Origin of the sequence: Microbacterium sp. AR7-10 (assembly GCF_001878835.1) — a bacterium.
GTDB lineage: Bacteria > Actinomycetota > Actinomycetes > Actinomycetales > Microbacteriaceae > Microbacterium > Microbacterium commune.
Genome location: NZ_MJIR01000002.1, coordinates 1 through 56,941 on the forward strand (window position 1 = coordinate 1; position 56,941 = coordinate 56,941).

At 69.8% G+C, this 56,941-nt stretch carries 51 protein-coding genes and 4 tRNA genes (1 of these 55 cut by a window edge); 19 read left to right on the forward strand and 36 right to left on the reverse strand.

Translation table 11 applies throughout. The features are described 5' to 3' along the window. Window positions 1–15: 15 nt before the first annotated feature. Window positions 16–1,299, forward strand: a complete 1,284-nt coding sequence (locus tag BFN01_RS00245; RefSeq protein WP_071640334.1) for a DUF349 domain-containing protein — start codon at window positions 16–18, stop codon at window positions 1,297–1,299. A gap of 86 nt (window positions 1,300–1,385) precedes the next feature. Then, window positions 1,386–1,955 (forward strand): hypothetical protein, encoded by a 570-nt coding sequence (locus tag BFN01_RS00250; RefSeq protein WP_071640336.1) that lies wholly within the window; start codon window positions 1,386–1,388, stop codon window positions 1,953–1,955. Here the strand turns inward: BFN01_RS00250 and BFN01_RS00255 are convergent. From BFN01_RS00255 to pdxS, 10 genes are all read right to left on the reverse strand, one after another. Beyond that, the gene (locus BFN01_RS00255) at window positions 1,925–4,177 is read right to left on the reverse strand and encodes a bifunctional (p)ppGpp synthetase/guanosine-3',5'-bis(diphosphate) 3'-pyrophosphohydrolase (RefSeq protein ID WP_071640338.1); all 2,253 of its coding nucleotides are present in this window, start codon (window positions 4,175–4,177) and stop codon (window positions 1,925–1,927) included. The two genes, BFN01_RS00250 and BFN01_RS00255, sit on opposite strands and share 31 nt — an antisense overlap. A 69-nt stretch (window positions 4,178–4,246) precedes the next feature. Further along, window positions 4,247–5,236, reverse strand: coding sequence for a protein translocase subunit SecF (secF, locus tag BFN01_RS00260; RefSeq protein WP_071640340.1), 990 nt, complete (start codon window positions 5,234–5,236; stop codon window positions 4,247–4,249). Continuing rightward, window positions 5,236–6,975 (reverse strand): protein translocase subunit SecD, encoded by a 1,740-nt coding sequence (gene secD / locus BFN01_RS00265; protein WP_071640342.1) that lies wholly within the window; start codon window positions 6,973–6,975, stop codon window positions 5,236–5,238. The genes secF and secD overlap by 1 nt, the downstream gene beginning before the upstream one ends. A gap of 37 nt (window positions 6,976–7,012) precedes the next feature. Further along, window positions 7,013–7,426 carry a preprotein translocase subunit YajC gene (yajC, locus tag BFN01_RS00270; RefSeq protein ID WP_071640344.1) on the reverse strand — a complete coding sequence of 138 codons (414 nt, stop codon included), beginning with the start codon at window positions 7,424–7,426 and terminating at the stop codon, window positions 7,013–7,015. Between the two features lie 64 nt (window positions 7,427–7,490). Further along, window positions 7,491–8,522 (reverse strand): Holliday junction branch migration DNA helicase RuvB, encoded by a 1,032-nt coding sequence (gene ruvB / locus BFN01_RS00275; protein WP_071640346.1) that lies wholly within the window; start codon window positions 8,520–8,522, stop codon window positions 7,491–7,493. Beyond that, window positions 8,515–9,123, reverse strand: coding sequence for a Holliday junction branch migration protein RuvA (gene ruvA, locus BFN01_RS00280; protein WP_071640348.1), 609 nt, complete (start codon window positions 9,121–9,123; stop codon window positions 8,515–8,517). Before ruvA ends, ruvB begins: the two co-directional genes overlap by 8 nt. A 9-nt stretch (window positions 9,124–9,132) precedes the next feature. Beyond that, complete coding sequence (gene ruvC / locus BFN01_RS00285; RefSeq protein ID WP_071640350.1) at window positions 9,133–9,747, reverse strand: crossover junction endodeoxyribonuclease RuvC; 615 nt, start codon at window positions 9,745–9,747, stop codon at window positions 9,133–9,135. Window positions 9,748–9,854: 107 nt separating this feature from the next. Continuing rightward, window positions 9,855–10,619, reverse strand: a complete 765-nt coding sequence (locus BFN01_RS00290) for a YebC/PmpR family DNA-binding transcriptional regulator (RefSeq protein WP_071640352.1) — start codon at window positions 10,617–10,619, stop codon at window positions 9,855–9,857. Window positions 10,620–10,695: 76 nt separating this feature from the next. Beyond that, entirely contained in the window at window positions 10,696–11,292 is a 597-nt protein-coding gene (gene pdxT, locus BFN01_RS00295; protein WP_071640353.1) for a pyridoxal 5'-phosphate synthase glutaminase subunit PdxT, read from the reverse strand. After that, the gene (gene pdxS / locus BFN01_RS00300; protein ID WP_071640355.1) at window positions 11,286–12,188 is read right to left on the reverse strand and encodes a pyridoxal 5'-phosphate synthase lyase subunit PdxS; all 903 of its coding nucleotides are present in this window, start codon (window positions 12,186–12,188) and stop codon (window positions 11,286–11,288) included. The genes pdxT and pdxS overlap by 7 nt, the downstream gene beginning before the upstream one ends. 68 nt (window positions 12,189–12,256) lie before the next feature. Between pdxS and BFN01_RS00305 the strand changes: the two genes are divergently transcribed. Further along, a complete protein-coding gene (locus tag BFN01_RS00305; protein WP_071640358.1) occupies window positions 12,257–13,567 on the forward strand; it encodes an aminotransferase class I/II-fold pyridoxal phosphate-dependent enzyme in 1,311 nt (436 codons plus the stop codon). Between the two features lie 4 nt (window positions 13,568–13,571). Then, complete coding sequence (gene pdxY / locus BFN01_RS00310) at window positions 13,572–14,423, forward strand: pyridoxal kinase PdxY (protein WP_071640360.1); 852 nt, start codon at window positions 13,572–13,574, stop codon at window positions 14,421–14,423. A gap of 30 nt (window positions 14,424–14,453) precedes the next feature. Here pdxY and BFN01_RS00315 read toward each other — a convergent pair whose 3' ends face one another. The 3 genes from BFN01_RS00315 to BFN01_RS15280 form a co-directional block, all read right to left on the reverse strand. Then, window positions 14,454–14,987: an HIT domain-containing protein gene (locus BFN01_RS00315; protein ID WP_071640362.1), complete on the reverse strand. Its 534-nt coding sequence runs from the start codon at window positions 14,985–14,987 to the stop codon at window positions 14,454–14,456. Further along, window positions 14,984–16,921 carry a threonine--tRNA ligase gene (gene thrS / locus BFN01_RS00320; protein WP_218161780.1) on the reverse strand — a complete coding sequence of 646 codons (1,938 nt, stop codon included), beginning with the start codon at window positions 16,919–16,921 and terminating at the stop codon, window positions 14,984–14,986. The genes BFN01_RS00315 and thrS overlap by 4 nt, the downstream gene beginning before the upstream one ends. A gap of 350 nt (window positions 16,922–17,271) precedes the next feature. After that, window positions 17,272–17,439, reverse strand: coding sequence for a hypothetical protein (locus tag BFN01_RS15280; protein WP_177243763.1), 168 nt, complete (start codon window positions 17,437–17,439; stop codon window positions 17,272–17,274). Between the two features lie 146 nt (window positions 17,440–17,585). On the opposite strand from BFN01_RS15280, the gene BFN01_RS00325 reads away from it, so the two are divergent. Continuing rightward, window positions 17,586–18,923 (forward strand): deoxyribodipyrimidine photo-lyase, encoded by a 1,338-nt coding sequence (locus tag BFN01_RS00325; RefSeq protein WP_071640366.1) that lies wholly within the window; start codon window positions 17,586–17,588, stop codon window positions 18,921–18,923. A 17-nt stretch (window positions 18,924–18,940) separates the two neighbouring features. Here BFN01_RS00325 and BFN01_RS00330 read toward each other — a convergent pair whose 3' ends face one another. From BFN01_RS00330 to BFN01_RS00345, 4 genes are all read right to left on the reverse strand, one after another. Then, a complete protein-coding gene (locus tag BFN01_RS00330) occupies window positions 18,941–19,288 on the reverse strand; it encodes a hypothetical protein (protein WP_143187102.1) in 348 nt (115 codons plus the stop codon). Between the two features lie 62 nt (window positions 19,289–19,350). Next, window positions 19,351–19,422, reverse strand: a tRNA-Val gene (locus BFN01_RS00335). Window positions 19,423–19,447: 25 nt separating this feature from the next. Beyond that, window positions 19,448–19,518, reverse strand: a tRNA-Cys gene (locus BFN01_RS00340). 56 nt (window positions 19,519–19,574) lie between these two features. Beyond that, window positions 19,575–19,647, reverse strand: a tRNA-Gly gene (locus BFN01_RS00345). 204 nt (window positions 19,648–19,851) lie between these two features. On the opposite strand from BFN01_RS00345, the gene BFN01_RS00350 reads away from it, so the two are divergent. The 4 genes from BFN01_RS00350 (at window position 19,852) to BFN01_RS00365 (ending at window position 23,584) form a co-directional block, all read left to right on the forward strand. Then, window positions 19,852–19,927: transfer RNA gene (locus BFN01_RS00350), tRNA-Val, on the forward strand. A 171-nt stretch (window positions 19,928–20,098) separates the two neighbouring features. Further along, entirely contained in the window at window positions 20,099–21,424 is a 1,326-nt protein-coding gene (locus BFN01_RS00355) for a cytochrome P450 (RefSeq protein ID WP_071640370.1), read from the forward strand. Beyond that, window positions 21,421–22,641, forward strand: a complete 1,221-nt coding sequence (locus BFN01_RS00360; RefSeq protein ID WP_071640372.1) for a zinc-dependent alcohol dehydrogenase — start codon at window positions 21,421–21,423, stop codon at window positions 22,639–22,641. Before BFN01_RS00355 ends, BFN01_RS00360 begins: the two co-directional genes overlap by 4 nt. A gap of 49 nt (window positions 22,642–22,690) precedes the next feature. After that, the gene (locus BFN01_RS00365; RefSeq protein ID WP_071640374.1) at window positions 22,691–23,584 is read left to right on the forward strand and encodes a TIGR01777 family oxidoreductase; all 894 of its coding nucleotides are present in this window, start codon (window positions 22,691–22,693) and stop codon (window positions 23,582–23,584) included. A 119-nt stretch (window positions 23,585–23,703) separates the two neighbouring features. Here the strand turns inward: BFN01_RS00365 and BFN01_RS00370 are convergent, their stop codons facing one another. The 3 genes from BFN01_RS00370 to zapE form a co-directional block, all read right to left on the reverse strand. Then, a complete protein-coding gene (locus BFN01_RS00370; protein ID WP_071640376.1) occupies window positions 23,704–24,276 on the reverse strand; it encodes a type II toxin-antitoxin system PemK/MazF family toxin in 573 nt (190 codons plus the stop codon). Beyond that, a complete protein-coding gene (locus BFN01_RS00375; RefSeq protein ID WP_071640378.1) occupies window positions 24,273–25,532 on the reverse strand; it encodes an ammonium transporter in 1,260 nt (419 codons plus the stop codon). The genes BFN01_RS00370 and BFN01_RS00375 overlap by 4 nt, the downstream gene beginning before the upstream one ends. A gap of 113 nt (window positions 25,533–25,645) precedes the next feature. Further along, on the reverse strand, window positions 25,646–26,689 hold the full coding sequence (gene zapE, locus BFN01_RS00380) for a cell division protein ZapE (RefSeq protein ID WP_071640380.1): 1,044 nt from the start codon (window positions 26,687–26,689) through the stop codon (window positions 25,646–25,648). A gap of 126 nt (window positions 26,690–26,815) precedes the next feature. Here zapE and BFN01_RS00385 point away from each other — a divergent pair, with 126 nt between their 5' ends. Both BFN01_RS00385 and BFN01_RS00390 read left to right on the forward strand, forming a co-directional pair. Beyond that, window positions 26,816–27,712: a sulfurtransferase gene (locus BFN01_RS00385; protein ID WP_071640382.1), complete on the forward strand. Its 897-nt coding sequence runs from the start codon at window positions 26,816–26,818 to the stop codon at window positions 27,710–27,712. A gap of 37 nt (window positions 27,713–27,749) precedes the next feature. Continuing rightward, complete coding sequence (locus BFN01_RS00390) at window positions 27,750–28,181, forward strand: SufE family protein (protein WP_071640384.1); 432 nt, start codon at window positions 27,750–27,752, stop codon at window positions 28,179–28,181. A gap of 28 nt (window positions 28,182–28,209) precedes the next feature. Here BFN01_RS00390 and BFN01_RS00395 read toward each other — a convergent pair whose 3' ends face one another. Continuing rightward, window positions 28,210–29,358, reverse strand: coding sequence for a S9 family peptidase (locus BFN01_RS00395; RefSeq protein WP_071640387.1), 1,149 nt, complete (start codon window positions 29,356–29,358; stop codon window positions 28,210–28,212). Between the two features lie 25 nt (window positions 29,359–29,383). Between BFN01_RS00395 and BFN01_RS00400 the strand changes: the two genes are divergently transcribed. The 4 genes from BFN01_RS00400 to BFN01_RS00415 all read left to right on the forward strand — a co-directional run bounded on the left by BFN01_RS00400 (window position 29,384) and on the right by BFN01_RS00415 (window position 34,599). Continuing rightward, on the forward strand, window positions 29,384–29,965 hold the full coding sequence (locus BFN01_RS00400) for a DUF3000 family protein (protein ID WP_071640389.1): 582 nt from the start codon (window positions 29,384–29,386) through the stop codon (window positions 29,963–29,965). Next, window positions 29,958–31,154, forward strand: coding sequence for an HRDC domain-containing protein (locus BFN01_RS00405; RefSeq protein ID WP_071640391.1), 1,197 nt, complete (start codon window positions 29,958–29,960; stop codon window positions 31,152–31,154). Before BFN01_RS00400 ends, BFN01_RS00405 begins: the two co-directional genes overlap by 8 nt. Before the next feature lie 74 nt (window positions 31,155–31,228). Further along, the gene (locus tag BFN01_RS00410; protein WP_071640393.1) at window positions 31,229–32,434 is read left to right on the forward strand and encodes a thiolase family protein; all 1,206 of its coding nucleotides are present in this window, start codon (window positions 31,229–31,231) and stop codon (window positions 32,432–32,434) included. Between the two features lie 5 nt (window positions 32,435–32,439). Then, window positions 32,440–34,599 (forward strand): 3-hydroxyacyl-CoA dehydrogenase NAD-binding domain-containing protein, encoded by a 2,160-nt coding sequence (locus BFN01_RS00415; RefSeq protein ID WP_071640457.1) that lies wholly within the window; start codon window positions 32,440–32,442, stop codon window positions 34,597–34,599. Between the two features lie 63 nt (window positions 34,600–34,662). On the opposite strand, the gene BFN01_RS00420 is transcribed toward BFN01_RS00415, so the two are convergent. The 7 genes from BFN01_RS00420 to dut all read right to left on the reverse strand — a co-directional run bounded on the left by BFN01_RS00420 (window position 34,663) and on the right by dut (window position 44,101). Beyond that, entirely contained in the window at window positions 34,663–36,288 is a 1,626-nt protein-coding gene (locus BFN01_RS00420; protein WP_071640395.1) for a GMC oxidoreductase, read from the reverse strand. 4 nt (window positions 36,289–36,292) lie between these two features. Next, window positions 36,293–37,195, reverse strand: coding sequence for a YegS/Rv2252/BmrU family lipid kinase (locus BFN01_RS00425; RefSeq protein WP_256220973.1), 903 nt, complete (start codon window positions 37,193–37,195; stop codon window positions 36,293–36,295). A 9-nt stretch (window positions 37,196–37,204) separates the two neighbouring features. Further along, window positions 37,205–39,148: a 1-deoxy-D-xylulose-5-phosphate synthase gene (gene dxs, locus BFN01_RS00430; RefSeq protein WP_071640397.1), complete on the reverse strand. Its 1,944-nt coding sequence runs from the start codon at window positions 39,146–39,148 to the stop codon at window positions 37,205–37,207. 118 nt (window positions 39,149–39,266) lie between these two features. After that, window positions 39,267–42,173: an aconitate hydratase gene (locus tag BFN01_RS00435; RefSeq protein ID WP_177243765.1), complete on the reverse strand. Its 2,907-nt coding sequence runs from the start codon at window positions 42,171–42,173 to the stop codon at window positions 39,267–39,269. Between the two features lie 130 nt (window positions 42,174–42,303). After that, on the reverse strand, window positions 42,304–43,071 hold the full coding sequence (locus tag BFN01_RS00440) for a DUF3159 domain-containing protein (RefSeq protein WP_371260966.1): 768 nt from the start codon (window positions 43,069–43,071) through the stop codon (window positions 42,304–42,306). Next, a complete protein-coding gene (locus BFN01_RS00445) occupies window positions 43,068–43,655 on the reverse strand; it encodes a DUF3710 domain-containing protein (RefSeq protein WP_071640401.1) in 588 nt (195 codons plus the stop codon). The genes BFN01_RS00440 and BFN01_RS00445 overlap by 4 nt, the downstream gene beginning before the upstream one ends. Further along, window positions 43,652–44,101, reverse strand: a complete 450-nt coding sequence (gene dut, locus BFN01_RS00450) for a dUTP diphosphatase (RefSeq protein WP_071640403.1) — start codon at window positions 44,099–44,101, stop codon at window positions 43,652–43,654. The genes BFN01_RS00445 and dut overlap by 4 nt, the downstream gene beginning before the upstream one ends. Window positions 44,102–44,104: 3 nt before the next feature. On the opposite strand from dut, the gene BFN01_RS00455 reads away from it, so the two are divergent. After that, window positions 44,105–44,587 (forward strand): DUF3093 family protein, encoded by a 483-nt coding sequence (locus BFN01_RS00455; protein ID WP_071640405.1) that lies wholly within the window; start codon window positions 44,105–44,107, stop codon window positions 44,585–44,587. A gap of 60 nt (window positions 44,588–44,647) precedes the next feature. Here the strand turns inward: BFN01_RS00455 and BFN01_RS00460 are convergent, their stop codons facing one another. Next, window positions 44,648–44,941, reverse strand: a complete 294-nt coding sequence (locus tag BFN01_RS00460) for a DUF4193 domain-containing protein (RefSeq protein WP_071640407.1) — start codon at window positions 44,939–44,941, stop codon at window positions 44,648–44,650. 209 nt (window positions 44,942–45,150) lie between these two features. On the opposite strand from BFN01_RS00460, the gene sepH reads away from it, so the two are divergent. Continuing rightward, window positions 45,151–46,197, forward strand: a complete 1,047-nt coding sequence (sepH, locus tag BFN01_RS00465; protein WP_071640409.1) for a septation protein SepH — start codon at window positions 45,151–45,153, stop codon at window positions 46,195–46,197. A gap of 15 nt (window positions 46,198–46,212) precedes the next feature. Here sepH and BFN01_RS00470 read toward each other — a convergent pair whose 3' ends face one another. After that, entirely contained in the window at window positions 46,213–47,340 is a 1,128-nt protein-coding gene (locus tag BFN01_RS00470; RefSeq protein ID WP_071640410.1) for an alkaline phosphatase family protein, read from the reverse strand. 83 nt (window positions 47,341–47,423) lie between these two features. On the opposite strand from BFN01_RS00470, the gene BFN01_RS00475 reads away from it, so the two are divergent. Further along, window positions 47,424–49,862: a DNA topoisomerase (ATP-hydrolyzing) subunit A gene (locus BFN01_RS00475; RefSeq protein WP_071640412.1), complete on the forward strand. Its 2,439-nt coding sequence runs from the start codon at window positions 47,424–47,426 to the stop codon at window positions 49,860–49,862. 54 nt (window positions 49,863–49,916) lie between these two features. Here BFN01_RS00475 and BFN01_RS00480 read toward each other — a convergent pair whose 3' ends face one another. Next, window positions 49,917–52,043 carry a type IIA DNA topoisomerase subunit B gene (locus BFN01_RS00480; RefSeq protein ID WP_177243766.1) on the reverse strand — a complete coding sequence of 709 codons (2,127 nt, stop codon included), beginning with the start codon at window positions 52,041–52,043 and terminating at the stop codon, window positions 49,917–49,919. 174 nt (window positions 52,044–52,217) lie between these two features. On the opposite strand from BFN01_RS00480, the gene BFN01_RS00485 reads away from it, so the two are divergent. Then, window positions 52,218–52,427 (forward strand): hypothetical protein, encoded by a 210-nt coding sequence (locus BFN01_RS00485; protein ID WP_071640416.1) that lies wholly within the window; start codon window positions 52,218–52,220, stop codon window positions 52,425–52,427. A 5-nt stretch (window positions 52,428–52,432) separates the two neighbouring features. Here BFN01_RS00485 and BFN01_RS00490 read toward each other — a convergent pair whose 3' ends face one another. The 5 genes in view from BFN01_RS00490 to BFN01_RS00510 are tightly spaced (at most 15 nt apart) and all read right to left on the reverse strand, a layout consistent with a single transcriptional unit that may run on beyond the window. Then, window positions 52,433–53,467, reverse strand: a complete 1,035-nt coding sequence (locus BFN01_RS00490) for an alanine racemase (protein ID WP_071640418.1) — start codon at window positions 53,465–53,467, stop codon at window positions 52,433–52,435. After that, window positions 53,464–54,159 carry an alanine racemase C-terminal domain-containing protein gene (locus BFN01_RS00495; protein WP_083428554.1) on the reverse strand — a complete coding sequence of 232 codons (696 nt, stop codon included), beginning with the start codon at window positions 54,157–54,159 and terminating at the stop codon, window positions 53,464–53,466. Before BFN01_RS00495 ends, BFN01_RS00490 begins: the two co-directional genes overlap by 4 nt. 15 nt (window positions 54,160–54,174) lie before the next feature. Then, window positions 54,175–54,927: a type 1 glutamine amidotransferase gene (locus BFN01_RS00500; RefSeq protein WP_071640421.1), complete on the reverse strand. Its 753-nt coding sequence runs from the start codon at window positions 54,925–54,927 to the stop codon at window positions 54,175–54,177. Next, window positions 54,924–56,243, reverse strand: a complete 1,320-nt coding sequence (locus BFN01_RS00505) for a MurT ligase domain-containing protein (protein WP_256220974.1) — start codon at window positions 56,241–56,243, stop codon at window positions 54,924–54,926. The genes BFN01_RS00500 and BFN01_RS00505 overlap by 4 nt, the downstream gene beginning before the upstream one ends. Continuing rightward, window positions 56,240–56,941, reverse strand: the 3' portion of a protein-coding gene (locus BFN01_RS00510) for an RNA polymerase sigma factor (RefSeq protein ID WP_071640423.1). Its footprint extends 591 nt past the window's final position; 702 of the gene's 1,293 nt are visible here — the last part of the coding sequence; its start codon lies beyond the right edge, outside the window; its stop codon occupies window positions 56,240–56,242. Before BFN01_RS00510 ends, BFN01_RS00505 begins: the two co-directional genes overlap by 4 nt.

The following is a 56,941-nucleotide window of genomic DNA, read 5'->3' on the forward strand; positions in this document are numbered from 1 at the left end:
TAAGAGACAGAGCCGATGCCGGCGGCCGCTCCGGCTGCCTCATCAGCTCCGGTGGTCGCTCCGATCGCATCGGACGCCGCCGAGTGGGGCCGCGTGACCGAGGACGGCACCGTCGAGGTGCGCGAGGGCGAGAACTGGCGTGCGGTCGGTCAGTACCCCGACGGCACGGCTGAGGAGGCGCTCGCGTACTTCGCACGCAAGTACGACGATCTCGCGGTCAAGCTCGGCACGCTCGAAACCCGCGCGCAGAACGGCGGTGCCTCGGCATCCGACCTGACCAAGCAGGCCACCCACCTGCGGGGCGAGGCGACGGACGCGGCCGCGGTCGGTGACCTGGTCTCGCTGCGGGAGCGCATCGAGACGCTGCTCGCGTCGCTCGCCGGGGCCACGGCGAAGGAGTCCGCTGCCGCGAAGGAAGCGCTCGACGCCGCCATCGCCGAGCGCACGCAGATCGTCGAGAAGGCCGAGGCGATCGCCGCCCGCGACCTGTCGAAGGTGCAGTGGAAGCAGGTCACCACCGAGATGACCGAGCTGTTCGACTCGTGGCAGGCGCATCAGCAGAATGCGCCGCGTCTGCCCAAGGGCGTCGCACAGCAGCTCTGGAAGCGCTTCCGCGATGCACGCTCCACGGTCGACAAGGCTCGCCGGGCGTTCTTCTCTGAGCTCGATGACGCCCACCGCACCGCGCGTGACGCGAAGGCCCGTCTTGTCGAGCGCGCCGAGGCGCTGGCCCCCCGCGGTGTCGACGGCATCCCCGCCTATCGTGATCTGCTCGACGCGTGGAAGGCATCGGGCCGCGCCGGCCGCAAGGCCGACGACGCCCTGTGGGCCCGATTCAAGGCCGCGGGCGACGCACTGTACTCGGCACGCGCCGAGCAGGCCGCCGCGGAAGAAGCCGATTCGGCTCCGCGGATCGAGGCCCGTGAGGCGCTGCTCGAAGAGGCGAAGGCCGTCGCCGACGAGCCGAACCTCAAGCGCGCTCGCGCCCTGCTCACGCGAATCCAGCGTGAGTGGGATGAAGTCGGCCGCATCTTCCCGCGCGAGAAGGAGCGCGTGCTCGACGACCGCATGCGCTCGATCGAGCAGGCACTCAAGTCGCGTGAGGACGTCGACTGGAAGAAGAACAACCCCGAGACGAAGGCTCGCGCGAACGACATGAGCTCGCAGCTGCTCGACGCCATCGAGAAGCTCGAGGCCGAACTCGCCGCCGCGGAGAAGGCCGGAGACAAGCGCGCCGTCAAGGAAGCCACCGAGGCGCTGGCCGCACGTCGCGCCTGGTTGAGCGCGCTCGGCGGCTGACCCGAGCTGCTGCACAGCATCCGTCGTTATCCACAGTATGAGCCGCGGCACCCTCCAGCAGGGCGTCGCGGCTCATACTGTTCAGCGTGCATCCCGCTCTGTTCTACCGTCCGGGTGGCCGGCTGAGCCTTCCCGAGCTGAGTGCCGCGCGCCTCGACGGTGACGTCGTCGAAGTCGGCGAGGGGTACATCCCCGCAGACGCGATCGAGGGGGCGGGTGCGCGCGCCCTGAGCCTGTCACCCCTCGTCCCGCCGGGCACCGCCGTGAGCGGAATCAGCGCCGCGTGGGTGCACGGTGCCGGCGACGCTCCCCCGGGTGTGCATCACGTGTCGCGGATCAGCGCGAGCCGTCAGCGCATCGCGCCGTCGATCCGCGTCGTGCATCACGAGAGACGACTGTGTGCCGACGATGTCAGATCGATCTCGGGTGTCTGGGTGCAGACGCCGGAGGCGACCGCGGAGTCGCTGCTGCTCAGCTCCGCGCGCAGCGCGGAGGACGAGCTCTGGCTGCACTCCCTGATCCGCATCACCCCGGGGCTCGCCGAGGCGGTTCGCGATCGGGTCATCCCGCTGGGCAGACGGCCGGGCGCCAACCACGCCAGGCGGATCCTGGAGAGGTGGGCGAGTCAGGAGGTCGTGACGCGGTACACGTCGTAGACCGCGTCGATGCGGCGCACGGCGTTGAGCACCCGGTCGAGATGCACGGAGTCGCCCATCTCGAAGACGAACCTGCTGAGGGCGAGACGCTCGTCCGTGGTCGAGACGGTGGCCGAGAGGATGTTGACGTGGTGCTCGCTGAGCACGCGCGTGACGTCGGAGAGCAGGCCCGATCGGTCGAGCGCCTCGACCTGGATCTGCACCCGGAACACGCTCTTGGTCGTCGGCGCCCACTCCACCTCGATGAAGCGCTCCGGGTCGGAGCCGAGGGCCTTGACGTTCACGCAGTCCTGACGGTGCACCGAGACGCCGCTGCCGCGCGTGACGAAACCGACGATCGGGTCGCCGGGCACCGGGGTGCAGCACCGGGCGAGTTTGACCAGGATGTCGGATGCGCCGCGCACGAGCACACCGGAGTCGCTCGTGCGCGCCTCGCGCGCGGGAGCCCGGCCGGGCAGCTCGATCGCGCCCGTGCTGGTGTCCTCATCGGCGGCCACGAGAGCGGTGACCTTCTCGAGCACCGACTGGGTCGAGACGTGACCTTCGCCGACCGCGGCGTACAGGCCCGAGACGTCCTCGTAGCGCAGCTGACGGGCGACCTCGGCGAACGACTCCTGGTTCATGAGCCGCTGCAGGGGCAGGTTCTGCTTGCGCATCGCGCGGGCGATGGCTTCCTTGCCCTGCTCGATCGCCTCTTCGCGTCGCTCCTTGGTGAACCACCCACGGATCTTGTTGCGCGCCCTCGTGCTCTTGACGAAGCTCAGCCAGTCCTGGCTGGGGCCCGCGTCGGGGTTCTTCGAGGTGAACACCTCGACGACGTCGCCGCTCTTCAGCTCGGTCTCCAGCGGCACCAGCCGACCGTTGACCTTGGCGCCCATGGTGCGGTGCCCGATCTCGGTGTGCACGGCGTACGCGAAGTCCACCGTCGTCGCGCCGGTCGGAAGGCCGATGACGCGCCCCTTCGGGGTGAAGACGTAGACCTCCTTCGCACCGATCTCGAAGCGCAGCGAGTCGAGGAACTCGCTGGGGTCCGCCGTCTCGGCCTGCCAGTCGGAGATGTGCGCGAGCCAGGCCATGTCGGCGTCGGTCGCCCGGGCATCGACCTTCCCGCCGTTCATCCGCTCCTTGTACATCCAGTGCGCGGCGACACCGAACTCCGCCTGCTGGTGCATCTCGTGCGTGCGGATCTGGATCTCGACCGTGCGTCCCGACGGGCCGATGACCGTCGTGTGCAGCGATTGGTACAGGTTGAACTTCGGGGTGGCGATGTAGTCCTTGAACCGGCCCGGCAGCGGGGTCCACCTGGCGTGGATCGCACCGAGCACGGCGTAGCAGTCGCGCACCGAGCCCACCAGCACGCGGATGCCGATGAGGTCGTAGATGTCGTCGAATTCGCGTCCGCGCACGACCATCTTCTGGTACACCGAGTACAGCTGCTTGGGTCGGCCGACCACCTTGCCGCGGATGCGCAGCTCGCGAAGATCCTCGTTGATCGACTCGACCACGCTCTGCAGGTACTTCTCTCGCTGCGGGGTGCGCTGCGCGATGAGGCTGTTGATCTCGGCGTAGATCTTCGGATGCAGCACGGCGAACGACAGATCCTCGAGCTCGGACTTGATCGTCTGGATGCCGAGGCGGTGCGCCAGCGGCGCGTAGATCTCGAGCGTCTCCTTGGCCTTGCGCGCCGACTTCTCCGGCGGCACGAAGCCCCAGGTGCGGGCGTTGTGCAGGCGGTCGGCGAGCTTGATCAGCAGCACGCGGATGTCCTTCGACATCGCCACGATCATCTTGCGCACCGTCTCGGCCTGCGCGCTCTCGCCGTACTTGACCTTGTCGAGCTTCGTGACGCCGTCGACGAGCATGGCGACCTCGTCGCCGAACTCGGCCGTCAGCTCGGTGAGCGCGTAGCCGGTGTCCTCGACGGTGTCGTGCAGCAGAGCCGCGGCGATGGCGCGAGGCCCCAGCCCGAGCTCCGCGAGGATCTGCGCCACCGCGAGAGGATGGGTGATGTAGGGCTCGCCGCTCTGCCGGAACTGCCCTTCGTGCTTCTCCCTGGCGACCCGGTAGGCGCGCTCGATGATGGGCAGGTCACCGCGCGGGTGGTTCGCCCGCACGGTGCGGATCAGGTTGTCGAGGTCGTTGACCCTGGGTGCGCGCGAGAAGATGCGAGGCACCAGCCGGCGCAGGCTCGACACCTGCGTTGACGCCTGCGAATCCGCCATCATCTGCTCCCGTTCCCGATCAGATCATCCTACGCGCGGCCGAGGCGCTCCCCGACCGCGCGGAGGCGATCACACCGTCGCGACAGCGCGCTCGCGCGCTTCGTGCACCTTGGCGTCGTGTGCGACGATGTCGGGCTCCTTCTCGCGGAACAGCGAGTAGAGGGGCGCCGCGACGAACAGCGTCGAGTAGGTGGCGACGATGATGCCGACGAAGATCGACAGCGAGATGTCGGTGAGGGTCTCGGCGCCGAACCACAGTGAGCCGATGAACAGGATCGCGCCGACCGGCAGGGCGGCGACGATCGACGTGTTGATCGAGCGGATCAGCGTCTGGTTGACCGCCAGGTTCACGGACTCGCCGAACGTGCGCGACGTCTGATTGACGTCCTCCGTCGTGTTCTCGCGGATCTTGTCGAACACGACCGTGGTGTCGTACAGCGAGTACGCGAGGATCGTGAGGAACCCGATCACCGCCGCGGGCGAGATCTCGAACCCGGCGAGGGCGTACACGCCCACCGTGATGAGCAGCACGTCGAGCAGGCCGATGATCGCGGCCGCGGACATCTTCCAGGTGCGGAAGTAGATCGCCAGGATGAGGAAGGTCAGCGCGAGGAAGATCGCCAGGCCCCACAGCGACTGACGGGTGACGTTCTCGCCCCACGCCGGGCCGATGAACGAATCCGTTATCTCGTCGGCCTTCACGTCGTACGCGTCAGCGAGCGCAGCCTTGACGTCCTGCGTCTCGCCGGGTGTCATCTGGTCGGTCTGCACACGCACGTCACGGCTGTTGACCGTGACGACCTTGGCCGCAGCATCCGGCACGACCGAGCGCACCGCGTCGGTGGCCAGGCCCTGATCGGTCGACGACGGAGCGAGCACGACGAACTGGGATCCGCCCGTGAACTCGATCGAGAACTGCACGGGACGCACGAGCGGCACCAGGGCCGAGCCGACGACCAGCAGGATCGCGATGATGAACCACAGACGCCGCCTGCCGACGAACGGGAAGGAGGTCTTGCCCGAGTAGAGGTTGTTGCCGAACTCATTCATGGAGAACATCAGGCGTCGGAGTCCTTTCCGGCATCCTTGGATCCTGCGAGAGCCTCAGCGCGCTTGCGCTCGGCGATGGTCTGCCGCTTCTCGGCCTCGCCGCGCGCGCCCTTGTTGCGGGCGGCCCGCCCGGACGAACCGGTGCGGACGTCGCGGAACTGCGCGCGACCGCGGTAGACCGCACCGAGCGCATCGGGGTCGAGACCGGACAGCTTGTGTCCGCCACCGAAGAACCGGGTGCGAGCGAGCAGCTGCATGACGGGGTGGGTGAAGATCACGAAGATGAACACGTCGATGAGCGTGGTCAGGCCCAGCGTGAACGCGAAGCCCTTCACCGTGGCGTCGGCCAGCACGTACAGCACGACGGCGGCGAGCACGTTGATCGACTTCGAGATGTAGATGGTGCGCTTCGCTCGTCCCCAGCCGTCTTCGACGGCGGCGACGATCGATTTGCCGTCACGCAGCTCGTCTCGGATCCGCTCGAAGTACACGATGAACGAGTCGGCTGTGAATCCGATCGAGACGATCAGACCGGCGACGCCCGCGAGCGAGAGGCGGAAGCCCATCCGCCAGGCGAGGATCGCGATGACGATGTAGGTCAGCACACCCATCACGCCGATGGATGCCATGATCACCCACCCGAGTGCGCGATAGGTGATCAGCGAGTACAGGGCCACCAGCCCGAGACCGATGAGGCCGGTGATCAGGCCGATCTCGAGCTGCTGCGAGCCGAGCGTGGCCGAGATGGTGTCGGAGCTCTCGACGGTGAAGCTGAGCGGCAGCGCGCCGTAGCGCAGCTGGTCGGCGAGAGCCTTCGCGCTCTCCTGCGTGAAGTTGCCCGAGATGCTCGGCTTGCCGTTGAGGATGACCGCCTGCATGGTCGGCGCGGAGAGCACCTTGCCATCGAGCACGAACGCGAACTGGTCGCGCGGGGACTGCTGCGCGAGACGGTTGGCGTTCAGCCGCTGGCTGACCTCGCCGAAGATCTCGGTGCCCTTGGCGTCGAAGACGAGGTTGACCGTCCAGCGGCCGCTCTGCTGCTCGCGCCCGGCGGTGGCGTCGTCGATCACGGTGCCGTCGAGCTCCACCGGCCCGAGAAGGTACTTGGCGCTGCCGTTCTCCTCACAGGCGATCAGCGGCTCGTCCTCGGGCGCGTTCGTCGAATCGCGCTCCGCGGAGCAGTCGTAGGCCTGCAGCTCGGCGATGCGCCGCTCGGTCGCCCAGTTGGGGTCCGATCCGTCGGTGGGCTCGGCGGTCGGCGTCGCGTTCATGGCGTCGTCGGGGGTGGGGAATGCCGTCTCCTGACCGTCCTCGCCGACGAACGAGGTCGCCGGGTCGGTCGCCAGGATCACCGGGCGCAGCTCGAGCTTCGCGCTGGCCTGGATGCGATCCCGCGTCGCCTGATCGGCGGCGCCGGGGATCTGGACGACGATGTTGCGGCCGCCCTCCGTGGTGATGTCGGCCTCGGCCACACCGGAGGCGTCCACACGCTGGCGGATGATCGCCGCGGCCTGGTTCAGCTGGTCCTCGGTGGGCGCGGCGCCGTCGGGCGACTCCGCACCCAGGATGATCTGGGTTCCGCCCTGCAGGTCGAGTGCGAGCTCAGGAGCCCAGGAGCTGGCCGGCTCCCCGGCGTCGGTCTTGAAGACGTAGACGCCGAGCGCATTGATGCCGAACAGCACGGCCGTGACGATGAGCAGGCCGAGGAGGACTCGCCAGGCATGGCGAGTCGGGGATGATGATGCCACGGAGTTCCGCTTTCGAGTGAGTGCCGGTGCGGGCGCGTCAGTTCTCGTCGTTGCGCTCGAGGCGCGCCTTGGTCTCTTCCGGCGTCTCGACCTTGATCGACTCGATGCCGTCAGCCCGGTCGTGGGCGAGGGCGTCGTCGACGTCCGTCGCCGGTGCGTCGACGACCGCGTCGTCTTCCGCGGTCTCCTCCACGAGGCGGAGGATGGCCTGGCTGTGCACCTCGATGACTACGCCGGGTGCGATCTCGATCTGCGCGGGCTTGTCGAGGTCGATCGGGTCGTAGGAGACGACCGTGCCGTACAGGCCGCCCTGCAGCAGGACCTTGACGCCGGGGACGGTCTTGGTGGCCTTCTCCTCCTGCTGCTCCTTCATCTGCTTCTGGCGCTTGCGGGTGTTCAGGAACATGAACACGAGCATCACGCCGAGAAGACCGAAGAGGATGAGTTCCATGGGAGAGGACCTTTCAGAGAGCGCACGCCGATGAGCGCACAAGAGTTCGGGGAGGCTTCAGCGATTATAGGTCATCGAACAATGCCACACCGTCGGGGTGCACGATGCCGAGATGCCGGTACGCCTCGGGCATGGCGATCCGTCCGCGCGGCGTGCGGCCGAGGAAGCCGATGCGCACGAGGTACGGCTCGACGACGCTCTCGACCGTCTCGGCCTCCTCGCCGACCGCCACGGCGAGGGTGCTGAGTCCGACCGGGCCGCCGCGGAACCGCCGCACGAGTGCGTCCAGCACGGCACGGTCGAGCCGGTCGAGTCCGATCGCGTCCACGTCGTACAGCTCGAGTGCGGCCTTCACGTCGGCGATCGACGCCGCCGCCCCTCCGCCGTGCACGAGGGCGTAGTCGCGCACCCGGCGCAGCAGCCGGTTGGCGATGCGGGGGGTGCCGCGGGAGCGTCGCGCGATCTCGCTGAGCGAGTCGTCCGGCAGCCGCACGCCGAGCACGTTCGCCGACCGTGCGATGACACGCTCGAGGTCGTCGTCGTCATAGAACTCGAGGTGTCCGGTGAAGCCGAAGCGGTCGCGCAGCGGGTTGGGCAGCAGCCCCGAGCGGGTCGTCGCGCCGACCAGGGTGAAGGGTGCGAGTTCGAGCGGGATGCTCGTGGCGCCCGCGCCCTTGCCGACCATGATGTCGATGCGGAAGTCCTCCATCGCGAGGTACAGCATCTCCTCCGCGGAGCGCGCCATCCGGTGGATCTCGTCGATGAACAGCACCTCCCCCGGCGTGAGGCTCGACAGCAGGGCGGCGAGGTCTCCGGCGTGCTGGATGGCGGGCCCGCTGGACAGACGCAGCGGACGGCCGCTCTCATGCGCGACGATCATCGCGAGGGTGGTCTTGCCGAGCCCAGGCGGGCCCGCGAGCAGGATGTGGTCGGCCGGTCGCTCCTGCATGTGCGCGGCCTGCAGCAGCAGCTGCAGCTGACCGCGCACCTTCGGCTGCCCGACGAACTCGTCGAGGCTGCTGGGACGCAGGGCGCCCTCGATCGCGAGCTCCGTCGCGTCGAGCGCCTCACCCGCCTCCCGCGAGGTGTCAGCCACGCTTGACCCCCGGTCCCATGGCGGCGAGCGTGCGGCGCAGCAGCGCCGGAACCGACTCGCGCTCGGCGTCGGTGGCGTCCTCCGCCGACTGCGCCGCGGCTTCGGCGGCGACCTTCTCCGACCAGCCGAGTCCCACCAGCGCCGCCGCGACCTGCTCGACGGTCGCGGTGGCGGGCGCTCCGGCAGGGGCGGATGCCACGCGCGGCTGCACCTTGCCGGCCAGCTGCACCACGATGAGCTTCGCGGTCTTCGGTCCGATCCCGGAGACGCGCCGGAACGGAGCGTCGTCCTCCGCGGTGACCGCCTCCGCGATCTGGTCGACGGTGAGGTGCGAGAGCACGCCGAGGGCGGACTTCGGTCCGACGCCGGTGACGCTGAGAAGCTGACCGAAGATCTCGAGCTCGTCGCGGTCGCTGAAGCCGAACAGGGTGAGCGCGTCCTCGCGCACGATCAGGCTGGTGTGCAGCTGCAGCTCGTCGCCGACCACCGCCGTGTGCGCCACATCCGCGGGGACGAAGACCGAGAACCCGACCCCACCGGTCTCGATGACGACGTGGGTCGAGTCGGCGTGCAGCACCATGCCGCGCAGAGACGAGATCATGCGGCCAGCCTATCGAGCAGGTCGTACATCCGTTCGACCGACACGGGCGCGAGGGGATCGCGAGGGCGCACGCGCCCCACGTTCGGCGTCCGCCCACGCCTGCTGCGCCGGGGTGAGGCTTCCGCCCAGGGCCGCCGCGGCCGCGCCGCCACGCCACGCGTGGCAGAGGGCGATCGCGAGCGCGTCGGCGGCGTCCGCGGGCTGCGGTGGGGCATCCAGCCGGAGGATCCGCGCGATCATCGACTGCACCTGACGTTTGTCGGCCGAGCCGTACCCGGTGACGGCGGCCTTCACCTCGCTGGGAGTGTGGGTCGCGGCCGGCAGCCCCGCCTCCGCGGCGATGAGCAGGGCGACGCCGGATGCCTGGGCCGTGGCCATCACGGTCTGCACGTTGTGCTGGGCGAAGACCCGCTCCACGGCGACCGCTCCGGGCCGGTGCTCGTCGATCGCGGCGCGGATGCCGGCGGCGACCGCAGCCAGCCGTGTCGACAGGTCGGCGTCGACGGGGGTGCGCACGACACCCACGTGGACGAGAGAGGCCCGGCGCGATCGGTCGACGTCGACGATCCCGATGCCGCACCGGGTGAGGCCGGGATCGATGCCGAGGACGCGCAGAGAGCTCACACCCCCAGGCTAGGAGCACGCGGGAGGCCCCGGACGCAGGCGCGCCCGGGGCCTCCCGGTGTCGTGGCTGCTCGGCTCCCCGCGGGGGCGCCGAGCCGGTCGCAGGACTACTCCTCGTCGTCGCTCTCGAGCTCGGCCTGCACCTCGGCGGTGAGATCGAAGTTCGCGAACACGTTCTGCACGTCGTCACTGTCTTCGAGCGCGTCGATGAGGCGGAACACCTTGCGCGCCGTGTCCGCGTCGATCTCGACCTTCAGGTTCGGCACGAACTCGATGTCGGCCGAGTCGTAGTCGATGCCCGCCTCCTGCAGGCCCGTGCGCACGGCGACGAGATCGGTCGCCTCGGCGATCACCTGGAAGCCCTCCGCGTGCGGCTCGACCTCTTCAGCCCCGGCCTCGAGGGCCGCCATCATCACGTCGTCCTCGGTGGTGCCCTCTCCGCCGACGACGATGACGCCCTTGCGAGTGAAGTTGTAGGCGACCGACCCGGGATCGGCGAGGCTTCCGCCGTTGCGCGTGAGCGCGGTGCGCACCTCCGCCGCAGCGCGGTTCTTGTTGTCGGTCAGACACTCGATCATGAGGGCGACGCCGTTGGGACCGTAGCCCTCGTACATGATCGAGGTGTACTCGACGGCCTCGCCGCCGATGCCCGCACCGCGCTTCACCGCGCGGTCGATGTTGTCTTTCGGGACCGACATCTTCTTGGCCTTGAGCACCGCGTCGAAGAGCGTCGGGTTGCCGGCCTGATCGGGTCCGCCGAGCTTCGCGGCGACCTCGATGTTCTTGATGAGCTTCGCCCACGACTTGGCACGGCGCGAGTCGATGATCGCCTTCTTGTGCTTGGTCGTGGCCCACTTGGAATGCCCGGACATATGTCTCCGCTCGTCGTCTGCGCCCGGAGTCGCCTCCAGGGCGTCGTCCATTCTATCGAATGACGCGGGATGCCCCTCAGGTACGCGCCGCGACCCGCGCCAGGAACCGCCGGTGGAATCGCGTCTCGCCGGAGATCTCCGGGTGGAAGCTGATGCCGAGCAGGTTCCCCTGCTCGACGGCGACGACGGTGCCGTCGTCCAGCGACGCCAGGACCGTGGCATCCGGACCCACCGTCTCGACCACCGGACCGCGGATGAACGCGGCATGCACCGGCTCGCCGCCGAACGCCGGCACCACGACCGGCCCCTCGAACGAGTCGACCTGACGACCGAAGGCGTTGCGCCGCACCGTCACGTCGAGGCCGCCGAAGGTCTGCTGCCCGTCGATCGCGTCCACGAGCCGGTCGGCGAGCATGATCAGTCCCGCGCAGGTGCCGAACATGGGCATGCCCTCGCGGATGGCGGCACGGATCGGCTCTGCGAGCCCGAACATCCTGGTGAGCTTGTCGATGACGCTCGACTCGCCGCCGGGGATCACCAGCCCTTCGACGGACGCGAACTCCTCGGGGCGGCGCACGCGCACCGCCTCGGCCCCCAGGCGCTCGAGCAGGGTGACGTGCTCGCGCACGTCACCCTGCAGCGCGAGCACCCCGACGCGGGCCGTCGTCACCAGCCGCGCTCGGCGAGACGGTGCGGAGCGGGCAGGTCCGAGACGTTGATGCCGACCATCGCCTCGCCCAGGCCGCGCGACGCCTCGGCGATCACCTTCGGGTCGTCGTAGAAGGCGGTCGCCTTGACGATCGCCTTCGCGCGGGCGACCGGATCCCCGGACTTGAAGATGCCAGACCCGACGAAGACGCCGTCGGCACCGAGCTGCATCATCATCGCGGCGTCAGCGGGAGTGGCGACACCGCCGGCGACGAAGAGCACGACGGGCAGCTGACCGGTCTCGGCGATCTCGGCGACCAGATCGTACGGAGCCTGCAGCTCCTTCGCGGCGACGTACAGCTCGTCCTTCGACAGGGCGCCGAGCGCGGCGATCTCGCCGCGGATCTTGCGGATGTGCTTCATCGCCTCGGAGACGTCGCCGGTGCCGGCCTCGCCCTTCGAGCGGATCATCGCCGCGCCCTCGGTGATGCGACGCAGCGCCTCGCCGAGGTGCGTGGCACCGCAGACGAACGGCACGGTGAACGGCCACTTGTCGATGTGGTTGACGTAGTCGGCCGGCGAGAGCACCTCGGACTCGTCGATGTAGTCGACCCCGAGCTCCTGCAGCACCTGCGCCTCGACGAAGTGCCCGATGCGGGCTTTCGCCATCACCGGAATCGAGACGGCATCGATGATGCTGTCGATCATGTCGGGGTCGCTCATCCGCGATACGCCGCCCTGCGCACGGATGTCGGCGGGCACGCGCTCGAGCGCCATCACGGCGACGGCCCCGGCGTCCTCGGCGATCTTCGCCTGCTCGGCCGTGACGACGTCCATGATGACGCCGCCCTTGAGCATCTCGGCGAGACCGCGCTTCACACGCTGGGATCCGGTGGTCGGGTTCTGGTCGGTGGCTGCCATGATCACTCCTCGTTGTGACAATCCGCACTTTGGCCTATGCCAAACGATAGCACCATAGAATCAGGACGATGGACGCCACGATCACCGGGACCTCCGCTGCCGAGATAGCCGACAGCGTGCGCGGGCTGCGCGAGCGCGGAGCGCTGCGACCGGGCGATGCGCTGCCGTCGGTGCGCGAGCTCGCTGCGACGCTGGGAGTGAACCGCAACACCGCGGTCGCGGCCTATCGGCAGCTCGCGCAGGCGGGGCTCGTGGTCTCGCGAGGACGCGCGGGCACGGTCATCTCCGGCGGCGCGCCCGTCGCGCAGGAGGGCGTCGCCGACACGGTGCTGCGCGACGTGGCATCCGGCAACCCCGACCCCGCACTCATCCCCGACCCGACGCCCGCGCTGGGGCGCATCGTCGGCCGCCCGGTGCTGTACGGCGAACCGGTGATCGATGCCGGTCTGGAGCAGTGGACGCGGGAGTGGATGCTGGCCGACCTCCCCCGCGACGACCTGCACGTCGTCGTCACCAGCGGCGCCGTCGACGCGGTCGAGCGCCTGCTCGCGCAGGCGCTCACGCGCGACGATGCGGTCGCGCTGGAGGATCCGTGCTTCCTCTCCAGCATCCACACGGTGCGCCTCGGCGGCTACCGGGCGGTTCCCGTCGCGGTCGACGAGGAGGGCATGACCATCGACGGGCTGCGCGCCGCGCTCGACGCGGGGGTCCGTGCCGTGATCAGCACACCCAGGGCGCAGAACCCGACGGGGGTGAGCCTGTCCCCCGCACGCGCCGCGGCGCTGCGGGCGGTGCTCGCTGATCACCCGTACGTGCTCATCATCGAAGACGACCACTTCTCCCTGCTCTCCCGGCATCCGTACGCGTCGCTGATCGGACCGGCGCATCGGCGCTACGCGCTGATCCGATCCGTGTCGAAGTTCCTCGGGCCGGACATGTGCCTCGCCCTGGCGGGAACCGATCCCACCACCGCCGAGCGGCTGGCGATGCGTCTCAGCCCCGGTACGACGTGGGTGAGTCACCTGCTGCAGCGACTCGCGCACGCGCAGCTCACCGACGCCGACGTGCGAGCGCGCATCGCCCGCGCCGCCGAGCACTACGCCGCCCGGAACGCCGCGTTCACCGAGGCGCTCGCCGCGCGCGGCATCCGCACCGTCTCGACCGACGGGTTGAGCCTGTGGGTTCAGCTGGACACCACCGCCCGCGCGGCCGCCGAGCGGCTGATGCGTCGCGGGTGGCTCGCTCGCCCCGGCGACGAGTTCCTGCTCGACGAGACCGCCGGTCCGTCGCGCCACCTTCGGCTCACCGTGCACGACCTGACCGATGCCGAGACAGCCCGCCTCGTCGACGATCTGGCCGCGGCCGCAGTGAGAGGATGACAGGATGAAGATCCTCTCGATCCAGTCGGCCGTCGCGCACGGCCACGTCGGAAACTCGGCCGCCGTCTTCCCGCTGCAGCGCATCGGCGTCGATGTGCTGCCGGTGTACACGGTGAACTTCTCGAACCACACCGGCTACGGGGCGTGGCGAGGGCCGATGATCGATCCGACCGACGTGCGCGAGGTCATCACCGGCATCGAGGAGCGCGGCGTGTTCGGCCAGATCGACGCGGTGCTCAGCGGCTATCAGGGTGGCGAGGGCATCGCCGACGTCATCATCGATGCGGTCGCTCGCGTGAAGGCCGCCAACCCGGATGCCGTGTACGCCTGCGACCCCGTGATGGGCAACGCGAAGTCCGGCTGCTTCGTCGCCCCGGCGATCCCCGTGCTGCTGCGCGACAGGGTCGTGCCCGTCGCCGACATCATCACCCCGAATCAGTTCGAGCTGGGCTTCCTCACCGGCACCGAGCCGTCGGACCTCGACTCCACGCTCGCCTCGGTGGACGCCGCGATGGCGATGGGTCCGTCGACCGTGCTGGTGACCTCGGTCGAGCGCCCCGACCGCGAGGAGGGCACGATCGAGATGCTCGCCGCCGACGGCAAGGGCGCCTGGCTGGTGTCCACCCCGCACCTGCCGATGAAGGCGAACGGGTCGGGCGATGTGACGGCCGCGCTGTTCACCGCGCACTACACGTCGACGGGTGACGCGAGACTCGCCCTCGAGCGCACCGTGTCGAGCGTGTTCGATCTGCTGCAGAACACTCTCGACTCGGGCGACCGCGAACTGCGTCTCGTCGAGTCGCAGGAGGCCTACGCGAACCCCCGGATGCAGTTCACCGCGCGTCAGGTGCGCTGACGCCGGCGCGGACGCAGCACGCCACCGCGCTCAGCGCGGCCAGGCGTTCGCGACGGCCTCGCGGATATCGTCGAGCAGCTGCGGCAGCGCCTTGGTCTTCGCGATGATCGGGAAGAAGTTGGCGTCGGTCGCCCAGCGCGGCACGATGTGCTGGTGCAGGTGCGCGGCCACGCCGGCACCGGCGACCTCCCCCTGGTTCATGCCCAGGTTGAAGCCGTCGCAGCGCGAGACCTCGCGCAGCACCCGCATCCCGGTCTGTGTGAGCGCGCCGATCTCCGCGACCTCTTCCGGTGTCGCCTGATCGTACGTGCCGATGTGGCGATACGGGCACACGAGCAGGTGACCCGAGTTGTACGGGAACAGGTTGAGCACGACGAAGGCGGTCTCGCCGCGGGCCACGATCAGCCGCTCCTCGTCCGGATGCTTCGGCGCCTCGCAGAACGGGCACTCGTCGCGCAGCGGCTGCGGTCCCGCCTGGATGTACGCCATCCGGTGCGGGGTCCACAGCCGCTGGAACTCGTCTGGCACTCCGACCAGGCGGCTGCCGTCCTCGAGTTCGCTCAAGCCAGATCCTCCGAGGTCATGACGCGGGCGTGGGCCGCGATCGCCGAACGGATGCGCGACACCGCATCCGCGATGGGCACCCCGTTCTCCTGCGACCCGTCGCGGAAGCGGAACGAGACCGTGCCCGCGGCACGATCCTGCTCGCCCGCGATGAGGATCACCGGCACCTTCGCGGTGGTGTGGTTGCGGATCTTCTTCTGCATCCGATCGTCGGAGTGATCGACGTCGGCGCGCACCCCGGCGTCCCGCAGCTGTGCGATCACGCCGTCGAGGTACTCGGCGTACTGATCGGCGACGGGCACGCCCATCACCTGCACGGGCGCCAGCCACAGCGGGAAGTCGCCGGCGTAGTGCTCGAGCAGGATCGCGAAGAAGCGCTCGACCGATCCCAGCAGCGCGCGGTGGATCATCACCGGCCGGTGCTTCTGCCCATCGGGGCCCGTGTATTCCAGCTCGAAGCGCTCGGGCTGGTTGAAATCGAGCTGGATCGTCGACATCTGCCAGGTGCGCCCGATCGCGTCACGGGCCTGCACCGAGATCTTCGGGCCGTAGAACGCCGCTCCCCCGGGGTCGGCGACGAGCTCAAGCCCCGACTCGAGCGCGACCTCGCGCAGCGTGTCGATCGCCGTCGTCCACTGCTCGGGATCGCCGAGGAACTTGTCGTTGCCCTCTTCGTTGGTCGACAGCTCGAGGTAGAAGTCGTTCAGCCCGTAGTCGCGCAGCAGGGTCAGCACGAGGTTCAGGTTCGTCGCGAGCTCCTCGCGCACCTGATCCTGGGTGACGTAGATGTGCGCATCATCCTGGGTGAGCCCGCGCACGCGCGTGAGGCCCGAGAGGGTCCCGCTCTTCTCGTAGCGGTACACCGTGCCGAACTCGGCCATCCGCAGCGGAAGCTCGCGGTAGCTGCGCCCACGCGATCGGAAGATCAGGTTGTGGAACGGGCAGTTCATCGGCTTCAGGTAGTAGTCCTGGCCCTGCCGGGTGACGTTGCCCTCCTCGTCGCGCGCCTCATCGAGGTGCATCGGGGGGAACATGCCGTCCGCGTAGGTCTGCAGATGACCCGAGGTCATGAACAGATCCTTCTTGGTGATGTGCGGGCTGTTCACCACCTCGTAGCCGTTGCGCAGCAGGTGGCGCCGCAGGTTCTCCTCGATCTCATAGCGGATGATGCCGCCCTTGGGGTGGAACACCGCGAGACCCGAGCCGATCTCGTCGGGGAACGAGAACAGGTCCATCTCGACACCGAGCTTGCGGTGGTCGCGACGCTCGGCCTCGGCCAGACGCTCCTGATAGGCGCGCAGCTCGTCCTTCGTCGGCCACGCCGTGCCGTAGATGCGCTGCAGCTGCGGGTTCTTCTCGCTGCCGCGCCAGTAGGCGGCGGCGACACGGGTGAGATCCCACCCGTTGCCCACCATGCGCGTGCTGGGCACGTGCGGACCGCGGCAGAGATCCTTCCAGGCGACCTCGCCGTCCTTGGTCACGTTGTCGTAGATCGTCAGCTCACCGGCGCCGATCTCCGCGGACGCCCCCTCGGCCGCGTCCGCGCCCGAGCCGGGGCCGCCGGCGAGGTCGATCAGCTCGAGCTTGAACGGCTCGCCCGCCATCTCCGCGCGGGCCTCGTCTTCGCTGACCACCCGGCGGGTGAAGCGCTGACCCTCGCGGATGATGCGCTGCATCTCCTTCGAGATCGCCTTGAGATCCTCCGGGGTGAACGGCTCGTCGACGCCGAAGTCGTAGTAGAAGCCATCGGTGATGGGCGGGCCGATGCCCAGGTTCGACTGAGGGCGGATCCGCTGCACGGCCTGGGCCAGCACGTGCGCCGTGGAGTGACGCAGGATGACGAGCCCGTCGGGGCTGTCGATGGTGACCGGCTCGACGACGTCATCGTCGGCGACGGTCGCCGCGAGATCCTTCAGCTCGCCGTTCACGCACATGGCGACGACGGAACGATCGGTGAACAGGGCGAAGCCGTCGCGCTTGTCTGCGCGGGGCTGGGCGATGTCTGACACGTGATTCTCCAGGTAGACGATGGAAGAGGACGACTCAGCTGCAGGCGCGAGTCGCGCCCTGCCCGCTCAGGCCTGCGTAGTTCGCGCGACGACACCGGTGACAGAGGTCACGAGAGCGGTCGACGCGGATTCCATGTCGTGAAGTCTACGCCGCCGGATCCCGGCATCCCGCATCCGCCGTGGCATGCAGAAGGCCCCGGTGCGAGAGCATCTGCTCCGCGACCGGGGCCGGGCGCCGACCGCCTACCCGTTGACGATCGACGCGGGGTCGGAGGTCACACGCTCGTGTTACGACCCGAGACCGCCCTGATGAGCCACGCGATGACCGCGAGCGCAAGAAGGACCAGTCCGACCCACAGCAGGAAGTTCAGGGACTGCACCAACCCGCCCGTGATCGCCAGGATGATCGCGATCACCGCGATGATGATGAGAAGAGGATTCATGATCGCTCCTTTCGGTTCTGGAGCTCAGTCGAGCTCCGATACCCCGACGGTACGGGGGCGCGTTGCCGTGACCGTAGGGGGTTGACGGCGCGAGTCGAAGCGTGCGACGCGCACCATCCGGCCGCATCGTCTGGAATGCTGAGCGCATGACGTCCCCCTCGATCGTGTGGTTTCGCGACGACCTCCGCCTCGCGGACAACCCCGCGCTTCGGGCCGCGGTCGAGCGCGGTGAGCCGATCATCGCCGTGTACGTCCTCGACGAGGAGTCGCCCGGGTTCCGCAGCCTCGGCGGCGCCGCCCGCTGGTGGCTGCATCACTCGCTCGTGTCGCTGCGGGATCGGGTGATCGAGCGCGGCGGGACGTTCGTGCTGCGCCGCGGCGCCGCGGCCTCGGCGATCGCCGAGCTGGTCGCGCAGACCGGCGCGGGTGCGGTGTTCTGGAACCGCCGATACGGCGGTCCGCAGCGCGACGTCGACACGCAGATCAAGACGAGCCTGCGCGAGGGAGGCGTCGAGGTGCGCTCGTTCGCGGCATCCCTTCTGTTCGAGCCGTGGACCGTGCGCACCGGAGGCGGCACGCACTTCTCGGTGTTCACGCCGTTCTGGCGCGCGTGCCTGGCCCTTCCGGCGCCGCGCGCTCCCCTGCCGGAGCCGCGCGAACTGCGCGGTCCGACTCGCGTGCCGGCGTCCGACGAGCTCGACAGATGGTCGCTGCTGCCGAGCCGGCCGGACTGGGCGGCGGGCTTGCGCGAGACGTGGGAGCCGGGCGAGCCCGCCGCGCGTGCACGGCTGCGCTCGTTCCTCCGCGAGGATCTGCGGGGCTACGACACCACCCGCGACGAGCCGGCGGCGGGAAACACGTCGCTGCTGTCGCCGCGCCTGCGGTGGGGTGAGCTGAGCCCGTTCACCGTGTGGCACGCGGCGACCGAGCATGAGGGCGCCGGACGCTTCCTCTCCGAGATCGGCTGGCGGGAGTTCGCCTGGCACACGCTGTTTCACTTCCCGCAGCTCGCGACCCGCAACCTGCGCCCCGAGTTCGACGCGTTCCCGTGGCCGCGCCTCCAGCCGAAGCACCTGGCAGCCTGGCAGCGCGGCGAGACGGGCATCCCCCTGGTGGATGCCGGGATGCGCGAGCTCTGGCACACCGGCTTCATGCACAACCGCGTCCGGATGGTGACGGCGTCGTTCCTGATCAAGAACCTGCTCGTCGACTGGCGTCGGGGCGAGGAATGGTTCTGGGACACGCTGGTCGACGCCGACGACGCCGCCAACTCGTTCAACTGGCAGTGGGTCGCCGGTTCCGGCGCGGACGCCGCTCCGTACTTCCGGGTCTTCAACCCCGAGCTGCAGGCGAAGAAGTTCGATCGCGACGGCCACTACATCCGCGAGTGGGCCCGCGATGCGCCGACCGAGCCCATCGTCGATCTCGGCGAGACGCGCAAGGCGGCGCTCGCCGCGTACGAGCAGATGCGGCGGGCGCGCTGATCGGCGTGGATCGACGGCTACAGGAGGTCGGCCGGGAGGTCGTCCAATCCGCTGGGCTGCTCGATGTCGAGCGCCTCAAGACGCGGCGGCAGCACAGCGATCCGGACCCGGCTGTGCGGCGAGAGCAGAACCGACACCTCCGCCCCCTCGGCGGTGCGGAAGTCCACGAACCGGCTCTGAGCCGCGGCCTCTTCGATGCGCGTCTTCAGATCGCCGATGTCCTGGTCGCGTTCCAGCGGGATGCTGTCGTCGTCATCGATCAGAATGATCGCCTGCTGCATCTGCCCTGTGGTCATGCCAGCGAACGTAATCACGATGTGCGACATGGAAGAGGGGGTTGCGCTCGGCGGATCGAGCGGCAACACGCGCGACCCGCCGACGCCCCGGGAACGAGAAAACCCCCGGACTCGTCCGGGGGTCTCTGTTGTGCGCGATACTGGGATCGAACCAGTGACCTCTTCCGTGTCAGGGAAGCGCGCTACCGCTGCGCCAATCGCGCCTAGAAGGCTGTTCAGTTGTCAGAGAGGTGGCGACGGGATTCGAACCCGTGTAAACGGCTTTGCAGGCCGGTGCCTAGCCTCTCGGCCACGCCACCGCGAAGTGGATTCGAACCCACATGCCGAAACCCCCTGAAGGGGGCTCCTGCACTCGAGCGGATGACGAGACTCGAACTCGCGACCCTCACCTTGGCAAGGTGATGCGCTACCAACTGCGCTACATCCGCATATTCTGTTGTCGTTCCCGGCGTCCCGGGCACTTGAAATACATTAGCCCAGGATCGGCGCATCGCCAAACCGCTCCACGCCGCCGGGCGTGTCTTCTGATGCGGCTCGCGCCGCCACGCCCGGCCCGTCGCGCGGTGTCAGGAGGCGGGTGCGGATCGGGTATGCTTGCTGACTGTGCCACCGTGCACGACACAACTCCACATGGGCGATTGGCGCAGTTGGTAGCGCGCTTCCTTCACACGGAAGAGGTCGTCGGTTCGAGTCCGGCATCGCCCACCATCCAGAAGCCCCGACAGTGATCTGTCGGGGCTTCGTCGTGTGCAGGCTTCGTCTCTGCCCACGAGCCTCGTCTCCTGCACGCAGGGCCTCCGAGCAGCCTGACCTGTAGCACAGACGGTCGCGAATCGCGCCCCCGTTCACACATTCGCGTTCGGTGATCAGGCTGGAGGCATGCCTCACCGGATCGCAGACGACGCCCCTCTTCTTCTCGTGCACGGCTACGACCTCGGCGCCCGCATCTGGTCCCGCGTGCGCGATGGCGCACGCGGTGCGCCGATGCGACTGCTCGGCCATCGAGCCGTGTTCGTGCGAGGCGCGGAGGGCGTCGGGCTGTTCTACGACGAGACCCGCGTCGCCCGCCACGGCGCCATGCCGCGGTTCGTGCAGGAGACGCTGTTCGGCCACGGATCGGTGCACAGCCTCGACGGGGCCGAGCACCGCCACCGCAAGGCGACGTTCGTCGACGTCGCATACGAGGACGAGCAGGTGCGGCGTCTGCAGCCGGACCTCGAGCGCGAATGGCAGCGCGAGCTCGACGACTGGCTCGCCGGCGGAGACCGCACCGCGTACGACGCCGCGGTCGGTGCGTTCGGGCGCGCCGGGATGCAGTGGGCCGGCCTCCCCGGCTCCGACGACGCGCGCACGGGGTGGGCGGCGCGGCTCGCGCAGATCGTCGACGGCTTCGGCCGGCCGCTCTCCCCGGACTTCGCCGCGGCCCTGTTCAACCGCGTCTGGTCCGATCGGCGCGCCGCACGACTGATCCACGATGTGCGCGCCGGCAGACTCGTGCCACCGCAGGGCACGGCACTGTACGAGTGGGCCTGGCATCGGGGGCCCGACGGAGGGCTGCTGCCGGAGCGCCTGGCCGGCGTCGAGCTGCAGAACAGCATCCGTCCGCTCATCGCGGTCGCCCGCTTCGTCGCGTACGCGGCCAAGCAGCTGCTCGAGAACCCCGACTGGCGCCTGCGCATCCACGCCGAGACCGCCCGCAGCGGACAGCTCGTGGGTGGGCAGCTCGCCGTGGCCTTCGCGCAGGAGATCCGTCGGACCTCCCCGTTCGTGCCGATGCTGCCCGGTCGCGCGATCACCGACATCGACTTCGACGGCCAGCGCGTCCCGGCCGGCGGACGGGTCGTCATCGACATCCTGGGCACCGACCTCGATGACGCGTCGTGGGACGACGCGCACGAATTCCGACCGGAGCGCTTCATCCACCGACCCGACTACGAGGCGATCCCCGCGTTCATCCCGCACGGCGGGGCCGACGTCGTCACCGGTCACCGCTGCCCGGGCGAGAAGCTCGCGATCGCCGGCCTGTCAGCCGCGATCGCCGTGCTCAGCGACCCGCGGGTGCGCATCTCACCCGAAGGCCTCGACGTCGATCGACGACGACTGCCCACCATGCCCGCCTCAGGCGGATGCGTGTATGCGGCAGCAGCGCAGCAAGCCGACCCCACCGATGACCGCGAGAGCGGCGAGCAGAGGAGCACCTCATGAAGGCACTGACCTGGCACGGCAAGCGCGACGTCCGCGTCGAGCAGGTGCCCGACCCCAGCATCCTCGAGCCGACCGACGCGATCATCCGCGTCACCTCCACCGCCATCTGCGGCTCGGATCTGCACCTGTACGAGCTGCTCGGACCCTTCCTCGACCGAGGCGACATCCTCGGTCACGAGACGATGGGCGAGGTCGTCGAGGTCGGCTCGGAGATCCGCACCCTCGTGCCAGGCGACCGCGTCGTGATCCCGTTCAACATCTCATGCGGCACGTGCTGGTTCTGCCGGCGGGGGCTGCAGTCGCAGTGCGAGACCACGCAGGTGCGCGAGTACGGCAGCGGCGCCGCGCTGTTCGGGTACACCAAACTGTACGGGCAGGTCCCCGGCGGCCAGGCCGAGTATCTGCGGGTGCCCCTGGCCGACTACAACCACGTGAAGGTCGGCGGTGAGCTGCCGGACGATCGCTACCTGTTCCTCAGCGACATCCTGCCCACCGCGTGGCAGGGCGTCGACTACGCCCACATCCCCGTCGACGGCACCGTCGCCGTGCTGGGTCTGGGCCCGGTCGGGCAGTTCGCCGCCCGCATCGCGCGCTCACGCGGACACCGCGTGCTGGCCGTCGACCCGGTTCCCGAACGTCGCGCCATGGCCGCCCGTCATGACATCGAGGTCTTCGACCTCGACGACGACGCGATCCCGCATCTGCGTGATATCACGGCGGGCCGCGGCCCGGACTCGGTGATCGATGCGGTCGGACTCGAAGCCCACGGCAATCCGGCGATCTCCGTGGTGCAGCAGGCGGTCGGGCTGCTGCCCGACCCACTGGCGCGCCCGATGCTCGAGCACGCCGGCGTCGACCGTCTCGCCGCGCTGCACGCCGCGATCGACCTCGTCCGCCGCGGCGGCACGGTCTCGCTGAGCGGCGTGTACGCGGGCGACGCCGACATCCTGCCGATGAAGACGATGTTCGACAAGCAGATCACCCTGCGGATGGGCCAGTGCAACGTGAAGCGCTGGACCGACGACCTTCTTCCTCTGGTGGAGGACGACGCCGATCCGCTGGGAGTGATGGATCTCGTCACGCATCGTGCGCCGCTCGATGATGCGCCCGACCTGTACCGCACCTTCCAGCGCAAGGAGGACGGCTGCATCAAGGTCGTGCTGAGTCCTGGTTCGGCTCCCGCTGCACACGCCTCCGACGCTCAGGGCGACCTATGATCGGCTTCACCGGCACACGATCCCTGCCGCATCCCGAACGGTGGCGCACATGAACGACTCACGCATCGTCATCTCCGGAGCGAGCGGCCTGATCGGCGGCGCGCTCACGCGATCACTCCGCGCGGACGGCACCCGCGTGGTGCATCTCGTTCGTCGTCCCGCCCGCGGCGCCGACGAGGTCGAGTGGCTCACCGGCAGTCCGCTCGACCCAGACGTGCTGGCCGGCGCGGCCGCGGTCGTCAATCTCAACGGCGCGAGCATCGGCAGGCTGCCGTGGGGGGCGAGCTACCGGGACACCCTCCGCCGGTCGCGGCTGGAGCCCACCGCGGTGCTGGCTGATGCGCTGCTCGCGCTGGGGACCGCGGCTCCCGCCCTGCTGTCGGCATCCGCCGTCGGCTACTACGGCAACCAGCCCGGCGCCCGGCTCGACGAGGCAGGCGCACCCGGCGAGACCTTCCTCGCCGAGATCTGCGTGGAGTGGGAGCGGGAGGCGATGCGAGCCGCCGACGCCACCAGGGTCGCGCTGCTGCGCACCGCGCCGATCCTGCATCCGGATGCCGTGCTGAAGCCGATGATCGCCCTCACCCGGGTGGGACTCGGCGGCCCGCTCGGGTCGGGGCGCCAGGTGTGGCCCTGGATCTCGCTGGAGGACGAGGTCAGCGCGATCCGGCACGTCATCGACTCCGACCTGCACGGTCCGGTAAACCTCACCGGACCGCACCGGGCGACCGCAGGCGGGATCGGACGCACGCTGGCCTCCCTGATGCATCGCCCGTACCTCATCCCCGCGCCGGCGTGGGCGCTGCGCCTGGGTCTCGGTCGTGCAGCAGCCGATTCCCTGCTGCTGGCGGATGCCGACGCCGTGCCCGACGCGCTCACCGGCAGCGGCTTCGAGTTCCGGCACCCGACGGCCCCGGCGGCGCTCGCCGCCGTGCTGGGCTGAGCCCCGCCGTCCTGGGCTGAGCCCCGCCGTGCTGGGCTGAGCGGCGCCGGTCGTCCGGTGCGGGCGTCAGGGTGCTTCCGACCTCAGAGGTGCGCCTGACCTCAGAGGTGCGCCTGACCTCAGAGGCGCGCCCACCCGTAGCGGCTGATGAGCGCCTGTGCGACGCGTCCGTATCGACCGGAGTCCAGCACGGATGCCTCCCGACGCATGCCGTCGTGGTGCACGCTGTACAGCTGCTCGATGTCGACCCAGGATTCGCGCCCCCGCGAATCCCAGCTGCCCGAGCCGATCAGGATGAAGTCGCGGTCGCGATCATGGCGTGTGCTCGTCATCCGCACGGCGTACACCCGGTCGGCGCTCTGCCTGCCGATCACGAGCACCGGGCGGTCCTTGCCGCGTCCGTCGTTCTCCTCGTACGGCACCCAGGTCCAGATGACCTCCCCGGAGTCCGGCATCGCGTTGCGCGAGGGCGAATAGCCGACGCTGACAGCGCCGACGCGGGCCGGATCCAGCCGGACCGTCTCGGATCCGGGCATCCGTCCCGCGTCGACGTCTCGCTGCCCGCCCTCACCCTCGACGCGAAGCCGCGCGCGAGAGCGGGGGCGGGACTGCTGCCCGCCCCCGCCTCGCCCTGACAGCGCCCTGCCGAGGATGTCGCCGATGACCGAGAGGAACCTGCTGCTCGAGCTCACCCGCCCACACTAGCGGCGGGCGCCGGCTCCAGCGCGTAGCCCTCCTCGCCGTGGACGGCGAGGTCGACGCCGGCGAGCTCGTCCTCCCCGGTGACGCGGAAGCCGATCGTCTTCTCGATCGCGAAGCCGATCGCGTAGGCCACGACGAACGAGTACACCATCACTCCCCCGGCCGCGATCACCTGCACAGCGAGCAGCCGCAGGTCGCCGCCGGTGAACAGGCCCTGGCCGGTGGCGAAGAACCCCAGGTACACCGTGCCCAGCAGCCCGCCCACGAGGTGCAGTCCGACGACGTCGAGCGAGTCGTCGAAGCCGAGCCGGAACTTCAGATCCACTGCCAGCGCGCACGCGACCCCGGAGAGGGCACCCAGCAGCAGCGCCCACCCCGGCGTCAGGTCGGCGCACGCGGGAGTGATCGCGACGAGTCCGGCGACCAGGCCGGAGACAGCCCCGACCGACGTCGGCTTGCCGACCCGCAGCTTCTCGACCAGCACCCAGCCGAGGATGCCGGCGGCCGCGGCCCCGAGCGTGTTGATCGCGATCAGGCCCACGCCGCCCATGTCCTCCGACAGCCACTCCGCGCCGGCGTTGAAGCCGAACCAGCCGAACCACAGCAGCGCAGCGCCGAGCAGCGTGAGGGGCACGTTGTGCGGCTTGTTCAGCTCGCGTCCGAAGCCGATGCGCTTGCCGAGCACGAGGGCGAGGGCGAGGGCGGCCGCGCCGGCGTTGATGTGCACCGCCGTTCCGCCGGCGTAGTCGATCACGGCCACACCGCTGTCCTCCCCGAACAGGGTCGCGCCCAGGTGCATGATCCACCCGCCGCCCCACACCCACGCCGCGATCGGGAAGTACCCGATCGTGCCGAAGACGCCCACGAAGATCAGCCACGGTCCGAACCGGGCACGATCGGCGATCGCCCCGGAGATCAGCGCGACGGTGATGATCGCGAACGTCGCGCCGTAGGCGACGCCGAGCAGGGCCACGTTGGCATCCGGTGCCGAGGCCGCCGCCGCCAGACCGAGGTCCGCGAACGGATCCCCGGCGAAGTGCGCGGGCGACGACACACTGCTCATCGAGTACCCGTAGAGCACCCAGAGCACCGCGATCAGACCGATCGCGCCGAAGCTCATCATCATCATGCTCACGACGCTCTTCGCCCGCACCAGACCGCCGTAGAAGAACGCCACCCCCGGCGTCATCAGCAGCACGAGCGCGGTCGCGGTGATCACCCACGAGACGTTGCCTGTGGCATCCATATCGAAACCTCCTCCGTAGAACGAATGAGGTCAGTCTGTGCGCGCGATGTTTCGAGCGACGACGCGCCGTGTTGCGGGCGTGTTACAGCCCGGCGGCCGGTGTGACGATCGTGTTACTCGGCCGCCGAATGCGTCAGCGCGTTCAGACGCGAGATCGCCCGCAGGTACTTCTTGCGGTACCCGCCCGCGAGCATCTCGTCGGCGAAGACCTGATCGAGCGACACCCCGGTCGCGACGATCGGCAGCTGCGCGTCGTACACCCGGTCGACGAACGCCACGAAGCGCAGCGCCTCGGACTGATCGGTCAGTGTGCGCACCTCGCGCAGGCCCACCAGTGACAGCCCGTCGATCAGGCGGATGTAGCGCGACGGATGCACCTGTGCCAGGTGCTGGATGAGCGCCGCGAACTCGTCGTCGGAGGCAGCGCCGGATGCCGACGCGCTCTCGACGGCCCGGGCGTAGCGCGCGTCATCCGCCACGAGCGCGCTGCCGTCGAGCGCGCGCTGCCGATAGTCGACGCCGTCGATGCGCAGCGTCTCGAAGCTCTCGGACATCGCGTGGATCTCGCGCAGGAAGTCCTGTGCCGCGAAACGTCCTTCGCCCAGCGCGTTGGGTGGGGTGTTGGAGGTGGCGGCCAGTTTCGTTCCCGACGCCACGAGTTCACCCAGCAGCCGCGTCATCACCATGGTGTCGCCCGGGTCGTCGAGCTCGAACTCGTCGATGCACAGCAGGTCTGCGCCGCTCAGCAGGTCGACCGTGTTCTTGTAGCCGAGCGCACCGACCAGTGCGGTGTACTCGATGAACGAGCCGAAGTACTTCCGGCGTGCGGGAAGCGCGTGGTAGACGGACGCCAGCAGGTGGGTCTTGCCGACGCCGAACCCGCCGTCGAGGTAGACGCCGGGCTTCATCGGCGTCTCCTTCGGCGCCCGGCGGAACAGGCCCGCCTTCTTCGCCGGCGCCGCTCCCTCGCCGACGAAGCGCTGCAGCAGCTGCTTGGTCGCCTCCTGCGAGGGGTAGCGGTCATCGGAGCGGTAGCTGTCGAAGGTCGCCGCGTCGAACTGCGGAGGGGGGACGAGGCTTGCCAGCATCTCGGTACCGGTCACGACAGGCGTGCGCTCGGTGAGGTGCACGACGCCCGTGCTGATCTGCTGGGTCATCACGTTCCTGAGGTCATAGTCTTACGATCCGGATGCGGGTGCGCGCCGGGGGATCTATCGTCGTAGGGGGACGGCTCAACTTTACGCCGTCGCATGCCCACCCGAGCCCGACCCAGAGGAGCCACTGTGGCCGTCGATCACGACACGTCATCCCCCAAGTTCGCCGAGTACGCCGAGCCCGGCCGCCTCGTGTCGACCGAGTGGCTCGCCGCCCACCTGGGCGCCCCCGGCCTCGTGGTCGTGGAATCCGACGAGGACGTGCTGCTCTACGAGACCGGGCACATCCCGGGCGCGGTGAAGATCGACTGGCACACCGAGCTCAACGACCCCGTCGTGCGCGACTACGTCGACGGCGAGGGCTTCGCCGAGCTGCTGAGCCGCAAGGGCATCGCCCGTGACGACACCGTGGTCATCTACGGCGACAAGAACAACTGGTGGGCGGCCTACGCACTGTGGGTGTTCTCGCTGTTCGGACACCAGGACGTGCGCCTGCTCGACGGCGGTCGTGACCGGTGGATCGCGGAGGGACGCGAGATCACCACCGACAAGACCGTGCGAGCGCGCACCGAGTACCCGGTCGTCGAGCGCGACGATTCGCAGCTGCGTGCGTACAAGGACGACGTGCTGGCGTTCATCGGCACCGGGCCGCTGATCGACGTGCGCTCCCCCGAGGAGTACAACGGCGAGCGGACCACCGCGCCCGCGTACCCCGAAGAGGGCAGCCTCCGGGCCGGCCACATCCCCACCGCGCAGAGCGTGCCGTGGGGCAGGGCGGTCGCGGAGGACGGCGGCTTCCGCTCGCGCTCCGAGCTCGAGGCGATCTATCTCGACGAGGCCGGCATCGACGACTCCGACGATGTCATCGCCTACTGTCGCATCGGTGAGCGCTCCAGCCACACCTGGTTCGTCCTGAAGCACCTGCTCGGGATCGAGAAGGTGCGCAACTACGACGGCTCGTGGACCGAATGGGGCAGCGCGGTGCGCGTGCCGATCGTCAGCGGCAGCGAGCCCGGCTCGCTCTGACAGGCCCGGCCCGCGGCGAGGTGGGATGATGGCAGGGATGACTGACACGCACGTCCCCGCCACCCTCGCCGAGTTCCGCGACGAGTTCCTCGAGCTGCCCGAAGCGGATCGACTCGAGCTGCTGCTCGAGTTCGCGAACGAGCTCCCTCCCGTCTCCGATGAGATCGCGGCTCACCCCGAGATGGCCGAGCGGGTCGCCGAATGCCAGTCCCCCGTGTACATCTACATCGAGGTCTCCGACGGCGTCGTCACCATGCATGCGACGGCGCCGCCGGAGGCCCCGACGACACGCGGCTTCGCGAGCATCCTGGCCCAGGGGCTGACGGGTCTCACGGCCGACGAGGTCCTCGCCGTGCCGAACGACTACCCGCAGAGCATCGGCCTGACGCGGCTCGTCTCGCCGCTGCGGATCGGCGGCATGACCGGGATGCTGATGCGCGCGAAGCGCCAGGTCGAGGCCAAGCGCTGAACGACGACGGTCGGCGCCGCTCCCGGCGTCAGGCCAGACCCTGCGCGGTCAACCAGCCGGTGATGGCCGACGACCAGGCGCTCTCGTCGTAGTTCCAGAGCTTGGTGTGCCGCGCGACGTGGAACTCGGGCATCGTGACGAGATCCGGTCGGGCATCGGCCAGGGCGTGCGACGCGTCAGCGGGGACGAATCCGTCGTCGTCGCTGTGCAGGATCAGGATCGGGGCGTCGAGCTCCGACGCCCTGGCGACCATGTCGAGCCTGTCGAACGGGATCGCCTCCTCGGCGCCGCTGAGCCTGGCCAGGAACCTGTTCCCGAGCGCTCCCATGGCGAGACCGGGCAGCGGCTCGCGCAGTCCCGACTCGCGCGCCTGGAAGCGCAGCACCGTGCGCCAGTCGACCACCGGCGAGTCGAGGATGACGCCGGCGATGGCATCCCGCTGCTCGGATGAGACGGCGGTCTGCAGCGCGATCGCCCCGCCCATCGACCAGCCCATCAGCACGACGCGCTGCGCGCCCTGCCGCAGCGCGTATCCGATCGCGGCGTCGACGTCGCGCCACTCGGAGGCGCCCAGTGCGTAGGAGCCGCCCCGCGTGCGCGGCGCCTCGCCGTCGTTGCGGTACGACACGACCAGGGTCGGCAGGCCCAGCGCGTGCATGACGGGGACCGCGCGCAGGCACTCGGAGCGGAGGGTGCCGCGACCGTGCACCTGGATCACCCACGTCGACGAGTCGGCCGGGAACAGCCAGGCCGGGCAGGGGCCTGCCGGCGAGCCGATCAGCACGCTCTCCCAGGGCAGGTGCAGCTCGCTCGGCGACTGGTGGTACCAGCCGCTGAACGCCGCGTCGCGATCGACTCTCGCGCCCGGCTCGATCTGGGTGAGCAGCTTGCGGCGCACGCTCGTGGCGTCGGCGCTGAGCACGGCTCCGAGCTTGACGTATCCGTAGGTGCCCGTGGTGAACAGCCCGTACCGCCCTGGCAGCTCGGTGTCGGGCGTGCGCGAGAGCTCGATCGTCTGGGCGCCGGTGTCGACAGCGAGGATCTGGGTGTCGTTCCGACGCACGGAGGGCATCACCACCCGGCGTGCCGTCGCGAGGACGGCGGCCGCTCCTGCCGCGGCTCCCGCCGCGATGGCAGCGGGGACGGCGAAGGCTACGGCGTGCCTGAGACTCTTCATCGCCTCCCGACTCTAGCCTGTCCACGTGAGCGCACACCCGGATGCCGCAGCGCTGTTCGACGCAGCGGCGGCAGAGCTTCGTGAGACGGCGTTCCGCAGCGACATCGTCGTGCGGGAGATCCCGTCACCCGCCGGGCTCGCGCCCTTCGCCCTGGCCCTCGCCGCCGACGTGCGACCCGATGATCACGGCGACTCGGTGTACGGCACCGGGCGGTTCGTGCTGCTGCACGATCCCGACGAACCGGACGCCTGGGGCGGCGCGTGGCGCATCGTCGCGTTCGCGCAGGCCCCGCTCGAGCCCGAGATCGGCACCGACCCGCTGCTGGCGGACGTCGCCTGGTCGTGGCTGGTGGACGCCCTCGACTCGCGCGACGCGGGCTATCACTCGGCGTCCGGCACGTCGACGAAGATGCTCTCCAAGGGCTTCGGCGCGCTGGCGGCGGAGGGCGACGGGGCGCAGATCGAGCTGCGCGCGTCGTGGACTCCGGATGCTCCGCTGGGCCCGCATGTGGAAGCATGGGCGGAGCTGGTCGGGATGCTCGCAGGGCTCCCGCCGGGATCAGAGGACGTCGCCGTGTTCGGCGCGAGAAAGGGTGCACGTGGCTGAGTACTCCGTGATCGACGACCGTGCGGAGTTCGAGCGGGCAGCCGAGACGCTCGCCGAGGGGTCAGGTCCGGTGGCCGTCGACGTGGAGCGAGCATCCGGATTCCGCTACTCCCAGCGCGCGTACCTGGTGCAGGTGTTCCGCCGCGGGGCGGGTGTGTTCCTGTTCGACCCGCCCGCGATCGGCGACTTCCACCCGCTTCAGGATGCCATCGGCGACGCCGAATGGGTGTTCCACGCCGCCAGCCAGGATCTGCCCTCGCTGCGTGAGCTCGACCTCGAGCCGGCGCGCATCTTCGACACCGAGCTCGCCTCCCGGCTTCTCGGCAGCGACGGCTTCGGACTCGCCGCGGTCGTCGAGCACACCCTGGGCATCACCCTGGCCAAGGCGCATTCGGCCGCCGACTGGTCGACCAGGCCGCTGCCGGGCCCGTGGCTGGAGTACGCGGCGCTGGATGTCCTTCATCTCGTCGATGTGCGCGATGCGCTCGTCGACGAGCTCGAGGCCGCAGGAAAGACCGAGATCGCCGCCGAGGAGTTCGACGCGACGCTGCACCGTCTGCCGAAGCCGCCCCGCGAGGAGCCGTGGCGCCGGCTGAGCGGGCTGCACAAGGTACGCGGTGCCCGCCAGCTGGCTGTGGCCCGGGAGCTGTGGACGGCACGCGAGCAGTACGCCGAGCAGATCGATGTCTCGCCCGGCCGCCTCGTGCCCGACCGCGCGCTGCTCGCCGCACTGCTGGCCGCGCCGCGGTCGAAGCAGGAGCTCGCCGGACTCAAGACGTTCAACGGGCGTGCGAGTCGGACGCAGATCGATCGCTGGTGGGCCGCGATCGAGCGCGGTCGCACCACCGAGGACCTGCCCCGCGAGCGCGTGCCGAGCGATGCTCTCCCGCCGCCCCGAGCGTGGGCCGATCGCAACCCGGACGCCGACCTGCGGCTGAAGGCCGCCCGCCCCGTGATCGAGGCGCTCGCCGACGAGCTGCACATGCCGACCGAGAACCTGCTGACCCCCGAGCACCTGCGTCGTGTCGCCTGGCAGCCGCCGGCCGATCTGACCGCCGAGTCCGTCGCCGCCGCGCTGCTCGAGCTCGGCGCTCGCCCCTGGCAGGTTGCGCATACCGCACAGAAGATCGTCGATGCGTTTGTAGAGGGGCCGCAAACGGCCGTCGAGGGGCTCCCGAACGCTTCGTAGGTTCGATCCAACCGATTCAGAGCGGCCCTACCCCGCTCCTAGGCTGGACGTGAACCCCAACCTATGGAGGCAGAGTGGCCGAGATCTCGGACGTCTACTTCGTCGATGGAGTGCGCACCCCGTTCGGGCGCGCCGGCGAAAAGGGCATGTACTGGAACACCCGCGCGGATGACCTCGCCGTCAAGGCGACCATCGGCCTGATGGAGCGCAACGCCGCCGTGCCGGCCGACCGCATCGACGACGTCGCCATCGCCGCGACCTCGCAGACCGGCGACCAGGGTCTCACCCTCGGCCGGTCTGTCGCCATCCTCGCCGGCCTTCCGCAGACCGTCCCCGGCCTCGCCGTCGAGCGCATGTGCGCCGGCGCGATGACCAGCGTCACCACGATGGCCGCGTCGATCGGCGTCGGCATGTACGACGTCGCCCTGGCCGGCGGCGTCGAGCACATGGGCCACCACCCCATCGGCGGCAACGCCGACCCGAACCCGCGCTTCGTCGCGGAGAAGATGGTCGACCCCGGCGCCCTGAACATGGGGGTCACCGCCGAGCGCATCTTCGACCGCTTCCCGCACCTCACCAAGGAGCGCTCCGACCGCTTCGGCATGCTCAGCCAGCACAAGGTGCAGGCCGCGTACGACGCGGGCAAGATCCAGCCCGACCTCGTGTCGGTGGCGATCAAGGGAGCCGACGGCGCCTGGGGACTCGCGACCGAGGACGAGGGCCGTCGCCCGCAGACCACGATGGAGGACCTCGCCGCGCTGAAGACGCCCTTCCGTCCACACGGTCGCGTCACCGCCGGCACCTCCTCGCCGCTGACCGACGGTGCGACCATGTCGCTGCTGGCCGGCGGCGGCGCGGTCAAGGAGTTCGGGCTCACCCCGAAGATGCGGATGGTCTCCTTCGCCTTCGCCGGCGTGCAGCCCGAGATCATGGGCATCGGTCCGATCCCCTCGACCGAGAAGGCCCTGAAGAAGGCCGGCCTCGAGATCTCCGACATCGGTCTGTTCGAGCTGAACGAGGCGTTCGCGATCCAGGTGATCTCCCTGCTCGATCACTTCGGCATCGCCGACGACGACCCGCGCGTGAACCAGTGGGGCGGCGCGATCGCCCTGGGACACCCGCTCGCGGCATCCGGAGTGCGTCTGATGATCCAGCTCGCCGCGCAGTTCGCCGAACGACCGGACGTGCGCTACGGCCTGACCGCCATGTGCGTGGGGCTGGGCCAGGGCGGCTCGGTCGTCTGGGAGAACCCGTTCTACGACGGCAAGAAGAGGAAGTGACGGCGATGAAGGACACGACCAACGCCCCGTATGCCGGCATCGACTTCACACCGCTCTCCGCTCTCGCCGACGGAGAGGTGGTCACGCACTCCCCCGTTCGAGACATCCGCCTCGGCTCGGGCCGGGTGCTCGCGCTCATCACCCTCGACAACGGTCGAGACCACACCAGGCCGAACACGCTGGGCCCTGCCACGCTGATCGAACTGGGCGAGACGCTCGAGTCGCTGAAGGCCCGTGCGGCGGCGGGCGAGATCCAGGCGGTCGGCGTCACCGGCAAGCAGTACATCCTCGCCGCCGGAGCCGACCTCTCCGACATCAGCCGGCTGGGCTCGAAGGACAACGCGCGCCTGATCGCGCAGCTCGGACACAAGGTGCTCGGCTCGCTGTCGGAGCTCGGCGTGCCGTCGTTCGCGTTCGTCAACGGGCTCGCGCTCGGCGGCGGCATGGAGATCGCCCTGAACTCCACCTACCGCACGGTCGATGCATCGGCTGCGGCGCTCGCGCTGCCCGAGGTCTTCCTCGGCATCATCCCCGGCTGGGGCGGCGCCTACCTCGTGCCGAACCTCATCGGCATCGAGAAGGCCCTCGAGGTCGTCATCTCCAACCCGCTCAAGCAGAACCGCATGCTCAAGCCGCAGCAGGCGTTCGAGCTCGGTCTGATGGATGCCATCTTCCCGGCATCCACCTTCCTGGAGAGCTCGCTCAGCTGGGCGGATGACGTGCTCGGCGGAAAGAAGGTCGAGCGCAGGAACGAGCCCGGCAAGATCGAGCGCACGGTCAAGTGGCCGATCGCGATCAAGACGGCACGCGGCATGCTCGAGTCGAAGATCGGCACCGTTCCGCGCTCGCCCTACGTCGCGCTCGACCTGCTCGACAAGGCCAGGAGCGGCACCAGGGCCGAGGGCTTCGCCCGAGAGGACGAGGCGCTGGCCGAGCTCGTCACCGGCGACCAGTTCGCCGCGTCGATGTACGCCTTCGACCTCGTGCAGAAGCGCGCGAAGCGCCCCGTCGGCGCTCCCGACAAGGCTCTGGCGAAGAAGGTCACCAAGGTCGGCATCATCGGTGCGGGTCTGATGGCCAGTCAGTTCGCGCTGCTCTTCGTGCGCAGGCTCCAGGTGCCGGTGCTGATCACCGACCTCGATCAGGCACGTGTGGACAAGGGCATGGCGTACATCCACGACGAGATCGGAAAGCTCGAGCAGAAGGGCCGCCTCGACGGCGACACCGCCAACAGGCTGCGCTCGCTCGTCACGGGCACGACCGACAAGAGCCAGTACGCCGACTGCGACTTCGTGATCGAGGCCGTGTTCGAGGAGGTCGGTGTCAAGCAGCAGGTGTTCGGCGAGATCGAGAAGATCGTCGCCGACGATGCGATCCTCGCCACGAACACCTCGTCGCTGTCCGTCGAGGAGATCGGCTCGAAGCTCGCCCATCCCGAGCGCCTGGTCGGCTTCCACTTCTTCAACCCGGTTGCGGTGATGCCGCTGATCGAGATCGTGAAGACGCCGCACACGGCGGAGGCCGCGCTGTCGACGGCGTTCGTCGTCGCGAAGGGTCTGGGCAAGAACGCGGTCCTCACCGCGGACGCACCCGGATTCGTCGTGAACCGTCTGCTCGCGAAGGTCATGGGCGAAGCAGCACGCGCCGTCTACGAGGGCACGCCGATCGCCGACGTCGAGAAGGCCTTCGGTCCGCTCGGTCTGCCGATGGGGCCGTTCCAGCTGATCGACCTCGTCGGGTGGAAGGTCGCCGCACACGTGCAGGACACCATGGTGCGCCACTTCCCCGATCGCTTCTACGCCAACGAGAACTTCCACGCTCTCGCCGAGCTGGATGCCGTCGTCGAGAAGGACAAGGGCGGCCGGGTCGTCGGCTGGACCAAGAGCGCCGAGAAGGTGCTCAAGGGTCACGTCGGCAGCTCTCCGGCATCCGCCGACACCATCCTGCAGCGCGTGCAGGACGGCCTGGCGCAGGAGATCCACCTCATGCTGGACGAGGGCGTCGTGCCCGAGGTGGAGGACATCGACCTCTGCCTGATCCTCGGCGCGGGCTGGCCGTTCATCGACGGCGGCGCCTCGCCCTACCTCGACCGCGAAGGCGCGTCGGAGCGGGTCTTCGGCGGCACGTTCCACACCCCGCCGATCCGCGGGATCGCGCAGAGCTGACGCTCGAGCGAGCAGGGGTCGCACCGTCTGGTGCGGCCCCTGTCGCCGTTCCGCGTGGCTCGCTCAGCCCGCCGGTGCGGGTCGGTGGTCGTCCTCACCGCGTCGCGGCCAGTGCGCGAAGGCCCGCTCCGCGAGCGCGGTGATCGTGAGCGACGGGTTCACGCCGGGGTTCGCCGGCACAGCCGAGCCGTCGACGACGTGCAGCCCCGGATGCCCCCACACCCGGTTCCAGGCATCCACCACGCCACGGTCGGGCGAGTCGCTGATCACCGCACCGCCGAGGAAGTGCGCCGTCAGAGGGATCCCGAACACCTCCGGCCACGAGCCGCGCGGCTCGGTTCGCACGCCGGTCTCGCGCTGCATGCGCCCGGCGATGGCAGCCACGGCGCGATGGGCCTCCGGCAGGTGCGACGGATTCGGCGCGCCGTGTCCCTGCCGACTCGTGAGCACGTCGCGTCCGAAACGGCGGCGCAGCGACAGGGTGAGCGAGTTGTCCGCGGTCTGCATGACCAGCGCGATGATGCCGCGCTCGCTCCAGCGGTGCAGGCTGGCCAGGCGCAGCTGACGCAGCGGATGCCGGCCGAATGCCGCGAGCAGCGAACTGATCCTCCTGGCCAGGGAGCGACCTCCGGGGACGAGGACCGTCGCGAGAGCGCCCATCAGGTTGGACCCGGGACCGTAGCGCACGTTCTCGACGTGCGTGCGCTCGTCGACGTGGAACGACGTGGTGATCGCCACACCGTGGGCGTACCCCGCGGCATCCGGAACCCGCGTCGCCACCGCCCCGTCCAGCGCCTCCGAATTCGTTCGGGTGAGCCGTCCGACGGCATCCGAGATCCGGGGCAGCGCGGCCGACGCTCGCATCCGGTGCAGCAGCTGCTGGGTACCCCAGGTGCCGGCCGCGAGCACCACCTGCTCGGAGCGGATGGTCCGGCGTCGGCGGCGCAGCCAGGCGCCCGAGCGCTCGGTGGTGACGAGGTAGCCGCCGCGCGGATCCTCGCGCACCTCGACGACGGTGCGCAGCGCCTCGATCCGCGCGCCACGCCGCTCGGCGAGGGCGAGGTAGTTCTTCGCCAGCGTGTTCTTCGCGCCCACCCGGCAGCCGATCATGCAGTTGCCGCACAGCGTGCATCCGGTGCGATCCGGTCCCTGCCCGCCGAAGTACGGATCCGGCACCCGCACCCCCGGCATGCCGAGGAAGACCCCCACCGGAGCCCGGCGGAAGGTCTCTCCCACGCCGAGATCTTCGGCGTCACCCGCCATGATCCGCTCGACCGGACCGGTGTGCGGGTACTCGTCGACGACGCCCAGCATGCGCTTCGCCGTCGCGTAGTGCGGGGCGAGCTCGCTCTGCCAGTCGCTGCCGGCGGGCCAGTTCCGATCGGCGAAGAAGGCCGGCGGCGGCTCGTACAGCGTGTTCGCGTAGTTCAGCGATCCGCCGCCGACCCCGGCGCCGGCGAGGATCATGACATGCGGCAGGCGGTGGATGCGCTGCACGCCGAAGCACCCGAGCCTCGGTGCCCACAGGTAGCGACGCACATCCCACGACGTCTTCGCGAAGTCGCTGTCGTCGAAGCGTCTGCCGGCCTCGAGCACCCGCACTCGGTATCCCTTCTCGGACAGGCGCAGCGCCGCGACCGATCCCCCGAAGCCGGATCCCACGATCACGACATCCTCGTCGTACGGCATGTGCTCACTCCCTCGGAATCATCATGGTGACGGCGCCCGGGCGCACACCGATGCTGCACTCCCCCACCCCGACGCGCTCGCCGTCGGCGTAGACGACCAGATCGGGGGCCGACACCCGCACCGAGGTGGCCCGCTCGTGCCGCACCTCGGGACGCCGCAGGTGACGCCCGCGCAGCAGCAGCGGGAACAGGCGCACCAGCCGCGCGCGGCTGACGGGCGCGACGTGCACCACGTCGAGGTGACCGTCGTCAGGGTCGGCGCCGGGGCAGATCGGCATCCCGCCACCGTAGCTGCGGGTGTTGCCGACGGCCAGCAGGGTGCCCGGCCGCACCTGAGCGCTGCCGCCGTCGATCGAGACCCGGAACACGACCGGACGCAGGCGCACGAGTTCGATCACCAGCGCCAGGTAGTAGCGCAGCGGGCCGCGGGGGCGCCGCAGCGCATTCGTGCGCTCGCTCACCTTCGCGTCGAAGCCGAGGGCGGCGACGGTGAGGAAGACCCGTTCCGAGCCCCGCGACGAGACCGTGCCGAGATCGATGGTGCGGGCGCGGCCGTGGATCGCGGCGAGGGCGGCCGTCCGCGGATCGCGGGTGGGGATGCCGAGCGACCGGGCGAGGTCGTTCCCTGTGCCGGCAGGCACCAGTGTGATCGGCTTCCCGCTCTGCGCCAGCACGTCGACGATGCCGGTGAGGGTGCCGTCGCCGCCGACGACGACGATGCCGTCGGACTGGGCGCGCACCGCCCGGCGGGCGAGAGACAGGGTCTGCTCGGCCGACTCCCCCACGAGAAGGGTCACCTCGGCCCCGGCCGCCCGCAGCGCGCGCTCGGCCGCGGCTCCCACCCGCACGGCGTGCCCCCTGCCCGCCTGCGGGTTGACGATGAGGGCGAGGCGCACGGGTTCACCCACCGCGCGAGCTCAGCGCTTCTGGCTGAGAGAGAGGTCGAGGGCCCCGGTCTGGCCGGGAGCCTTCGCGACCGGGATCCGGGTGCCGCCGACCTGCGCCACGATGTCGGCCGTGATCTTGTCGACCGTGAGTCCGGCGTCCTCGAGGATCTGCTCGCGGGACGCGTGCTGGAGGAACTCGTCCGGCACACCCAGCTCGTCCACCCCGGTGTCGATCCCCGCCTCGCGCAGCACCTGGCGCACGCGCGTGCCGATGCCGCCGACGCGGATGCCGTCTTCCAGCGTGATCACCAGACGATGCCGTGCCGCCAGGGAGACGACCGACGACTGCACGGGCACCGCCCACCTCGGATCGATCACCGTCGCCCCGATGCCGCGCGCGCTCAGACGCGCGGCGATGTCGACGGCCACCTCGGCGAACGCGCCGATCGCGACGATCAGCACGTCCTCCTCATCGCCGCGGGCGAGCACGTCGGTGCCGTCGGCGAGACGCTCGATCGCGGTGATCGGGTCGGGCACATCGCCCTTGGGATAGCGGATCACCGTCGCCGCGTCGTCGATCGCGACGGCTTCGGCGAGGCACTCGCTCAGACGCACGGCGTCGCGCGGCGCGGCGATCCGGATGCCGGGCACCATCTGCAGCATCGCGAGATCCCAGACGCCGTTGTGACTCGGCCCGTCCGGCCCGGTCACGCCGGCGCGGTCGAGCACGAACGTCACCCCGGCGCGATGCAGGGCGACGTCCATCAGCACCTGGTCGAAGGCGCGATTCATGAACGTCGCGTAGATGGCCACGACGGGGTGCAGGCCGCCGAACGCGAGTCCCGCGGCGGATGCCACGGCGTGCTGCTCGGCGATGCCGACGTCGTACACCCGATCGGGGAAGCGCTCGGCGAAGGCGGCCAGGCCGGTCGGACGCAGCATCGCGGCGGTCATCGCGATGACCTTGTCGTCGCGGCTGCCGATCTCGACGAGCGCGTCGGAGAACACCGAGGTCCACGAGGTGCCGGACGACGACGACAGGGCTCCGCCGGTCTTCGGATCGATGCGCCCGACCGCATGGAACTGGTCGGCCACGTCGTCGAGGGCGGGCTGGTAGCCGCGCCCCTTCTCGGTGATGGCGTGCACGATCACGGGTGCGCCGTAGTCCTTGGCGTAGCGCAGCGTCTCGATGAGCGCCTCGACGTCGTGGCCGTCGACCGGCCCGAGGTACTTGATGTCGAGGTTGGAATACAGCGCCACGTTGTTCGCGAACCGCGAGAGGAAGCCGTGGGTGCCGCCGCGCACGCCGCGGAACACCGCGCGGCCGAGCGGGCCGAACGCGCGGAACAGCCGGTCGGACTTGCGGTGCATCTCGCGGTACATACCCGCGGTGCGCACGCGGTTGAGATAGCGCGACATGCCGCCGATGGTCGGCGCGTAGGAACGGCCGTTGTCGTTGACGACGATGACGAGGTTGCGCTCGTTGTCGTCACTGATGTTGTTCAGCGCCTCCCACGTCATCCCCCCCGTGAGGGCGCCGTCGCCGACGACCGCCACGACGTGCCGATCGGCGCGTCCTGTCGCGGTGAACGCACGCGAGATGCCGTCGGCCCAGCTCAGCGAGCTCGACGCGTGCGACGACTCGACGACGTCGTGCACGCTCTCGGATCGCTGCGGGTATCCGGCGAGCCCGCCGCGGGAGCGCAGCTCGGAGAAGTCCTGGCGACCGGTGAGCAGCTTGTGCACGTACGACTGGTGGCCGGTGTCGAAGATGATCGGGTCGTCCGGAGACGAGAACACGCGGTGCAGCGCGATCGTGAGCTCGACGACGCCGAGATTCGGGCCGAGGTGCCCGCCGGTGCGAGCGACGTTCTCCACGAGGAATGCACGGATCTCAGCCGCCAGCTCGACCAGTTCCCCGCTGGAGAGTCGATCGAGATCTCGGGGGCCGGTGATGCTCGGCAGGATCGGCATGGACGTCCTTCCGCGACGTGGATCGCCCGCCGGGGAAGGCGTGCGCATCCGAATATTCTACCTCGGGATGCGGCAGGGGCCCGGATGCCGAAGCATCCGGGCCCCTGCGCGACGCGGGTCAGACCAGCGAACGCAGCACGTACTGCAGGATTCCGCCGTTGCGGTAGTAGTCGGCCTCACCGGGTGTGTCGATGCGGACGACCGCGTCGAAGGTGATCGGCTCGCGACCCTCGGCGGAGAACTCGCTCGGGGTGGCCGTGACCTTGACCGTCTTCGGCGTGGTGCCCTCGTTGAGAGCCGTCAGACCCTCGATCGAGATGACCTCGGTGCCGTCGAGCCCGAGCGACTCCCAGCTCTCCCCGGCGGGGAACTGCAGCGGGACGACGCCCATGCCGATGAGGTTGGAGCGGTGGATGCGCTCGAAGCTCTCGGTGATGACCGCCTTCACGCCGAGCAGGTTGGTGCCCTTGGCCGCCCAGTCGCGCGACGAGCCCGATCCGTACTCCTTGCCGCCGAAGATCACCAGCGGGATGCCCTGGTCCTGGTAGTTCTGCGATGCGTCGTAGATGTACGCCTGCGGGCCACCCTCCTGCGTGAAGTCGCGGGTGAAGCCGCCCTCGATCTGCTGACCGTCGTTGACGGCCTTGACGAGCGCGTTCTTCAGGCGGATGTTCGCGAACGTGCCGCGGATCATCACCTCGTGGTTTCCGCGGCGCGAGCCGTAGGAGTTGAAGTCGCGCTGCTCGACACCGTGCTCGGTGAGGTACTGCGCGGCCGGCGTGCCGGCCTTGATGTTTCCGGCCGGCGAGATGTGGTCGGTGGTGACCGAGTCGCCCAGCGTCGCCAGCACGCGAGCGCCGCTGATGTCGGTGACCGGAGCGGGGGTCAGCTCCATGCCGTCGAAGTAGGGCGCCTTGCGCACGTAGGTCGACGCCTCGTCCCATTCGAAGATCGGCCCGGTCGGCGTCGGCAGGTTCTTCCAGCGCTCGTCGCCGTCGAAGACGGTGGCGTACTGCTTGATGAACTGGTCGCGCGAGATCGAGCTGTCGATGATCTCCTGCACCTCTTCGGTGGCCGGCCAGATGTCCTTGAGGAACACGTCGTTGCCGTCGGCGTCCTGGCCCAGAGCATCGGCCTCGAAGTCGAAGTGCATCGAGCCGGCGAGGGCGTACGCGACGACCAGCGGCGGGCTGGCCAGGTAGTTCATCTTCACGTCGGGGCTGATGCGCCCCTCGAAGTTGCGGTTGCCCGAGAGCACTGCCGTGACGGCGAGGTCGTGCTCGTTGATCGCCTCGGACACCTCTTCGATCAGCGGGCCGGAGTTTCCGATGCAGATCGTGCAGCCGTAGCCGACCGTGTAGAAGCCGAGACCCTCGAGGTCCTTGTCGAGGCCGGACTTCTCGTAGTAGTCGGTGACGACCTTCGAGCCGGGGCCGAGAGTGGTCTTCACCCACGGCTTCTGCTTCAGGCCCTTCTCGCGCGCCTTGCGGGCGAGAAGACCGGCGGCGATCATCACCGACGGGTTCGACGTGTTGGTGCACGACGTGATGGCGGCGAGGGTGACGGCGCCGTTGTCGAGGATGTACTTCTGCCCGTCGGGAGTCGTCACCTTGACCGGGTTGGATGCGCCGTGCCCGCCGCTCGAGGCGAGCATGGAGTGCTGGTGCTCGTCCTCGTGCTGGTACGACACGCCCTCCTCCGACACGTGCTCGCGCTCGACGCCGGGCGCGTTGCCGGGATCGGATGCCGGGAACGTGCCCTCGACCTCGACCGAGGCCTCGTTCGCCGAGGTGTAGTTCAGGATGTCCTTCTCGAACTGCTGCTTCGCCTCGGCCAGCAGGATGCGGTCCTGCGGGCGCTTGGGACCGGCGATCGAGGGGACGACCGTCGACAGGTCGAGCTCCATGTACTCCGAGTACGTGGGCTCCTTGTCGGCGTCGTGCCACAGGCCCTGCACCTTGGCGTACTGCTCGACGAGCTCGACGGCGTGCTCGTCACGGCCGGTGAGGCGCAGGTAGTCGAGCGTCACGTCATCGATCGGGAACATCGCCGCGGTCGAACCGAACTCGGGCGACATGTTGCCGATGGTCGCGCGGTTCGCGAGCGGGACGGAGGCCACACCGGCGCCGTAGAACTCGACGAACTTGCCGACCACGCCGTGCTGGCGGAGCATGTCGGTGATCGTGAGCACCACGTCGGTCGCGGTCACGCCGGCGGGGATCTCGCCGGTGAGCTTGAAGCCCACCACGCGCGGGATGAGCATCGACACCGGCTGACCGAGCATCGCCGCCTCGGCCTCGATGCCGCCGACGCCCCAGCCGAGCACGCCCAGACCGTTGACCATCGTGGTGTGCGAGTCGGTGCCGACGCAGGTGTCGGGGTATGCGCGCAGCACGCCGTCGACGGTGCGGTCGTAGATGACCTTGGCCAGGTGCTCGATGTTCACCTGGTGCACGATGCCGGTGCCCGGGGGCACGACCTTGAAGTCGTCGAACGCGGTCTGACCCCAGCGCAGGAACTGGTAGCGCTCGCCGTTGCGCTGGTACTCGATCTCGACGTTGCGCTCGATCGCGTCCGGGCGCCCGAACAGGTCGGCGATGACGGAGTGGTCGATGACCATCTCGGCGGGAGAGAGCGGGTTGATGCGATTCGGGTCACCGCCGAGCGCGGTGACGGCCTCGCGCATGGTGGCGAGGTCGACGATGCAGGGCACGCCGGTGAAGTCCTGCATGACCACGCGCGCCGGCGTGAACTGGATCTCGGTGTCGGGCTCCGCGGTGGGGTCCCACGAACCGAGCGCCTCGATCTGCGCCTTCGTGACGTTCGCGCCGTCCTCGGTGCGCAGCTGGTTCTCGAGAAGCACCTTCAGAGCGAAGGGGAGCCTCTCGTGACCCGCGACCGTGTCGATGCGGAAGATCTCGTAGTCGGTGCTGCCGACTGTCAGGGTGCTCTTGGCACCGAAGCTGTTCACCGTGGACACGAATCCGTCTCCTTCTGATCGGATGGGAGCGACAGGCGCTTCCATCTTGCTCGCCGAGTGAGCGGCACGGCTAGCAAGGTTGGCCTTACCAGTGTGCGTCGTGCGGCCGCTCGACGGAACGAGCAATTTATCTTGACGTCAAGATAAATCTACCAGAACGGACGCCGGTCCGCCGTCAGTCGGCGCGTCGGTAGAGCGCGCGGACGACGAGCCAGGTGACGGCGACCATCGGCGCGAACAGCGGCAGCCCCATCACCAGCTTGAGGGTGCCGAGCAGGGTCACCTGGTCGGTCAGGTACAGCGGCAGCTGCACGGACAGTCGCAGCAGGAACAGCGCACCCCAGGCCAGTCCCAGCCAGAAGAAGGCGCGCCGCTTGCGACGGTCCCCCCGCCACGCGGTGCCCTCTCCCATCAGGAACCCGACGGCGAGTCCGATGATCGACCAGCCGGCGAGGGCCGCGACGACCATCACCGTGCCGTAGAGCGCGTTCGTGATCAGACCGGGGACGAAGTTGTCGGCGCCGCGCCCCGTCCACAGCGCCAGGCCTGCCGCCGCGGCCACGGCCACCAGGCCGCCGAACGCCGCAGCGGGAGGCGACTTCTGCGCGATCCGGATGATCGTGAGCACGCACGCGATGCCGACCGACACGCCGAGCGACAGCAGCAGGGGCTCCGGCTGCAGGGTGAACAGGACGACGAAGGCCAGGCTGGGAAGGACAGACTCGATGATCCCGCGCCAGCCGCCCATCGCACGCCACACGATGCGCTGCGCGCTCTCGTCGGTCTCCGAGCTCAGGCCGGCCCGGCGCGCCGCACCGCCGAGGGCGGTGCCGATCACCTCCGCAGCCGACGGCTCGGCAGCCGAGGGCTCCGCCGAGCCGATCGGCTCAGCCGCGGGATGCCGGGAGCTCGCCTCGTCGCGCCGGTCGTCGGCGGGTGTCACGCCGATCCCGGCGTGGACGGCATCTTCAGCGGGATCAGGTCGCGAGGGGGCATCGGCGTCGCGCCTCGCACCACGACGATCGACCGGAACAGGTCCTCCACCTGCTCGGCCGCTGCCGGATCGGACGCGGCATCGCCGCCGATGACTCCGCGCAGGAACCATCGCGGGCCGTCGACGCCGACGAACCTCGCCAGCCGCATGCCGGACCCCTCCGCAGCCGTGGCGGGTACCTCGGCCAGCAGCTCCTTGCCGAGCGTGCCCTCACGTTCCTCGACCCGTCCACCCTGCGTGCGGATCTGATCGCGCAGCTGCACGCGGGTCTCATCCCACAGCCCTCGCGAGCGCGGCGCGGCGAAGGGCTGCACCTGCAGCGACGAGCCGGCGTAGTCGAGGCCGACCGCGACGATCCGCTTGCTCTGCTCCTCGACCTCGAGGCGGAGATTCAGTCCCTCTCGGGGCAGCACCTTGATGCCGCCGAGGTCGATGTACGGGCGCACGGGGTTCGCCTCGCTGTCGTCGAACGGGCCGGCGGTCGCCCGGTCGGCCGGGGCGGACTTCAGCGTGGGTTCGATCTCTTCAGTCATTCGCTCTTTCCCTGGGTATAGCCGGTCGACCCGAATCCGCCGTCACCGCGGACGCTCTCGGGCAGTTCGTCGACGGGTTCGAACCGCGCTTGGACGACGGGCATCACGATGAGCTGCGCGATGCGGTCGCCGACCGCCACATCGTACGCTTCCCGGCTGTCGGTGTTCAGCAGGCTGACCCGGATCTCGCCGCGGTAGCCCGCATCCACGGTGCCGGGCGAGTTGACCACGGTGATGCCGTGCTTGGCGGCGAGACCGCTGCGCGGCACGACGAAGGCGGCGTACCCCTCCGGCAGCGCGATGCGCACGCCCGTTCCGATCAGCGCCCGCTCGCCGGGCTCGAGCCGGACGGCCTCGGTCGACACCAGATCGGCCCCGGCATCTCCGGGGTGCGCGTAGAACGGGACGTTCGCCGCGATAATGGGGACGGCAACGGAATGAGTCACCCCATGAGGCTAATGCAGAACCCCCACCCCGACACGCGCGAGACCTATCGCGAGCGACTGGCCCCCGGCCTCTGGCTCCTGGTCACCATCGCCCTGGCCGGCCCGATGGTGTCGCTCGTGCTGACGCCGCTCGACCCGAGCCTCGCGCTGGCGGTCGGAGCGATCGTCTCGCTCGTGCTGGTGACCCTGAGCATCGTGCTCTCCCCCACCGTCCGCGTGGTCGACGGCGTGCTGCACGCGGGGCGCGCGCACATCGACGCCGTGTGGCTGGGTGAGCCCCGCGAGTTCTCCGGCGAGGAGGCCAGGGCCCGGCGCTCCCATCAGATCGCCAGGGACGGCTGGAACCTGCTCCGCGGCGGCATCGACGGCGTCGTCGTCGTGCCCGTCACCGACCCGGACGACCCGGTGAGCAGCTGGACGATCTCGTCGCGCACCCCGGACCGTCTCGCGGCGGCGATCAGCTCGGCGCGTGCAGTGCGCCGCTGACGGGCCGGAACGCAGAACGCGCCCCAGGCCATCGGGCCGGGGGCGCGTGCGGGTCGGTGATCAGGCGGCGCATTCCTTGCAGATCGGGCCGTCCGCGCCGTCGTGGTCGAGCTGCGAGCGGTGCTTCACGAGGAAGCAGCTCATGCAGGTGAACTCGTCCTGCTGCGCGGGCAGCACGACGACATCGAGCTCCATGTCGGAGAGGTCGGCGCCAGGGAGCTCGAACCCGGTGGGGTTGTCCGAGTCCTCGACATCGCCGGCGCCGGACTGGGTGCTCGGCACGCGCTCCTTGAGGGCTTCGATCGACTCGGAGTCGTCTTCGCTCTTGCGAGGGGCGTCGTAATCGGTTGCCATGCGGTGATTCTCCACTTCCGTGGTGCGAGTGTTCGAGGTGGGGGGATCCGATTTCGGGTGATCGGCGGGCCATAGTTTGCACGACTGCGCACCAATAAGCAAATGCCATGCGGCCCGATCGGGGAAACTCGCGGCACGCCCACGGTATTCCGCACGCGATCAGGGTGCGCGTGACACCATGAACGCACACCCATCAGAGGGGCATTGGCATGGAAAACGTCACCATCATCGGAACGGAAGCGGGAGTCCTCGTCCTCGCGACCGAGTCCGGGCAGCGCTTCGCGCTGCCCATCGACGACGTCCTGCACCGCGAGGTGCGTCGCGCGACCCGCGAGTCCGAACCCGCGCCGGCGCGTCTGGCCGCGAGCCCGCGGGACATCCAGGCGCAGATCCGCGCGGGTCTGACGGCGGCAGAGGTCGCTGCGCTGCTCGGCGTCAGCGAGTCCGATGTGGCGCGCTTCGAGGGTCCCGTCCTCGCCGAGCGCGAGCACATCGTCAACCAGGCTCTCGCGGTGCCGGTGCTGATCGGCAGCGAGGTGGAGCCCGACGCGCAGCCCACCTTCGGCTCCGCGGTGCGCGCCAAGCTGGCAGACCTGGCCGCGTCGGACGAGCGCTGGGCGAGCTGGAAGGACGACACGGGCTGGACGGTCAAGCTCGAGTTCACGGCGAACGACGTCGCACACGACGCGCGCTGGGCCTTCGACCCGCGCCGCAGCACCCTGTCGCCCGTCAACGCCGACGCCACACAGCTCTCCCGGCAGGGGTCGCTTCCCGAGGGGCTCATCCCACGCCTCCGCGCGGTCGATGCGGAGCGCGTGTCGCCGTACAAGGACGACAGCCGTTTCGACTCCGGGGCGTTCGGACCCCGTCTTCTTCCGCCGCCCGAGGAGGCCGAGGAGATCCCCGTCGCGGAGCACTCCAGTGCAGCAGCTCACGATGCCGCCGCCCGGCGCGCCCCCGACGAGCACCGCACGAGTTCGGAGACCGCCGACCTGCTCGAGGCGCTGCGCCGCCGACGGGGCCAGCGCGAGAGCGCACCGCTGTTCGACGAGGCCGACGAGGACGCATCCCCGCTGGCGCTGTTCGACCCGCTCGACGAGCCTGCCGAGGCGCCTGCGGAGACGAGGTCGGCCGAGACGCCGGCGACGAAGCCTGCGCCGGAGGCTGCAGCCGAGCAGCCGAGCGGTCGCCGGAAGCGCCGCAACGCGATGCCCTCCTGGGACGAGATCGTGTTCGGAGCGCGTACGGACGAGTGAGCGCGGGCTGATCCGTCAGCGCCGGAAGGCGCCCAGCCTGATGAAGGGCACCCGCCACTCCTCGGGCGTGAGCGCGCCGTGCTGGCCCACCATGCCGCGGGCCCGCTGGTCGTCGGCCTCGCCGTCGTAGAGAGCGACGGTGCCGCGGGCGATCACCAGCATGTCGCCGATGCGTCGGCGCACGGCATCCGAGGCGACAGGTCCGAACAGGCCCGCCTCGATCGCCTCGGCTCGGCTGACCACGTCCGCCGCGCCCTCCAGATCCCGCCGCCAGCGCGACAGCAGCGCCGCCTGGTCGACGTCCGGCTCGGTGTAGACGTGCAGCATCCGCGGTTCGCCGCCGATGTGCCGGATGCCGTCGTGCCAGCCACCTGCGGCATCCAGGATCAGGTGACGGTGCTGCGGCACATCGATCATCCCGTGATCCGCCGTGACCAGCACCCCCACCCCGTCGGGAACCGTCCGCGAGAGCGCGGCGTCGACATCCTCCAGAGCGGCGACCCACTCGGCCGAGTCGACGCCGTGCCGGTGCCCTGCTTTGTCCACCTCGGGCAGGTAGCAGTACACGATGGCGCCGTCGTGGGCGTCGGCGAGCTCCCACGCGAGCTGCACGCGCTCGGCCGCGCCCGGTGCCGAACGGAACTCGGCGCCGCGCAGCGTCGCCCCGGAGAACCCGCTGCCGGCGTAGGCCGGGATGCCCAGGGCGAACACCGGATGTCCGCTCGCTGCGCCCTGCTCGAAGACGGTCGGGGCGCTCTGCCACTCCAGCGGATCGATGCCTCCGGCCTCCCATCCGCTGAGCAGGTTCACCAGCGCATCGGACTCGGGATCCCGCACGCTGTAGCCCACCAGGCCATGTGCCCCGGGGACGGCCCCGGTGAGCAGACTGGTCAGCGCGGCCGCGGTCGTGGTCGGGAACACCGATCCCGCGACGTCCTTCTTCGCCATGGCCGACGACAGCGTGCGCGCGTGCCCGGCGTGCGCGCGCAGCGCCGGCGCCCCCAGTCCGTCCACGACCACCAGCACGACCGACCGCGCCAGGGGAAGGTCCGCGGATCCGCCCCGCAGCGCGGCGAGGAGCTGCGGCGCCACCCCGCTGATGTTCCGCGTCGAATCGAGGCTGGTCGGTAGGATGAGAGGCATCCGGGTCAGTCTCGCACAGGTGGCCCGACGCACCGCGCCCGAGCGCCGTCGCGAGTCCGCACCGAGCGACCAGCAGGAAGTCCATGCCAAAGCCCTCGTCATCCGAGCCCGTTCAGGAGCGCATCCAGGACATCGACCTGTCGCAGGAGATGCAGGGCTCGTTCCTCGAGTACGCCTACTCGGTGATCTACTCCCGTGCGCTGCCCGACGCGCGCGACGGTCTGAAGCCCGTCCAGCGGCGCATCCTCTACCAGATGGCCGAGATGGGGCTGCGGCCCGACCGCGGGCACGTCAAGAGCGCCCGCGTCGTCGGCGAGGTGATGGGAAAGCTGCACCCGCACGGCGACTCCGCCATCTACGACGCTCTCGTGCGCCTGGCGCAGGACTTCGCACTGCGCGTGCCGCTGGTCGACGGACACGGCAACTTCGGCTCGCTCGATGACGGACCGGCGGCATCCCGGTACACCGAGGCGCGCCTGGCGGCATCCGCTCTGGCGATGACCGAGAGCCTCGACGAGGAGGTCGTCGATTTCGTGCCCAACTACGACGGCCAGTTCCAGCAGCCCGCCGTGCTCTCCGCCGCCTTCCCCAACCTGCTCGTCAACGGCGCCAGCGGCATCGCCGTCGGCATGGCGACGAACATGGCCCCGCACAACCTCATCGAGGTCGTCGCCGCCGCGACCCACCTGCTCGAGAACCCCGAGGCCACCACGGCCGAGCTGATGGAGTTCGTACCCGGGCCCGACTTCCCCTCCGGGGGGATCCTGATGGGTCTCGACGGGGTCAGGGACGCGTACGAGTCGGGTCGGGGGGCCTTCCGGCTGCGGGCCAAGACCTCCATCGAGCCGCTCGGCCCGCGCAGGACAGGCATCGTCATCACCGAGCTGCCCTACCAGGTGGGGCCGGAGCGGGTCATCGAGAAGCTCAAGGACGCGGTCACCGCGAAGAAGCTCCAGGGCATCAGCGACGTGCAGGATCTGACCGACCGGAAGAACGGTCTGCGGCTGGTCATCACCGTCAAGACGGGTTTCGACCCGGCCGCGGTGCTCGAGCAGCTGTTCCGCTTCACCCCGCTCGAGGAGTCGTTCTCGATCAACAACGTCGCCCTCGTCGACGGACAGCCGCGCACGCTCGGCCTCAAAGAGCTGCTGCGGGTGTACCTGCAGCACCGCGTCGAGGTCGTCACCCGGCGCAGTCGCTTCCGCCTGGCACGGCGCAACGAGCGCCTGCACCTGGTGCGCGGCCTGCTGGTGGCCATCCTCGACATCGACGAGGTCATCCAGGTCATCCGCACCTCGGACGACTCCGAGACCGCCCGCTCGCGACTGCAGCAGGTGTTCGAGCTCGACGAGGTGCAGGCCGAGTACATCCTCGAGCTCCGCCTGCGCCGCCTGACGAAGTTCTCGCGTCTGGAGCTCGAGGCGGAGCGCGACAAGCTGCTCGCCGAGATCGCCGAACTCGAGACGCTGCTGGCCGATCCCGCCCGGGTGCGCGCTCAGGTCGCGCAGGAGCTGGATGCGGTGGCCGACCAGTTCGGCACGCACCGGCGAACCCTGCTGCTCAACGCCGCGCCGCCCAAGGCGCGCTCGGCGAAGTCCGCTGCGGAGCTGCAGATCGCGGACGCCCCGACGACGCTGCTGCTGTCGACGACGGGTCGCGCCGTGCGCGTCGACCTCGAACCGGGCGCGGTGATCACCACGCCTCCGCGTCGCAGCAAGCACGATGCGATCCAGGCTCGTCTGGAGACGACCACGCGCAGCGAGATCGGCGCCGTCACGACCGCGGGACGCGTGGTGCGATTCACGCCCGTCGACATCCCCGCGGTGCCCGCCTCCTCGGTCGGGCTCGGTGCGGGCGTGCGCATCTCCGACTACCTCGGGCTGAGCGATCGCAGCGAGCGGGTCGTCGCGCTCATCCGCTTCGACGACGACACGCCGCTCGCGGTGGGCACCAGAGACGGCGTGGTCAAGCGCATCGTGCCCTCCGCTCTCGCGGTGCGACCCGAGCTGGAGATCATCGGGCTGAAGCCGAAGGACGTCGTCGTCGGCGCGGCTCCCGCCCCCGATGACGCCGAGCTCGTGTTCGTCACCTCGGACGCCCAGCTGCTGCACTTCTCGGCATCGAACGTGCGGCCCCAGGGTGCGCCCGCAGCGGGAATGGCCGGCATGAAGCTCGGCGCGAAGAGCCAGGTCATCTCGTTCACGGTGGTCTCGTCTGCGGATGATGCCGTGGTGGTGACCGTCTCGGGCTCGGAGGGCACCCTCGCCGGCGCGGACGCCGGTCGAGCCAAGGTCTCGGCGTTCGCCGAGTTCCCGGCGAAGGGCCGCGCGACCGGAGGTGTGCGGGCGCACGCGCTGCTCAAGGGCGAGGACGGACTTCGCCTCGCCTGGGTGGGCGTGGATCCGCGCGCGGTCGGGACCGACGGCGCGGCCCGCGTGCTGCCCGAATCCGGTGCGAAGCGCGACGGATCGGGGCAGCCCCTGGACGCCGTGATCGGGTCGGTCGGCACCGCGATCGGCTGACCCCCGGACGAGGCACCCGACGCGGCGGCCTCGACGCGCCCGGATCCGGCGGTCTCAGGCGTCGATCGCCTCGCGGCTGAGCCTGTCGCTCGAGCTCATGATGAACTCGCGGCGCGGCGCCACTTCGCTGCCCATCAGCAGCTCGAAGGTGCGCACGGCGGCGTCCGCCGACTCCGCGTCCTCGATCGTCACGCGCCGCAGCAGACGGCCGGACTTCTCCATGGTCGTGTTGGCCAGCTGGTCGGCATCCATCTCGCCCAGCCCCTTGTAGCGCTGGATGGGGTCCTGCCAGCGCTTGCCGGCCTTCTGCAGCTTGGCGAGCAGAGCGTGCAACTCGGCCTCGGAGTAGGTGTAGATCGTCTCGTTCGGCTTGGAGCCGGGGTTCATGACGATCACCCTGTGCAGGGGCGGGACCGCGGAGTAGACGCGGCCCGCCTCGACGAGCGGACGCATGTAGCGGAAGAAGAGGGTGAGCAGGAGGGTGCGGATGTGCGCACCGTCGACGTCGGCGTCGCTCATCAGGATGACCTTGCCGTAACGAGCGGCACTGAGGTCGAACGAGCGGCCGGAGCCGGCGCCGATCGTGGTGATGATCGCCGCGCACTCGGCGTTGCCGAGCATGTCGCTGACCGATGCCTTCTGCACGTTGAGGATCTTGCCGCGGATCGGCAGCAGCGCCTGGAACTCGCTGTTGCGTGCGTGACGTGCCGTGCCGAGCGCGGAATCGCCCTCGACGATGAACAGCTCGCTCTGCTCGAAGTCCTTCGACCGGCAGTCCACGAGCTTCGCCGGCAGCGACGACGACTCGAGCGCGGTCTTGCGCCGCTGGGTCTCCTTGTGCGCTCGCGCCGAGACGCGGGCCTTCATCTCGGAGACGATCTTGTCCAGCAGCATCGACGCCTGGTTGCGGTCGTCCCGCTTGGTCGAGGCGAAGCGCTCGGCGAGCTGCTTGCGCACCACCTGCGCGACGATCGTGCGCACGGCGGGGGTGCCGAGCACCTCCTTGGTCTGCCCCTCGAACTGCGGTTCGGGCACGGTGACGGTGAGCACGGCCGTGAGGCCGGCGAGCACGTCGTCCTTCTCCAGCTTGTCGTTTCCGACCTTGAGGCGCCGGGAGTTCTGCTCGACCTGGGCGCGCAGCGTCTTCAGCAGCTCCTGCTCGAAGCCCTGCTGGTGCGTGCCGCCCTTGGGGGTGGCGATGATGTTCACGAACGAGCGGACCGTGGTCTCGTACCCGGTGCCCCATCGCAGGGCGAGATCCACCTCGCATTCGCGCTCGACCTCGGTGGCCTTCATGTGCCCGTCGGCCTGCAGCACGGGCACCGTCTCGGTGAAGCGTCCGCTGCCCTGGATGCGCCAGGTGTCGGTCACCGGAGCATCGGATGCCAGGAACTCGACGAACTCCGAGATGCCGCCCTCGTACCGATACGACGTCACCCGAGGGCCGGCGGGCGCGTCCGCGTCGGATGACGGGGCATGAAGCGGGCGCTCGTCGCGGATCTCGAGCTCGAGGCCGGGCACGAGGAAGGCGGTCTGACGCGCGCGCGTCTCGAGCTCGGAGAGCTGGAACGCGGCGTCCTTCGTGAAGATCTGCCGGTCGGCCCAGTAGCGCACCCTGGTGCCGGTGACGCCCTTGGCGACCTTGCCGATCACACGCAGCTCGCTCTGCTGCTCGAACGGGGTGAACGGAGCGTCGGGGCGCGGCTCGCCGTCATCGGCGAAGATGCCCGGCTCACCGCGGTGGAACGACATCGCGTAGGTCTTGCCTGCGCGGTCCACCTCGACGTCGAGACGCTCCGAGAGCGCATTGACCACCGAGGCGCCCACGCCGTGCAGACCACCGGAGGCGGCGTACGAGCCGCCACCGAACTTCCCGCCGGCGTGCAGCTTGGTGTAGACGACCTCGACGCCGGTGAGTCCGGTGCGCGGCTCGACATCGACGGGAACGCCACGACCGCGGTCGGCAACCTCGACGCTGCCGTCGGCATGCAGGGTGATCGCGATCTTCGAGCCGTTGCCGTCGACGGCCTCGTCGACCGAGTTGTCGATGATCTCCCACAGGCAGTGCATAAGGCCCGGCGACCCGTTCGAGCCGATGTACATGCCGGGACGCTTGCGCACCGCCTCGAGGCCCTCGAGAACCTGGAGGTGGTGGGCGGAGTACTCGGAAGTCACAATCATCGATTCTATTTCCGCGGCGACAGGGGCCGACGCCGCGACACTCCCGCACGGCAAGCCAGGGCGTGCGGCGTACGCGCACAGCGAAACACGCCCGGATCCGGGCATGCATACAGGCGGCGCGTGGTTGTATTGAGCACGATCTCAAAGGATCCGAACCGCTGAGGAGGCACCGAGATGAACGCCACGACTGAGCGCGAGACTGCCGAGTACCGCCTCACCGCGATGGACCGCTGCGACTCCTGCGGGGCGCAGGCGTACATCGCCGCCGAGGTCAACGGCACCGAGATGCTGTTCTGCGCACACCACGGACGCAAATACGAGGAGAAGCTGCGCGCCGTCGCCACCTCGTGGCACGACGAGACCGCCCGCCTCATCGAGGCGTGAAGCGATCAGTCGACAACGAGTCGACGCACCGCCGGAGTGAGCCTGGTGATGATCTCCTCGCCGACCGTGTCCACATGCTCGGCGAGTGCGGTCGCATCATGCTCACCCGCCTCGCCCGGCCCGAAGAGCACCACGCGCTGACCTGAGGCCGCACCGCCCCACGGCTCGACCGTCATGGTCGTGCCGTCGATGTCGACGATGCGACGCAGCCCGCCCGGTGTGGCGATCTGCGCGCCGCGCAGGATCGACGGCAGACCGTGGAACGCTCCGATGCCGACACGGACGACGCCGCCATCGACCTGCTCGACGGGCGCGCTGAGCCGCGCGACGAGTCGGAGACCCTCGAGGGGCGGACCGTCGGCGGAGCGGATGCCGTAGCAGAACGCCCCGACGCGACTCAGCGAGCCGCGCAGCTCGGGCCGCCACCACGCGGCGGCGGACGCTGTCAGGTGCAGCACCTCGGGTTCGCCGCCGGCCTCGACGAGATGCGCGACCGCGTCCAGGAACACCCGCTGGGCGGTGTCATCGTCCGCATCGCTCGCCTCGGCGAGGTGGCTCCACACGCCCGACACCACCACGCTGCCGCGGCGCTGCGCGGCCAGCGCGGTGGCGACGGCATCCTGCCACTCCTCAGGGCGGAAGCCGTTGCGGTGCAGGCCGGTGTCGATCTTCAGATGCACGCGCACACGCGCGCCCGCGGCCTCGGCCTCGCCGATGACGGCGTCGAGATAGGCCGCCGATCCCACACCGAGGTCGATGTCCGCCGTGATCGCCGTGGCGACCTCGGACCGCGCTGACGTCGCCCACGCGTACACCCGCTGATCGGTGAGCGCGCGGATGCGCAGCGCGGTGGGGATGTCGTAGCCGCCGAACCAGGTCACCCCGGCGGCCGTCGCCTCGGCGACCGACCAGTCGACGCCGAGACCGTACGCGTCGTCCTTCATCACCAGCAGCAGCTCCGACGGAGCCAGGCGACGCTGCACCGCGGCGATGTTGCGGCGGAATGCGCCGCGCGAGATCTCGAGCAGAGGTCCGCTCATGCGACCCACTCCCCCTGTCCGTGTCGTGCGATGACCACGGCCATCTCCAGCGCCGTGAGTCCGCTCACCGATGCCCAGTGCGCGAGCGCATCGCGGGCGCCGCCGGCACCGCCGAAGTAGACGACGGGCGTGCCGTCTTCAGCATCGCCGCCCTCCAGATCGACCACGCACACGTCCATCGCGATGCGTCCGACCACGGGAAGCATCCGCTCGCCGATCTGCACCCGGACCCGGTTTCCGAGCACGCGCGGGATGCCCTGGGCATAGCCGCCGGTGACCAGCGCGATGCGCGTGTCGTCGACGGCGCGATGGGTGTAGCCGTACGAGACGGCCTCCCCGGCGCGCAGCGGCTTGGTGGAGAGCACGTGCCCCTGCAGGCTCATCACCGGCTCCGACGTCCGAGACCCGTCGGCATCCGGAATCCCGAACAGCGCGGCGGGCTCGATATCGCCCGCACCCGCGGTGTGCACGCGCAGACCGGGACGGGACGACACGACGGCGACGTGCTCGGGGTCGACGATCACATCTGTGATCCCGGCATCCGCGAGGACCCCGGCGACCTCGGCCGCGCCGTGACCGAACCCGTCGTGCCGGAGGTCGACGATCGCTCCGGGCGCGACGAGCGCGCGCGTCGCGCGTTCGAGTGCTCCTCGAGAGAGGAGCACCCTGGGCAGCGCGCTGCTGGCAGTCATGCGGATCTCCGGCTCTCAGAGCTGGATGGTCTTGAAGCCCTTGTCGTGCACGAAGCGCTCGATCGCATCGCGCGCGCCCTTCGCGTACTCATCGAACGGGCTCGGCGTGGCATCCGGAAGATCCAGGCCGCGGCGGGCGGCGGCTGCGCTGACGAGCACGTCGGCCAGCGCCGGGTTGAGCGGCAGGACGGGCCCCTGCACGTTGCCGACGACCGCGTTGCGGTGGCGCACGAACTCGCCGCGGGCGTCACCGCGGGAGTAGCTGCCGCGACCGGCGACGACGGTGCCGTACGCGGCGGACTCGTCGGTCAGCGTCCACTCGGAGGCGTGGTCCTCGAAGCCGACGACGGCGGCGTCCGGCGTGCGCACGGTGATGTATCCGACCCGACGGTCGCGGGTGCGCGACACCCGGTACGGCATGACGCCCACGCCGTCGACGCTGTCGCCGTCGGTGAGATCGATGCGCTCACCGAGCAGCTCGGCCGACCCGCCGATCGCGAACAGCGTGCGCTCGTCGGCGATGAAGGAGCGCAGCTGCTGCGCACGGGCGACGAAATCGGCGTGCACACCGCGCAGAGCCGAGAGCGGACCGTTGCCGATCACGACGATGTCGACGTCCTCCGGCAGAGGCTCGCCGACTCCGACGTGCGCCGTGGTCGATGCGACGCCCCGCGCGCGGAGGCGCTCCTCGAGCGTGCGGACGTTGCCGCGGTCTCCGGTGATGCCGAGCTCGGCGGGATACAGCTGGACGATGCTGATCTGCGTCATCGGCGCGCCACCTCCTGGTCGCCGTACCCGAGGATGCGGCGACCGATCATCATGAGCTCGTAGTTGACGAACCAGGTCTGCTTGCCGGTCGTGGTCTCGGGGAACGAGCGCATGATCGCGACCGCCTTCTCCATGTCGGGCTCGACGGTGCCGATCTCCACACCCGCGTACGCCAGGGCGAGAGCCAGCTGATGGGCCTTGTCGCCGGTGACCACGTCCACGCGCGGCAGCGGCGCGAAGTCGACGTCGTACAGCCACGAGACGTCAGGAGTCCCCTCGTCGATCGCGATCAGGGCACGCTCGGGTGTGCCCTCCAGTGCGTCGAGGTTCATCTGGATGCTCGGAGCGTTCTTGAACATCACGAACTCGACCTGCTCGCCGGCGGGGTCGCGACGCAGCGGGATGACCTCGCCACGCCCGTAGGCCGGTGCCATGCTTGCGAAGCCGGTGGCCGCGCGCTGCGTGTCGAACTCGGCGCCCAGCACTCCGGATGCGACCGCCAGGGCGGCCGCGGCGTCCGCGGCGTAGTGCAGCCCCCTCGCGGGAAGGGTGATGCGGGCATCCGCCTCCCCCACCCTCACGACCACGTCTCGACCGGACACCTCGCGGACCTCCGCGAACGCCTCCCGGTCGATGATGCCGGCCGTGCCGCTGCGGGTGTCGACGGCGTTGGCGAGGCCGTGCGCGGAGGATGCCACGATGTCGGACGCCACCCCGAAGAACGTCACGGGGGCGCGCATCGCGTCGACGTCGATCTTCGACAGGTAGGGATCGTCGCGGTTCACCACGACGTGCGCCGAGGCGCGCTTCGACGCCTCGAGCATCATGTCGGCCACCCGTTCGGTCTCGTAGAACCGGTACAGCTGGTCGACCTGCACGTTCAGCGAGAGGATCACCGACGGCGACAGGCGGTCGGCGAGGTCAGCGGCGAAGCCCTCGTCGATCTCGAGCACGGCGACGTCTGCGCGGATGCGACCGGTCAGCGTCGCGTCGGCGAGCAGGGCGCTGGTGACCCCCTGCGGCAGGTTGGCACCGGTCGGGTTGGTGAACACCCGCAGACCGTGCGCGCGCAGCACTTCGCTGATCATGTGCGTCGTCGTCGTCTTGCCGTTGGATCCGAGCACGAAGACCACGCCGTAGTGGAACTGGTCGGCGAGCGTCGGCAGCAGCGTCGGGGCGAGACGGTTGGTGAGGTAGCCGGGGAACGCAGACCCTCCCCCGCGCAGACGGGTCGCGAATCGCGCGAGCTTGCCCGCCAGCACGGGGAAGACGTACCGCAGGCCGGCCGAACGCGCCTGGGGTGTCGCCTGCATCATTCGACGTAGTCCCGCAGCGACTGCGACCGGCTCGGGTGACGCAGCTTGGCCATCGTCTTCGACTCGATCTGACGGATGCGCTCACGCGTCACGCCGAAGGTGTCGCCGATCTGGTCGAGGGTCTTGGGCTGACCGTCGCCGAGGCCGAAGCGCATCCGGATCACGCCGGCCTCGCGCTCGGACAGCGAGTCGAGCAGCTGCTCGAGCTGACGCTGCAGCATGGTGAACCCGACGGCGTCCGCAGGGACGACCGCCTCGGTGTCCTCGATGAGGTCACCGAACTCGCTGTCGCCGTCCTCGCCGAGCGGGGTGTGCAGCGAGATCGGCTCGCGGCCGTACTTCTGCACCTCCACGACCTTCTCCGGAGTCATGTCCAGCTCGCGCGACAGCTCCTCGGGCGTGGGCTCGCGGCCCAGGTCCTGCAGCATCTGACGCTGCACGCGGGCGAGCTTGTTGATGACCTCGACCATGTGCACCGGAATGCGGATGGTGCGGGCCTGGTCGGCCATGGCGCGGGTGATCGCCTGACGGATCCACCACGTCGCGTAGGTCGAGAACTTGAAGCCCTTGGTGTAGTCGAACTTCTCGACCGCGCGGATCAGACCGAGGTTGCCCTCCTGGATGAGATCCAGGAACTGCATGCCGCGACCGGTGTAGCGCTTCGCGAGCGAGACGACGAGGCGCAGGTTGGCGCCGAG

Coding starts and splice junctions, on each gene's coding strand:
- BFN01_RS00245 (WP_071640334.1), top strand. CDS start 16: ATGCCGGCGGCCGCTCCGGCTGCCTCATCAGCTCCGGTGGTCGCTCCG.
- BFN01_RS00255 (WP_071640338.1), bottom strand. CDS start 4,177: ATGGCGGATTCGCAGGCGTCAACGCAGGTGTCGAGCCTGCGCCGGCTG.
- secF (WP_071640340.1), bottom strand. CDS start 5,236: ATGTTCTCCATGAATGAGTTCGGCAACAACCTCTACTCGGGCAAGACC.
- yajC (WP_071640344.1), bottom strand. CDS start 7,426: ATGGAACTCATCCTCTTCGGTCTTCTCGGCGTGATGCTCGTGTTCATG.
- ruvA (WP_071640348.1), bottom strand. CDS start 9,123: ATGATCTCGTCTCTGCGCGGCATGGTGCTGCACGCCGACTCGACCCAC.
- BFN01_RS00290 (WP_071640352.1), bottom strand. CDS start 10,619: ATGTCCGGGCATTCCAAGTGGGCCACGACCAAGCACAAGAAGGCGATC.
- pdxS (WP_071640355.1), bottom strand. CDS start 12,188: ATGGCAGCCACCGACCAGAACCCGACCACCGGATCCCAGCGTGTGAAG.
- BFN01_RS00305 (WP_071640358.1), top strand. CDS start 12,257: ATGGACGCCACGATCACCGGGACCTCCGCTGCCGAGATAGCCGACAGC.
- pdxY (WP_071640360.1), top strand. CDS start 13,572: ATGAAGATCCTCTCGATCCAGTCGGCCGTCGCGCACGGCCACGTCGGA.
- thrS (WP_218161780.1), bottom strand. CDS start 16,921: ATGTGCGTGAACGGCGAGCTGAAGGATCTCGCGGCGACCGTCGCCGAC.
- BFN01_RS15280 (WP_177243763.1), bottom strand. CDS start 17,439: ATGAATCCTCTTCTCATCATCATCGCGGTGATCGCGATCATCCTGGCG.
- BFN01_RS00325 (WP_071640366.1), top strand. CDS start 17,586: ATGACGTCCCCCTCGATCGTGTGGTTTCGCGACGACCTCCGCCTCGCG.
- BFN01_RS00355 (WP_071640370.1), top strand. CDS start 20,099: ATGCCTCACCGGATCGCAGACGACGCCCCTCTTCTTCTCGTGCACGGC.
- BFN01_RS00360 (WP_071640372.1), top strand. CDS start 21,421: ATGAAGGCACTGACCTGGCACGGCAAGCGCGACGTCCGCGTCGAGCAG.
- BFN01_RS00365 (WP_071640374.1), top strand. CDS start 22,691: ATGAACGACTCACGCATCGTCATCTCCGGAGCGAGCGGCCTGATCGGC.
- BFN01_RS00375 (WP_071640378.1), bottom strand. CDS start 25,532: ATGGATGCCACAGGCAACGTCTCGTGGGTGATCACCGCGACCGCGCTC.
- zapE (WP_071640380.1), bottom strand. CDS start 26,689: ATGACCCAGCAGATCAGCACGGGCGTCGTGCACCTCACCGAGCGCACG.
- BFN01_RS00390 (WP_071640384.1), top strand. CDS start 27,750: ATGACTGACACGCACGTCCCCGCCACCCTCGCCGAGTTCCGCGACGAG.
- BFN01_RS00395 (WP_071640387.1), bottom strand. CDS start 29,358: ATGAAGAGTCTCAGGCACGCCGTAGCCTTCGCCGTCCCCGCTGCCATC.
- BFN01_RS00415 (WP_071640457.1), top strand. CDS start 32,440: ATGAAGGACACGACCAACGCCCCGTATGCCGGCATCGACTTCACACCG.
- BFN01_RS00420 (WP_071640395.1), bottom strand. CDS start 36,288: ATGCCGTACGACGAGGATGTCGTGATCGTGGGATCCGGCTTCGGGGGA.
- dxs (WP_071640397.1), bottom strand. CDS start 39,148: ATGCCGATCCTGCCGAGCATCACCGGCCCCCGAGATCTCGATCGACTC.
- BFN01_RS00435 (WP_177243765.1), bottom strand. CDS start 42,173: ATGGAAGCGCCTGTCGCTCCCATCCGATCAGAAGGAGACGGATTCGTG.
- BFN01_RS00445 (WP_071640401.1), bottom strand. CDS start 43,655: ATGACTGAAGAGATCGAACCCACGCTGAAGTCCGCCCCGGCCGACCGG.
- BFN01_RS00455 (WP_071640405.1), top strand. CDS start 44,105: ATGAGGCTAATGCAGAACCCCCACCCCGACACGCGCGAGACCTATCGC.
- BFN01_RS00460 (WP_071640407.1), bottom strand. CDS start 44,941: ATGGCAACCGATTACGACGCCCCTCGCAAGAGCGAAGACGACTCCGAG.
- sepH (WP_071640409.1), top strand. CDS start 45,151: ATGGAAAACGTCACCATCATCGGAACGGAAGCGGGAGTCCTCGTCCTC.
- BFN01_RS00470 (WP_071640410.1), bottom strand. CDS start 47,340: ATGCCTCTCATCCTACCGACCAGCCTCGATTCGACGCGGAACATCAGC.
- BFN01_RS00475 (WP_071640412.1), top strand. CDS start 47,424: ATGCCAAAGCCCTCGTCATCCGAGCCCGTTCAGGAGCGCATCCAGGAC.
- BFN01_RS00480 (WP_177243766.1), bottom strand. CDS start 52,043: ATGATTGTGACTTCCGAGTACTCCGCCCACCACCTCCAGGTTCTCGAG.
- BFN01_RS00485 (WP_071640416.1), top strand. CDS start 52,218: ATGAACGCCACGACTGAGCGCGAGACTGCCGAGTACCGCCTCACCGCG.
- BFN01_RS00490 (WP_071640418.1), bottom strand. CDS start 53,467: ATGAGCGGACCTCTGCTCGAGATCTCGCGCGGCGCATTCCGCCGCAAC.
- BFN01_RS00495 (WP_083428554.1), bottom strand. CDS start 54,159: ATGACTGCCAGCAGCGCGCTGCCCAGGGTGCTCCTCTCTCGAGGAGCA.
- BFN01_RS00500 (WP_071640421.1), bottom strand. CDS start 54,927: ATGACGCAGATCAGCATCGTCCAGCTGTATCCCGCCGAGCTCGGCATC.
- BFN01_RS00505 (WP_256220974.1), bottom strand. CDS start 56,243: ATGATGCAGGCGACACCCCAGGCGCGTTCGGCCGGCCTGCGGTACGTC.